Source organism: Salinivibrio sp. IB872 (assembly GCF_001995345.1).
Classification (GTDB): Bacteria; Pseudomonadota; Gammaproteobacteria; order Enterobacterales; family Vibrionaceae; genus Salinivibrio; species Salinivibrio proteolyticus.
Genome location: NZ_MUFO01000028.1, coordinates 1 through 42687 on the forward strand (window position 1 = coordinate 1; position 42687 = coordinate 42687).

Below are 42687 nucleotides of genomic sequence, written 5' to 3' on the forward strand. Positions count from 1 at the left end.
ATGTTATTGATAACCTGCTATTGACAATAAAATTAATCGAATAGCGATAAAAACAAACACAACAACGCAATTATTATAAAGGAAACAATCATGCAAACCGTCTCTCCTCATGAGGCCGGGTCGCGTTTATCTGTGATCCAACGTGTTCGCGCCTTGGGGCCGGGCATTATGATGGCCGCTGCCGCCGTGGGTGGCTCTCATCTGGTTGCCTCAACCAAAGCCGGTGCCATTTATGGTTGGCAATTGGCCGCATTGATCCTGCTGGTAAATCTCTTTAAATACCCTTTTTTCCGCGCAGGCGTGCAATACACGGCAGGAACCGGCGAAACCTTAGTAGAGGGCTATGCCCGCCTTGGCCGCGGGTATCTGTGGCTTTTTATCGTGCTCAGCGCAGTATCCGGCGTGATCAATACAGCCGCACTGACTTTATTTAGCGCCAGCCTGCTAAGCTATTTTGTGCCGTTTGATCTTTCCCTGACCGCCCTTTCCATCATTATTGTAATGACTTGTTTGGTCATTCTAATTGCTGGTCATTACAAGGCGTTGGATTGGCTATCTAAAGTGATCATGGCGACGCTCACCTGTGCCACCTTGGTCGCGGTGACTGTGGCAATCGGCAACCCTGTCGCGGTTGAACCTAATTTTCAGGCTCCGTCCATTTGGTCAATCACGGCGATTGGCTTTATCGTGGTCACCATGGGTTGGATGCCCGCCCCGATTGAAATTTCTAGCATCACCTCGGTGTGGCTAAAGCGTAAAGCGCAATCTGAGCCCATTAATGCTAAAGCGGCGCTGTTTGATTTTAACGTCGGCTATATCGGCACCGCTGCATTGGCGATTGTGTTTCTATCGCTCGGTGCCCTGCTGTTGCATGGCAGTGGGGTTGAATTAAAGCAATCTGGGATTGGCTTTTCGCATCAATTGGTTGGCCTGTATGCGGCCACGATTGGTGAATGGTCCCGCTATTTGATTGCGGTAGTCGCTTTTTTCTGTATCTTCGGCAGCACCATTACCGTGATCGACGGGTATGCGCGGGTCGTGTCTGAATCGCAGCGCTTATTGCGTCGCCAGCCACAAGCCTCGCCACTGGTGACTCAAGGCTGGATGTTAATCACGGCCGTGTTAGCGCTCGGTATTGTCGCGTTTTGGACCGGTGCATTGCTAACCATGCTCGATTTCGCCATGATTGCTGCATTCGTGACCACGCCGTTCTTTGCATTACTCAACTATATTTTGGTGACCAAACACCGCTTACCRCCTGAAGTGACCATGAGTAAGTCGATGCGCGCACTGGCGATCGTGGGCCTGATGTATTTATTCGGCTTTTTAGCAGTATTTATTTGGTGGAAGTGGTTGATGTAACAAAGTTTACCTTGTTCACGCTTGAAGGGCTGGGTTAACATCCTTTTACAACTTCACCATCGGCGTTGAGCACGGATAAGGTATTATTTGCTTTATAAAAGCCAGTCATGGTTTAGGTTAAGGACGTGGGTAGCTTGAAAAAGTGAACGACTGCCCACATAACTGTCGTATTAAGAAATGGATTGTTAACCCAACCGGGAGAACGTTATGAACGATCGTATCGTTTCGCACAGCCAGTCACAGCAGAGTGCGTTATCTACCAACAAAGTGCTACGTAACACGTATGCACTGCTATCGATGACACTGATCACCAGTGCTATCGCGGCCTTTATCGCTATCGCTGTCGGCATCGGCCCAATGATGTCGCTAGGTATGACCCTAGGTGCGTTGGCGATCGTGTTCTTTGTGCTACCTCGCACTATGAACTCCTCCGCGGGTATTGTGTGGACCTTCGTGTTCACCGGTCTTCTAGGCGCCTCGTTAGGCCCAACACTGACCTATTACCTGAGTCTGTCGAGTGGCCCAGGGATTGTGATGCAGGCGCTTGCTACCACAGGTATGGTATTCCTTGGCCTGTCGGCTTACGCCATTACATCGAAGAAAGACTTCTCTTTCATGGGTGGCTTCTTGGTTGCCGGTGTGATCGCGCTATTGGTGGCGATGGTCGCGAACATCTTCCTACAGATCCCAGCGCTGAGCTTGGCGATCAGCACCATTGCGGTACTGATTTTCTCAGCCTTTATTCTGTATGACACCAGCAACATCATTAACGGCGGCGAGACCAACTACATCCGCGCCACCGTGTCGCTGTATTTGAATATCTTCAACATCTTCGTTCACCTGCTGAGCATTCTTGGCATCATGAACGACGACTAAGTGCCACACAAAAATTGTGTATGCACCACCAAAGCCGGCTATTGCCGGCTTTTTTTATAGCAGCACGCACAAGCGTGATGAAGAAACCTGTCCGCAATAAACGTCAGTTGCACTCATTCCAGTCGCTCGCTATGCTTTGCAGCCTTATCAACGGCGAGAACATCCGCTGGGATGACGAACAAAGGCAAGACTATGTTGGTGTATGAAGGTGAAACCGTTGCAACGGATGCGCAAGGGTATTTAAAAAACGTAGACGATTGGCACGAAGCGCTGGTTCCCTTGTTGGCTGAGCAAGAAGGCATTGCACTGACCGAGGCCCACTGGGAAGTGATCCACTTTGTCCGCCATTTTTACCAAGAATACAACACCTCACCGGCGGTGCGTTTATTGGTAAAATCGATGGAAAAAGAATACGGCCCAGAGAAAGGTAACAGCAAATATCTGTTTAAGCTCTTTCCGAAAGGCCCGGCCAAACAAGCAACCAAATTGGCAGGCCTCCCCAAACCCGCCAAATGTTTGTAACTAGGCCCCATTAAAGACCTTCCCACGACCTACTGAATGGCAAACCCATCCACGGAACGCCATTCAGTATCTTCGTGTTTAACCTGATTCACGCTCGCGGTGGGCGGCCCTTGATCTAACCATGCAATAAGGGCATCAACCGACTCTTCGCGGCCACATGCCAACACCTCAACGCGTCCATCTGGCAAGTTCTTCGCGTACCCAGTCAAAGACAGTTTTAATGCCTCGTGCGCGGTGTGATAACGAAAGCCAACGCCCTGAACGTGACCTGTGACATAGGCCTTGACGCATTTTTGAGACATCGGTCACCTCCACTGTATTTCCATTGCATAATGACATCTGTATAACGCTACATGAGACAGTCGTTTGACAGGATTACGTCATGAAAGAAGTAGCGTTTCGATGGATTGATAAATACCTCATCCACCTTCGGCTCCAAGAAAAATTTTACCTTATCTTTTTCCTTCCCCTCCTCGCAATGATAGTGATAGCGCTGACACTCGATGCAGCGTCGGACACGCGAGTGGCAACCAACATGCAGGCGGAAGGCCAAGCCATTCAGGCCCTTGTGACGAAATACGATTTGCCAGCGCAAGAAGTACGCACGGTACTACAAAACCAGCAAAGCGGGTTTACGCTCACGCCGTCGGGACAGCTTGACTATCAACCAGATGGCACCTTGTTCACCTACCTTGGCACACTCGATTGGAGCTTGCTGCTTGGCATGGTAGTGGTGATTGCGCTGTTGACCTATTACATCATGACCTTTATCGGCGGCGCGATGTACACCATGAACCAAGCTCTCTTAAAGCTAGCAGATGGGGAACTCAGCTACCGAATGAACTTCTTCCCAGTACGGGATGAGTTCAGCCAGATCGCGATTACCATCGACAAAGTGCTTGAGCGTGAGCAAAACATGGTGAAAGCCATTCAGCAAAGCGCAGAGATGATGGATAGCTTGTCATCGAGCCTGCAGCAGCGCAGCGACGAAAGTGAATCACTGGGTGAAAGCCAACGTCAGTATCTTGATTCACTCGCCAGTGCCACCGAGGAAATGGCGGGATCGATTCGTGAAGTGGCGAGCCACGCCACCGATACGTCTACTCAGACCCAAGAGGCTACTGAGGCGGCTCAGCAAGGGCGTCAGCAAGTTCAGCAAACCATGACGGCGATTAACGCGCTGGCCAGTGAGATTGCTCAAGCCGCGGATAAGGTGACCGAACTGAATCAAAATGCTGAGCAAATTGGCAGCGTGGTGACCACCATCAACGCCATCAGCGAGCAGACCAACTTATTGGCCCTGAATGCGGCGATCGAGGCTGCCCGTGCGGGCGAGCAAGGGCGTGGCTTTGCGGTAGTCGCCGATGAGGTGCGCACCTTGGCAAGCCGCACTCAAGAGTCCACGGTCGATATTCAAACCATGATTGAGTCGCTGCAAACGCATACCACTGAGTTGCGTCGCGTTATGGAGGGCACCGTCGAAAATGCGTCTGCCAGCGAAGCTGCGGTGCAAGAGATTGATGCCGAGATCAGCCAAATCGCCGCTCGTAGCAGCACGATTTCTGATCGCAGTACCGAAATTGCAGCCGCCGCCGAGCAACAAGGCAACGTGGCGAGTACGATTTCACAAGATGTCGAACAGGTGCGCAGCCAGTCCACGCAAGTCGCACAAATGCTGCGAGATTCTGCGACCGAAGTCAGCGAGCTTGGCACGCAAGCCCAGCAATTGAAAACCTTGGTGGCAGGACTTCGTACCTAACTCCCTTGGTGTACCGTCCGTATGCTTCCTATCACGCGCCCACCTCTGGGCGCGTTTTTATTGCAATGACACCGGCCTTGCTCGACAATACCCGCCCTTTTTTGCTTTATCCGCAAGTCACGTCATGATGCAGGTGCCTTACTCAGCATTTTGACGTGTTTTGCACCACCAAATTGTTAGGAACGTCCATGACTGCCACTGTGTATCTCGCCAAAGGCCGCGATAAATCCATCAAACGCCGCCATCCTTGGATTTTCTCGCGCGGCATTGCCCGCATCGAAGGGAAACCTGCTTTGGGTGACACGGTCACTGTTTGTGATCATCAAGGTGAATTTTTAGGGCTAGGCGCCTATTCACCGCAATCGCAAATTCGAGTTCGCATGTGGTGCTTTGAAAAAACCCCCATCGACAGTGACTTTTTCCTTGCCCGTATTCGTGCGGCAAAGCCGCTGCGCACCATGCTCGCTCAGCGTGATGGGCTCACTGGTTATCGCCTATTAGCCGCTGAGTCTGACGGCGTCCCCGGTATCACCGTCGACAAGTACGATAACTATTTGGTGTGTCAATTGCTTAGCGCCGGCGCGGATGCTCAGCGTGATAACCTCGTCACTGCCCTGCGTACCGAGTTTCCAAAGTGCCATATCTACGAGCGTTCCGATGTGGCGATTCGCAAAAAAGAAGGCCTTAAACCGCGCACCGGCGTTTTACACGGTGAGGAACCGCCTGCGTCCGTCATCATCGAAGAAAACGGCGTGGCGATTGAAGTCGATATTGCCAATGGCCACAAAACCGGCTTTTATCTCGACCAACGGGATAGCCGCGAACAAGCGGTGAAATACATGGATGGCAAACGGGTCTTAAACTGCTTTTGCTACACTGGCGGTTTTGGCTTGTATGCGCAAAAAGGCAATGCTAAGCAGGTCACTAATGTGGATGTCTCACAGCCCGCGCTCGACAAAGCGAAAGCCAATGCGGCGCGAAACGGCTTTGATCTCACCCGTGCTGAGTTTGTGAATGCCGATGTGTTCAAGCTGCTGCGCACTTATCGCGAACAAGGCGAGCGCTTTGATGTGATTGTGATGGATCCGCCCAAATTTGCGGAGTCCAAATCCCAACTGACCGGCGCATGTCGCGGCTACAAAGATATTAATATGCTCGCTATGCAGCTTCTTAATCCGGGCGGTGTGCTGCTCAGCTATTCGTGCTCGGGCTTAATGGATGCGGGCCTGTTCCAAAAGATACTGGCAGACGCGGCATTAGATGCCGGTAAAAACGTGCAGTTTATTGAGCGCTTTGCACAAGCGGCGGACCATCCCACTCACAGTGCATATCCGGAAGGTTTTTACCTCAAAGGCTTTGCGTGTTTGGTGCAATAACACACGGTCTTTAACTGGTGTGCGGACGGGCGCAAAGCGCGTCCGCACTTCTGGACACAATTGTCTGATGAATCTACGTTTAAGTAAGTAGCGACCCGACAGGAGTGTTCAGATGCTAAGCCCCATTAAGCCCAACGACGAAGCTCAACGCCTCAAAAAATTACAAGACACTGGCGTGCTTGATACCGAAGACGAAGAGCGCTTTGATCGCATCACTCGCTTAGCTAAACGCCTTTTCGATGTCCCCATCGCCCTCGTCAGCCTCATTGACGATGATCGCCAGTGGTTTAAATCCTGCTTTGGCCTTAACGTGCGCCAAACGCCACGCGATATCTCTTTTTGTGGTCATGCTATTTTGGGCGATCAACCCTTTGTGGTGAAAGACGCCAGCCTCGATCCACGCTTCGCTGATAATCCCCTTGTTGCGGGCGAGCCACATATTCGCTTTTATGCCGGATACCCGCTCTCGCTCGGCGACGGGAGTAACATGGGCACCCTGTGTGTGATTGATGATAAGCCGCGCCGTTTTAGCGATGAAGATCTGCGCTTTTTGAAGGATTTGGCCCTACTCGCCGAGAGTGAGCTCTCCTCAGCGCAAACCGCATATACCGATGATCTCACGGGAATATCTAATCGACGCGGCTTTATGCAGCTAGCCAGTCGCGCCGTACAGCACTGTCAGCGCATGAATTCGCCGTATTCACTGGCATTCATCGATTTAAACGATTTTAAAATCATCAATGATACTTATGGTCATTCCGAAGGGGATATCGCCCTTCGTCATATGGCTAATCTGCTGCGCGCCAACATGCGCGAATCCGATGTGTTTGCACGGTTTGGTGGCGATGAGTTTGTGGTGTTTCTCTCCGGTGCTGGGCGTGAAGCCGCCGAGCAAGCACTCGACCGTTTTGCCGGTGTGGTGGAACGGTTTAATCAAATCAATCGCCACACCTACCCTATCTCATTCAGTTATGGCGTGGCGACCAGCTCCATGTCGACGCCACGCAGCTTGGATGATCTACTGGATGAAGCCGACACCAAGATGTACCAGCAAAAAAATGCCAAGGTGTAAGCCAAAAAGCGGGGTGTAACACCCCGCTTTGCGTTAATACCCGTGCGAATATCTGCCTATCCCTATTAGGAAGAAGACAGCGCCGCTGCAATGGTCTCCAAACTGCTCGGATCGTCGATCGTCGAGGGGACTTGGTAAGATTCGCCATCCGCCATCTGACGAATAATACGACGCAAGATTTTACCTGAGCGTGTTTTAGGCAACTTCTCCACGATAACCGCGTGTTTAAAGCAAGCGATCGCGCCAATTTGATCCCGCACGCGCTGAACCAACTCCCGTTCTATCTCGCCACTCACTGAGACAAAACCGTCTTTCAGTACCACCAAGCCGAGCGGCAATTGGCCTTTGAGCTCATCGTGCATGCCCACCACCGCACATTCGGCGACCGCTTCATGGCTGCCTAACACCTCTTCCATTTCGCCGGTCGATAAGCGGTGGCCCGCGACGTTAATCACATCATCAATCCGTCCCATCACAAACACATAGCCATCTTCGTCCATGTAGCCGCCATCACCCGAAACATAGTAGCCGGGGAATTGGCTAAGATAGCCAGATTCAAAGCGATCGTGGTTGCGCCACACAGTCGGCAGGCAGCTGGGCGGCAGAGGACGCTTCACGGCAATGTATCCTTGCTGGTTTGGTGCGGCAATCTCGCCCATTTCATCGAGAATACACACCTGATAGCCAGGACTTGGCATGGTTGCCGAACCGGGCTTGGTCGCAAAGCAGGTTAACCCCAATGGATTGCCCGCAATCGCCCAGCCAGTTTCGGTTTGCCACCAGTGATCAACCACGGGTCGCTGGGTCTTTTCTTCCACCCACTCCAATGTCGGTGGATCAAGCCGCTCGCCGGCCATAAACACCGTACGTAAAGATGTCATCGGATAGCGCGCAAGGTGCTCACCATTTGGGTCTTGCTTTTTAATCGCCCGAAAGGCGGTAGGCGCCGAGAATAAGATGCTGACGTTATACTCATCACATACACGCCAAAACGCTCCCGCATCCGGTGTACCGACTGGCTTGCCTTCAAACATCACCGTGGTGCAGCCGTGTAGCAAAGGGGCATACACAATATACGAGTGCCCCACTACCCAGCCGACATCCGAAGCGGCCCAAAACACTTCACCGGGTTTGACGTTGTAAATCGCGCTCATGCTGTACTTCATCGCCACCGCGTGGCCGCCATTGTCACGCACTACGCCTTTGGGTTTGCCCGTGGTACCGGAGGTATAGAGGATATATAAAGGATCGGTGGCATTGACAGGCACCGGCGCCGCAGGGGTGGCTTCAGCTAATAGCGACGCCCAATCAGCATCACGCGGATTGTCTAAATTGGCACGACACATCGCACGCTGATAGACCACTACATGGTCGGGTTTGTAGCGACTGTCCATGATGGCCTGATCAACCATCGGCTTATAGGCCAAGGTTTTCGCGCCCTCGATGCCGCATGAGGCGGTAAGCACTACTTTAGGCTCTGCATCTTCAATCCGTACGGCCAGCTCGTTCGGGGCAAAACCACCAAACACCACCGAATGGATCGCACCAAGCCGTGCACACGCGAGCATCGCCACGGTGGCTTCTGGGATCATGGGCATATAAATCACCACGCGATCCCCCTTTTCAACCCCTAAGCCTGCCAGCATGCCAGCAACTTTCGCCACGTAGTCACGCAACGCGGCATAGGTGTAAGTGGTTTTTTTGTCAGTAACCGGTGAGTCGTAAATAAGCGCGGTTTGTTCGCCCCGACCTTGTTCAACATGCGCATCGAGTGCCATATAGGCGGTATTCATGGTGCCATCGGCAAACCAGCGCTCAATGCCATTATCGTCTTTGCTAAGAATGGTTTGTGGAAAGGTAAACCAATCGAGCTGCTTGGTGGCCTGTGCCTGCCAAAATCCCTCGGGGTCACGACTGGCCCAATCCGCATGGTGTTGGTAACTTGCTTCTTGCATAAGCGGCTCCTTATCGCCCACCCTTGGCAGGCGATACGTTTGCAGGCAATGGATTCATTCCGCGTGCTTAGTTAACCACAAACAACGACATAAATTCGTGCACCGGGGTTTTCTCCAGCGCGGCCTGATCGCTACACAAGGCAACGATTTTTTCACTCTGTGCGCGCGGGAAACGGGTCGCCAAGTTGGTGCGGAATTTTTGCTCCAGCACAGGGATCCCTTCTTCGCGACGACGGCGATGACCAATCGGATATTCCACGGCGACTTGTTCAGTGCTGCTACCATCGGTAAAGAAGATTTGGATCGCATTGGCAATCGATCGCTTATCGGCTTCTAGATATTCCGCGCTATAGCGTGGGTCTTCTTTGATCACCATTTTTTGCCGTAGCGCGTCAATACGCGGGTCGGCGTGATGGAAAGCGTCTTCATAGTGCTCGGCCACTAGATTGCCGTATAGCAGCGGTACTGCCACCATATATTGCAGGCAGTGGTCACGGTCAGCCGGATTAGCCAACTCCCCTTCTTTAGAAATGATGCGAATGGCGGATTCATGGGTGGTGATTTCAATACGTTCAATCTCATCCATGCGGTCTTTCACCTGTGAATGCAGGGTCACCGCCGCTTCCACCGCGGTTTGAGCATGAAACTCAGCAGGGAAGGAAATCTTAAACAGTACGTTTTCCATCACGTAGCTGGCAAAGTCTTGCTTGATACTAAAGGCATTGCCATTAAACAGCACATCGTAATAGCCCCATTTAGGTGCGCTAAGTACCGACGGCAAGCCCATCTCGCCTTTCATGGTGATCATCGCCAGACGCACCGCACGAGAGGTAGCATCGCCCGCCGCCCACGATTTGCGTGAACCAGCGTTCGGCGCATGACGGTAGGTGCGCAGCGCACAGCCATCCACCCAAGCTTGTGAGACGGCATCAATTATCTGATCGCGATTACCGCCCAGCATTTTAGTGACCACGGCTGTTGATGCCACGCGCACCAATAAAACGTGATCGAGCCCAACACGGTTAAAGCTATTCTCAAGGGCGAGCACGCCTTGGATCTCATGCGCTTTGATCATCGCAGTCAATACATCGCGCATGGTGAGTGGTGGTTTGCCTTCGGCCACGGCCACGCGGCTTAAATAATCGGCGGTGGCCAAAATTCCGCCCAAGTTATCAGACGGATGGCCCCACTCGGCGGCGAGCCAAGTATCGTTAAAATCGAGCCAGCGAATAATACAGCCGATGTTAAACGCGGCAGTGACCGGATCAAGCTCGTGAGAGGTGCCCGGCACCCGCGCCCCGTGGCGTACTGTCGTGCCCGGCACCAGTGGCCCTAGGTGTTTGGTACATTCAGGGAAACGTAGCGCCAGCAAGCCACAGCCAAGGGTATCCATCAAACAGTTGCGTGCGGTGTTGTAGGCCTCTGCCGAGGCAATCGGCGTGCTGTCGACATAGTCAGCAATTTGCACCAATAAGGCATCAGGGTCAGGGCGCTGGTTCAGTTCTACGTTGTTGCTCATGGTCAATTCCTTCTGTAATTTCAATCGGGTGAATGCGTGCCGATTAGGGGCGCTGATCGATAGGTAGCCAATCTTGGTGTTCAGGGCCGTCGTAATCGGCACTTGGGCGAATAATGCGGTTATTAGCGCGCTGCTCAAACACATGCGCCGCCCAGCCCGTTACTCGGCTCATCACAAAAATCGGGGTAAACAACTTGGTCGGGATGCCCATAAAGTGATAGGCCGATGCGTGATAGAAATCGGCATTGGGGAACAAGCCTTTCTCGCGCTTCATCACTTGTTCAACCCGTTCAGACACGTCGTACAGCCAAGCGTCTGGCGCGTTTTGCGCCAGCTGTTTCGACCAATGTTTGATAAGCGCATTGCGGGGGTCGGACTCACGATAAATCGCATGCCCAAACCCCATCACCTTGTCTTTATTGGCGAGCATTTGCATTAACCCTGCTTCGGCTTCGTCAGGTGTGCGCCATTGTTCTAGCATCGCCATCGCCGCTTCATTGGCACCACCATGCAATGGGCCGCGCAAGCTGCCGATGGCCGCGGTAATGCAAGAGTGCAAATCGGACAAAGTGGACGCGCACACACGGGCGGTAAAGGTCGAAGCATTGAACTCATGCTCGGCATACAGCACCAGCGAGCAATGCATCACAGATTCATACAGTGGCGACGGCGTTTCATCAGTGAGCATTTTGAGGAAGTAACCGCCAATGCTTTTCACCTCAGGCTGGTAGGTATCGACTCGCACGCCATCATGCGAATAGCGGTACCAGTAACAGATAATAGCCGGCAACATCGCCAACAGCGTATCGGTTTTATCCGCTTGCTCATTAAAGTCGGTTTCTTGATCCAAGTTACCCAGCATCGAGCAGCCGGTACGCATCACATCCATGGGGTGCGCATTGGCAGGAATTCGCTCCAGCACGGCTTTTAAGGCGTCAGGTAACCCCCGCTTGCCGACCAAGGTTTCTATGTAGTCGCCCAGCGCTTGGCGATTGGGGAGTTGGCCTTTAAGTAGCAGGTAAGCGACTTCCTCAAATTGGGCGTGATTGGCTAAATCGGTAATGTCATAACCGCGATAGGTTAATCCAGTGCCGGTTTGCCCCACCGTACACAAGGCGGTGGTGCCGGCACTTTGGCCGCGAAGGCCCGCGCCGGAGAGTGATTTATCTTTGGGTGCGACGGCGACATTTGTCATGATTGGCTCCTTTCCTTTGATGCCATCAGATTCAACCGCTGCATGAATCCGTGAACGTGGCGATAATTCCAGTGGTGTAACCGACGTTTTCACACCGAGGGTGTGCGTCTGTGATCACTCTTTTCCAAATAGGCGATCCAATTGCTGTTCGTAGGTGTGATAGCCCAAGAAGTCATAGAGGGCATCACGGGTTTGCATGGTGTCGACCACGTTTTTCTGGTGGCCATCATCCAGCAGGTGTTGATACACATTGAGGGCCGCTTGGTTCATGGCACGAAACGCAGAGAGCGGATACAGCACCATGCTGACCCCGACGCCCGCCAGCTCTTGGCTGGTAAACAGTGGGGTTTGACCAAACTCGGTGATATTCGCCAGCACCGGCACCTTTACTTGCTCGACAAAGGCTTGGTACTGCTCGAGTGTTTGCATGGCTTCGGGGAAAATCATGTCCGCCCCTGCTTCTACGTACGCTCTGGCGCGGGCGACAGCACTGTCCATGCCTTCCACCGCCAAGGCATCAGTGCGCGCCATGATCACAAATTCAGGATCGGTGCGCGCGTCCACCGCGGCTTTAATGCGGTCGACCATTTCAGCTTGGCTGACAATTTCTTTGTTAGGGCGATGACCGCAGCGCTTTTGCGCCACTTGATCTTCCATATGCACCGCGCCCGCGCCGGCTCGTTCCATTTCACGAATAGTGCGAGCAATATTGAGCGCACCGCCAAAGCCGGTATCAATATCTACCAGCAAGGGCACATCGGTTGCTGCGGTGATCCGGCGGACATCTTCCAACACATCGTTAAGCGTGGTGATCCCCAAATCCGGTAAGCCATAAGAGGCATTAGCAATCCCGCCTCCTGACAGGTAAATGGCTTGATGCCCCACCCGCTCTGCCATCATGGCGCAATAGGGGTTAATGGTGCCGACGACTTGCAGCGGAATATTGCTGCGCACCGCTTGGCGAAAACGTGCACCTGCACTCATAGTATTCTCCTTATACATTCGTGGTTTAGCGGGGCTCACCACCGCACTATTTTTAATTCGTCAGTGACTATTCAATCTGCTATTTGCTATTCAATCTGCTATTTGCTGTTCAATCAGTTGGCGACTGCGCTGAATATGTCGACGCATCAGCATTTCCGCCAACTCGGCATCTCGCTCGCGAATTGCCGCTAAAATTTGCATGTGCTCTTGCAGCGCCTGCTTAGGGCGAGAATGGGCCCGCGGCGATTGAAACCGGTACATCCGCAGCAAGTGGTATAACTCACCACACAATAGGTTGATCAGTTTCTGGTTATGGCTGGCTTTGATGATGCAATAGTGAAAATCAAAATCGCCTTGTTGGTGAAAGTAGGCCGCCCCTTCCACCCGTTCGATATAGGCATGGTGGGTGTCGAGCACCGCACTGAGCTGCTCAATTTCCGCATCGGTGATGTGCGCGCAAGCCAGTCTTGCGGCCATGCCTTCTAACGCTTCTCGTACCGCGTAAATCTCAGCCAATTGCCGATGAGTGAGGGTTACTACCCTTGCCCCAACATGTGGCACACGCTCGACCAACCCTAAGGCTTCGACCCGCATCATGGCCTCGCGCAGTGGGCCTCGGCTGACGCCAAATGCGGTAGCTAACCCCGCTTCCGATACCTTAGTGCCCGCTGGATAGGTGCCGGTGACAATCGCCTCGATAAGCTGCTCGGTCAGGCTGGCTGACTTGGTGGGCTCACGTGACTCAGCTGGCAACGATTGCGCGTGCTGCGCGAGAAATTGGTCATTTGTCGACAATAAAGACATAAATACCGCCTAAGAACTTCAATAAAGCCAGAATAGAATAAGATTGTAGACAATGTAGATTAGACTTTGGTCTGTAGCGGCGCCTTTTTATCGTGATCAAAACCACAACGTAAATGATAATGTACGCATTGGATTGTTATTCACTTGTTATCAAACGGGCGTTTGACTCGACCCATTGCGAGAGCGGCGTATGGTAGTGCGGTCGTTTTAATAGGGATAGAACGCAAATATGGATAGAAATCATTCCAAGCGTGAAAACGCACTCGCGCTGCTTATCGGCAGTAGTTTGGTGTCACTCGGCATCTTCTTTTTCAACCAAGTAGGGTTATTGACCGGCGGCACCGCTGGATTAGCGCTGTTTTTACAGCGAGTCACTGACTTCAGTTTTGGTGAGCTTTTCTTCGTAATTAACCTGCCTTTTTATTGGCTCGCCTACACCCAAATGGGGAAACGCTTTACCTTAAGTACCTTGGTTGCGGTCAGTATCGTCTCATTCGGTGCGGATCATCTAAGCGCCGTATTAACCATTAATAGCATCCATCCTGTGTATGCCGCGCTATTTGGCGGCGGGCTAATCGGCATGGGCATGCTAGTGATGTTCCGCCATCAATGCAGTTTGGGCGGATTTAACACCTTAGCGCTGTTTTTGCAGCAACGGTTTGGCATCCGGGCGGGAAAAGTGCAAATGGCGCTGGATTGCTCGATTGTGATCTTATCGCTGCTGGTGGTCGAGCCTTGGCTAATTGGCTTATCGGTCGCTGCCGCAATCACCACCAACCTTGTCCTTGCCATGAACCATAAACCCGGACGCTACCAAGTTCAGCCACCCCAAGCCGCATAGCGGGCGTGAATGACACGGAAAACACAGATAAATATAGATAGAGGCGGCCTTCCGCCTCTTTTTTCAATCACTTCCTCTGCGACACCTTTTCCCCAATCGTTACGATAGCGCCTCGACATCTAAATACGAATCACTCTTACAATTGATTGCTGCACATGCTAAATTTCGCCTTTTAGGCGCCAATCATAAGGAGTGTTGATGAACGCGGCCGATCCTAGCTTTGACGCACCACAACTGCCTGCCGCGGTTGCACTGTCCCCTTTTCCCACTGCTTTAGGCTTGTCCGTGATCCCTGATGATGTGCAAGGCGTGTCGCTTCGGGAACAACTCACCACACCACAAGGTCTCGCACAATGTTTTGCCGCGGTAAACTCGACCTATGGCAATGCCGATAGCCGCGCTCAAGGCACGCTTTTTATCGGTGCCTATGCCTATGAGTTTTTGCTTCCGGTGCTGGCTAGCTGGCTTCAGGCTGGACAGCTCCCCTCGCTGGACTTAGATAACTGGCACGTTAAATACCAACCTACCCGCGTCACTAAACCGAATGGCAAGGAGCTGGTGTATCACAAGCCACATTTTTATCTCAATGCCTTGATTGGCTGGAAACAACCCGCGGCAGAAGAGTGGCTAACTATTTTGCACGGCGCGTTATTACGCCACTTTTCACCTATCGTCGATGCGGTCGCGGAACAAAGCGGTATGCGTGAGGGGCCACTTTGGAAAGTGGTTGCCGATTCAATCTGTATTGCCTTTTTGATGGTGGGTAAACATCGTGATTGCGAGCAGGCCGCACGTGACGCCGCGCTGTCGATCGTCCATCAACGCGGCACCCCGCTTTATAGCAAGCGCAGTGGTTTTCACGATGTAACCGTCTACGATCCGAACGACACGCAAACCGTATTACAAACCCACAGCTTCCGATTGCGCGGCGGCTGCTGCCGGATCTTTACCGTGGATGAACACAGTTATTGTTCAACCTGCTGTTTTTTAAAGCCTGACGAACAAGCTAAGCGCCTCGCAGAAGTTGCGTGTCAGCGTGAAGGCGTGGCGCTGGATACGCAGCCTCGCTAACTTAGCGCCACATCGACCCAAACAAGACGATGATCGGAGTGAGCACGCGCATGCTCTTGGCCGTTTTTATCACAAATCAGTGGGTAGTCGGCATCATCAGGGGCAGGCCAAAATACGCCGGAGGCCATCACCGCTAGCTCACGCGAAGGTAGGACATAATCGAGGCGCAACCCACCGTTATGGGTAGCAATTGCCCGTCCTTTCCCTTCGATAAAGCGAAACGCGTGAGACTGAGCCGCGTCACTTTTTGGCACCTGCGTGCCGATAGCAACCTCGGGATGCACACGAGGATGGTGAAGCAAGGCGTCAATGGCTTGCTTATCCCCATCACCGTAGCTCGGGTCTGCATTTAAATCGCCAATCACCACAAACGGTGCCTTGGGAGAAAGTCCGCCGTGAGTGCCCTTGTCGTCCACCAGCCAATCGGCGTTATCCAAAAGGCCAATCAGTTGGTGAATTTCATCACTATTGCGCCGCCAGTTACGCTTTTCTGGCCCATCAAACACCGGTGGCGTTGGGTGACACGCCACCACCTGTATTCGTTCATCACCAACCAAAATCGGCACTGAAACCAAGTTTTTCGAGGCGAGACGTAGCGCCTGTTGTGCTTGTTCAGTGTAATAATCCGCAGGGAGTTGATGGTGAGGTAATTGATGCCACGCAAAGTGTTGCCAAGTACGGATAGCGGCATCTTCGATGGGATAGCGAGAGATAATCACAAAGCCAAACTGGCCGTGATAATCACCAAATCCATGACACTGTTGGGCATCCGTTAAGCGTTGATGCTCACTGACCGGCACCGTGAGTTTTAATCCCGTGTTGGTGGCGGGCAAGTAGCGATACGGATAATCAATCGGCATGTCACCGTGTTGCGATTCTGCCAAATGCCGCTCACAAAATGCGGCGAGCGCACCATCGTCGCCACCGTTGCCCGGATGATCAAACTCGCAAAGTACCACCACATCGGGGCGCTCACGTTGTAAGGTCGCGGCGAGGTTTTTAATTTGCCGGCTGGGGGTGGGCGCTAACATCTTTGCTTTAATCTCGTCGGCCTGACGTCCCGCTAGAGACAGGTTGAATTGTGCCAACCTAAGGGTTGAAGGTGCTGTCATAACATCCCAACAATGCGCTACATGATGGGCTATTTTAACAAGCTATCGAGGGCACGACGAATTTGTCGCGCATCTTCTTCAGCACGATGCGGTGCTGGCCCCAACGCCTCCATTTCGCGGCTAAAGTCACGCCGATCGAGATCACTGTGCTTTTTTAGCCACTGATTCACCTCCATTAGGGTGAATGAAGGGCGCATGTAGCAGGCTTTGTAAAGCCGCCCCATCCAAAACAGATCCCATTGACTGTCGCACAAAACATGATCAAAAGGCGCGAGGGTCTGGTTGAGATGCTGGCATACATCGAGCACACTGATGCCTTCGCTAAAAAGGCGTTCACGCGAGATCCCATGTATTCGGGTTTCGGCTTCTTTGTCCCAGTGATTCCAGTGGCCACTGGCGGTGGAAGGGTCAATCAAAAAACTGTTGCTGTCGCCACTTGGCAACACGTATCCCACCTCGATGGGATAAGACGATAACGACAAACCGGATGCTTCAAAATCCAGTGTCACCCACATACGCGTACTCCTTGCTCATAAACTCTCCTGCATGACTAGGCACTTCCTTTGCCTTGTTAGTTAACTGTAGCCTTTTTATTGCCACTTCGATGGGTTGTCGCGCTACTTTTGCGTGCTTGGTTAACTTGTGACTGAAAATCCTGACGTTTTTCATTGGATGCGTCAGTTTTTTCTTATTATGTGACACTCTAAACAGTGCTATGCCAAGGTTTTGTCAGCGGTACGCTATATTTCACTACCGGATTGAATTAGGCTTCGATAACACCCTGCTAAACGCAGTTTGACGTTAAACCGCCATGTTTTAAATAGGAAGCAGCATGAAACAAACGTCTCGCACCATGTCCGCGCGTAAACACGTTGCATTAGTGGCGCACGATCACTACAAAGACGCCTTGAGTGAGTGGGTTAAAGAACACCAAGATGTGCTCAGTCAGCATGAGCTTTATGCGACCGGCACCACGGGGCATATTCTTGCGCGCGAAACTGGATTAACGATCACACCATTGATTAGTGGCCCTATGGGGGGTGATCAACAACTGGGCGCCATGATTTCTGAACAAAAAATCGATGCGATGATTTTCTTTTGGGATCCGCTCAATGCCGTCCCGCATGATCCAGATGTTAAAGCGCTACTGCGTGTCAGCACCGTATGGAATATTCCCGTTGCCACCAATCGCGCCACCGCACGGTTCTTGATTACCTCACCACTGTTTGGCCAAGAAGTGGATATTCAAATTCCTGATTATCAAGCTTATTTAGACGAGCGCTTATGAGTACAATTTATCACAGCAACTGATAGATCATTAGGAGCAAAGGTGTTTCTCCTTTGCTCCACTTTAAATGCGTTAGTTACTATTTAAACCAACTACTCGAGAGCCTAACTTTTCTTTGTATAGGTTTTCGTACGCTAATACATCTTCTTTATCAAGGTTTGCAGGTAGTGTTTGTAGTAACGTAAATGTTAGCCCCTTGTGATAATCAGAGTTTTTTTCGCAACGCTCTTTGAGTTGTTTATTGTTGCCATGTCTCGTTTTCACATAGCTTTTCCAGCGCTGCCAGACCCCTTCTGCTCCATAGGCCGCACCGACATAATGCTGAGCTTCAGCATCAGGGTTTGAATCTAAGATCAAATAAATACCATTTACCGCAGACAAACGTGAATACCAGTCTTGGTTAGCATCCTGGTTATTAATGAGCACGCTTAACTCATCGAACGTCAGAACAAAGTTAAGTAGCCCCGGGAAAGTGCCTAAATATCCTTTTGGTAGCACTTCCAGAACTTCCTTATCGTTATTTGCTACCCATTGGTGCCACGATATAGTAGCTCCTCCCCAATCGATTACAACCCTATCCTTGTAATCTTTGAAGCTATCTACTTCTTGTAGATCGTAGTAATATTTCTCGTTGTCGTAGCGAGAGCCACCTACCTTAAAAGCACCAATAAATAGTGACTTACTACCATCCAAACCAATAAAGGAAAAGATGTATTCACACTCTTTAAATACATCTTTTGATTGTTCAGCCTGATACGCTAAAAGACTATCTCTATCCTTTATTATATCCCGATATTGTGCACGACTATCTTTATGTCTTACAAACTTCACTTTATTGATATCAATGTTACTTAATGACTTATTAACAAGCTCTTTAAACGTAATCATAGGATCCTTCCTACCAGAAAACCTGTCTCATATACTAAATGGATAGAATAATATAAACCGAGATATAAGTATGGTTATTCGTAATGAGTAGTAATTAGAAACACCCTTTCAGTTCCTCCACAAACGGTGAGGCATGGCCTTTTTGGTGTACTAGCCACACTTGTTTTTGGGCCCGCGTCAGGGCGACATAAAACAATCGCCGCTCTTCCGCGTGCTCAATTGGCTCTTCATTTTTCCCTAACAATGCCTCACCGAGTGAAAGCGAACGCGGCTTGGCCGGGAAGACCCCATCATCCATGCCGAGGATGAACACATAGTGGGCTTCTTGCCCCTTGCTGGCGTGTACGGTGGTATAGCGAAGCGTCAATGATGGATAAGCTTTTTGCCAACTTTCTAGCGCGTCAGGACAAACGGCATGCGTGCGGCCTAGCAGCATCACACTCACTGCATGCTCTGCGTTAGCATACTTTTTGGCAAGGCTTGCCAAGGTTTTATCTAACTTGTCGTCCGTGATCACCTTGATCGCTTTAGGCGCTTTCGCCGATGTCTTGTCTCGCGCATAATCTAGTTGTTTGCTCAGCTGCTTGGGGTTTTGTTCGATGAACTGCTGTGCCACCTTCCCCAAGGTAGACGGATAGCGATAACAGGTGGTCAGCCAGCAAATTTCGCTGTCACCGAAACGCTGCGCAAACTCTGTGGTTAAGCTGACATCGGCACCAGCAAAGCGATAAATAGCTTGCCAATCATCTCCCACCGCATATAACGAGGCGCGTGGTGATTGGGTTTCACTGTCCGCTTTACCGTGACACAGAGCCTCTAACATTGCCAATCGTGCAGGCGAAATGTCTTGGTATTCATCAACCATGACAAACTGGATCGGCGTGGTAAATTTTCGCTGCTGAAACAGCTTAGTGGCTTGAGTAATCAATCCGTCAAAGTCTACCGCGTTCTCCGCTTTTAGCGCCTGTTTGTAGGCTTGGTACAATGGCCAAATCACGGCCAGTTCATTTTTTAAGGCGGCCTGCTCCTCAAAGCTTGCCAGCTTATCGTTCAGCGCACGCTTGGTGGTATTGGCTTGGATCACTCGTGAAAGGCGCGACCAAACCCAAGTGTGTAACCGGCTGTCATGGGCACACGCAGTCAGTTCAGCGTTATCATCAAGCGGCAGTGTTTGTTGGTGATGTAATTTATCCCAGCGTTTGCGGGTAGTGGGCTGTTGCCACTGTTCAGCAAGAGTTTGAGTCAGCCAGGCCACTTTGGCCGTCTCATCACTGGCGAGTGGAGAAATCATCGGCGCCTGCCCTTGGTGCTCGGCAAGTTGCTGGCGGGCAAAGCCATGAAAGGTAGTCACATTCACTTCATGGCCAGTTTTAGTCTTTATCCGCGTTTTCAGTTCTTCAGCAGCATCACGACCAAAGGCCAGCAGCAATAGCTGCTCTGGTTTAGCTTGACCACTTTCAATTAAGTAGGCGGCGCGTGCCACCAATACGCTGGTTTTTCCACTACCGGGCCCCGCCACCACCAAGGTATGAGATTCATCGGTGAGCACGGCGGCGCGCTGCCCGTCATTCAATGGCGATGATTCGATGCGATCAAACCAAGCTTGCCACTGATCGAGCATCATCGCTTGCCATTGCTGATTGCGCGTCTTGAGCCACTGTTTATCCCCCCGCAAAACGGGTGCCAGTGTTGTCGCCATCACTTCATCTAAGCTAGCCAAGAATGAGGCTGGGATCCCCTCGCCTTCTAGCTTATCGACTAGGATTTGTTGCGCCGCGCGCAATTGCGATAAGCGAACATAAGCGGGTGCATTCACCAGTGCATCATACTCTGCCAATAAACTAGGACGGATCAGCGCCAGCCGTTTTTGATAACGGGCAATATAGGCTTGATAACTGCGATAAATGGTTTGCCCTGCCTGCTGGGCGCGGTGCCAAGGCAAGCCAAAGACCTCAAAAGGCAGCGGATCGCCCTCGTCAGTATAACCGGTGAGCGAAATTGTTCCCCACAGCAACCCGCGCGACACCGTGAGCTGCCCATCCCATGCCGAAAAAGGAATGTATTGACGATGGTGGCGAGATTCGAGCAGTAAGCCGTCATCTTCGAGCTGCAAGCTGTAATGGTCGCCATAAACAAGCCATTGTGCCCAGCGGTTTGCGGAGAGTTTCATACTCATGAGTCAGTGCGTAAAAACGCGCTTTCCAGCCTTGATAAGATGACAGGCATGCTACTGCGCAACTCTCGATAAATCAATTCACTAGCAATATGGCTTCCCGCCGCATCACCTATAGCACGCTATGGATTTGACTTGTCGCAAGCTATTTCTAAAAAGCGCACGAAAACGCGCGGATGACGCTTAGTTTTTCAGTATCTTTCTGCTATCTTGCCCTCATTGTTGGCTTAATCCGTGTTTTTATGTCCTTTTCGTTGCCACGCTTTCCTTCGATGCCACTGACGCTACGCGAATACTGGGCGAACCACCGCATCAATGACAGTATCCGCGTCCTAATCGCTTTAATGGGGGTTGCCCTTTACGCGGGATACGCTGGTCGCACCGATATTGTCACGCCACTGGTGCTCGGGGTCATCGCTTCAGCATTAGCGGAAGTGGATGATCACCTATGGGGGCGGATAAAAGCCTTGGGCGTGACGCTCACCTGCTTCGCGGTCGCCTCTTTCTCGGTTGAATTGCTTTACGATTGGCCTTGGCTGTTTGCATTAGGGCTAACCGTTTCCAGTTTTGGCTTTATCATGCTGGGGGCTATTGGGGAGCGTTATGGCACCATCGCCTTTGCCTCATTGCTACTGGCGGTATACACCATGTTGGGGATGGAGCAAGGCAGTGATCTGTGGCTTCAACCCATGATGCTGCTCTCAGGCGCATTTTGGTACGGGTTACTATCACTGGCTTGGATTGTGATTTGGCCGCACCGTCCCGTGCAGCATCGGCTCGCAGCGGTCTTTCGTCAAACCGCCACTTACATGGAAACCAAGTCTAGTTTGTTCCATCCGGTTGCCGAATTGGTTCCGCAACCTACCCGCATCGCCGCCGCCAACCAAAATGCCCAAGTAGTGGCTGCGCTCAACCAAGCCAAAGCATCATTACTGGCGCGAGCACGACGCGGCCGTCTGACCCAGCGGCATCAAACCTTGCTGCAAACGTATTTTATTGCCCAAGATATTCACGAGCGGGTTAGCTCATCCCATTATCGTTACCAAGATCTTGCCGCCCACTTTTTCCACTCAGACATTTTGTTTCGCTTCGAAGCATTGCTCAATGTGCAAGCGCACGCGTGCCGTGAGGTAGCGCAAGCGCTCTCGTTGGGCATCAGCTATCAGCATCATCATGCAGGGCAGCAAGCGTTAACGGCTATCCAGCAATCGATGGCATATTTGGCTAAACACCAAGACAGCCATACTCGCACTGCCTTGCTAAATCAGTTGCAGTTTTTATACAAAAACCTGGAGACGGTTGAGCAGCAGTTGGCGAGTTTGAGTAACCTCGCAGTTGATAGCCGCGCCCAAGAAAACGAATTGGCTGATCCCGATGCGCGCTCGCTTGGTGAGATGGCCTTTCGCATTCGCCAACAACTGACGTTTCGATCGTTGCGTTTTCGCCATGCGGTGCGCTTGTCGTTATCGCTCCTCGCGGGGTATGGCGTGATTCAAGGCCTCTCTCTTGAACATGGCTTTTGGATCTTGATGACCATTCAGTTCGTTTGCCAAACCAATTACTCAGCCACACGCAGTAAGCTTAAAGAGCGGATTGTCGGCACTGTGGCTGGCTTGCTACTCGGCGTGCCGGCCTTATACCTGTTTCCCGATCCCAGCAGTCAATTGGCCTTGATGGTCGTCACTGGGGTGCTATTTTTCGCGTTCCGCACCGTTCAGTACACCCTAGCCACCTTGTTTATCACCTTATTGGTATTAATGTGCTTTAGCCAGTTCGGGGAAGGTTTCGCAGTGATCTTACCGCGTTTGGGCGATACCGTTATTGGCTGTTTGATTGCCGTTGCGGCGGTCCGTTATGTGTTGCCCGACTGGCAAGCGCACCGTCTCCGCGGGATCATGACAGAAGCCTTGCAAGCCAATCGGGACTATTTAGCCCACGTGATTGCTCAGTACCGAGTAGGTAAACGCGACACCCTTGCCTATCGAATTGCGCGGCGCCAAGCGCACAATGCAGATGCGGAGCTGACTACCGCGATCAGTAATATGTTGGCGGAGCCCGGCCGCTATCGCACCAATATCGAAGAAACTTTCCGTTTCTTATGTTTAAACAACGCGATGCTGAGCTATATCTCTGCCCTTGGCGCGCATCGAAGCCGGATGGATGATGAGGTCAACCATCAAAAAGTGGCCCAGCTTCACCGTGATATCCACCAAGGATTAACCCAATTAACCGAGCTACTGGCCCAGCCTACCAACCATGATGCACTGCTGGCGTTGCAAACTACTGATGACATGCATCAGACTCACGGCGGCTACGGAGAGACTGTCGATAACACACCGCTGACGATGGTATTGCAGCAATTACAACTGATTCAGCGCATGCTGCCGGAGCTTAACCAGTTGACACTCACGCTGCGCCAACAGGCCTTGAAACAAAGTCGCGCATAATTAACGGCGGGGCCAAGGTCCCGCCTTCGGTGACTCACCCTGTTTACCAATACTCGCGTTGCGTGCGGATACTCGGCTGGCACGCCAACGCTAAGTCAGCGGGATGTCAATTTACAACAATTTACGTTGTTGACGGTTGAAAGCCCTAGTCGTAGACCGGATATTATTAACAAAGCCACCTAAGTGACTTAACGCTATACCCAAATGACTCGTTTGGAAGCTAGGGTATACACTAATATTTTTAGCGGCTCGTTTAGCCGCATCGCCCGCCTGGAGCAATTATGGCTATTCATGTAGGAATCATCGACTCGGATCCCGTCCGATTGGTCACCCCCGTGTTACACCAGCAACTGCCGGTGAGCAAGTTGGTGTTAATAGGCACCCTTGAGCAAGACCTAGAATTTGAACGCCTCACTCGCGTACTTGCGCCAAAAGGCATCGAAACCGAGTTTTTCGAAATTTCCGATGATATCAATATCCGTGAATTAAAAAGCCAAGTGAAACAACTGGCCGAACAGCTTAGCACCACCTCTGAAGATATCCTTTTTAACGCGAGCTGTGGTCTGCGTCATCAACTGCTGTCTGCTTACGAAGTGTTTCGCACCTATCAATGGCCTAGCTATGTCATTGAGCCTTATAGCGATGAATTATGCTGGTTGTATCCAGATGGGTTGCCACAACAACAAGTCGAAGACCATATTAGCTTGACCGAATACCTCACGATTTTTGGCGCCCGTTGTGAGCGTCATGATGACGATGTGATCGGTTGTTTAACCGATGATATTTATCGTTTGGGCGAAAAATGGGCCAGCAATGCTTATGAATTAGGACCCGGCTTGGCGACACTGAACTATTTAGCCACCACGTGTCGCAAGGAACAGTGCCTTGATGTGACGTTAAGCGAGAAACAGCAAGGCTACCGTGAACTCGGTATGCTGCTTGACGATCTGACTGAAGCTGGGCTCGCAACATACCAAAATGGGGTGCTAACCTTTAGTTGTGAGGAAGCACGTCGCTTTGCCAATGGTGAATGGTTAGAAAGCTACGTGCATTACACCGTCACGTCTATTCAAAAAGAAATGCCAACCATTCAAGATAATTCACTTTCCGTGCAAGTGTATCGCCAGATTGGCGAGCGCGAAGTGCGTAACGAGCTTGATGTGGCGACTGTGGTCAATAACAWACTGCATATTATTGAGTGTAAAACCAAAGGCATGTCGAGCGATGGCGATGATACCTTGTACAAGTTAGAGTCACTGCGCGATCTACTTGGAGGGTTACAAGCGCGAGCGATGTTGGTGAGCTTCCGTCCGTTGCGCCATCACGATATTACTCGAGCTACCGATCTGGGCTTAGCACTGATTGGCCCTGACCAACTCGGTAACTTGCGTACCCACCTTTATGATTGGTTTGTCGCCGCCGGTGGCACCGTCGCGATTCGCACCAGCTAAATGGCGCACTCAAAACACCATAAAAAACGCGGCGCTCATGATGAGCACCGCGTTTTTTTGATACCGCAATGTCTGAATTACAGCAGTTTACGAGCGGCTTCAACCACAATCTTGATCGAGCGTGTTTCGGTTTCTTTAAGCGTTGCGTGGTCAGGGATCTCTTTTTGGGTACGGTTAATAATCACACCCGCAACACAGCCAGCACGCAGACCTGAGCTAGCACACATGGTAAGTAACGTGGCGGACTCCATTTCAAAGTTCAGTACGCCCATGTCTTGCCACTCTTGCATCGAGCCTTGGAAACGACGCACGACACGACCACTGAAGGTATCGTAGCGCTCTTGACCCGGATAGAAGGTATCGCTTGATGCAGTCACACCGGTGTGAACCGTTGCGCCATCTTCATCAACCGCCGCTTTCATGGCCGTTGCCACATCAAAGTTAGCCACGGCTGGGAATTCCATCGGTGCAAAATGGGTACTCGCGCCATCAAGGCGAACAGACCCTGTGGTGACGATCATATCGCCAACATTAATGTTAGGTTGAATAGCGCCGGTAGTGCCGACACGCAAGAAGGTGCGCACACCCAATTGCGCCAGTTCTTCAACCGCAATCGAGGTTGATGGGCCACCGATACCGGTTGAGCAAACCACCACAGGCTTACCGTCTAACCAGCCTAGATACAAGGTATACTCGCGCTGAGAGGCAAGAAAGGTTGGGTTGTCCATCAGGTTCGCGATTTTTTCTACTCGCGCAGGATCGCCGGGAATAATCGCAGTGGTAGCGCCTTGTAGGTCGGCATGGTTAACGCCAAGGTGGAATACAGGGGTATCAGACATAATCAGTCTCCTCGCTGGATGCTGTCAGCAGCATCTTCAAATGATTAAAGGCCTGCCAAAGCAGGCCTGAACTCGAAGTTGTTATGCGTCTAGGATACCCAATTCTTCGGGTATTTATGTGACTTTTATCGACCTATTACACTGTCAATTCTTACAGATTTCAGAATTTAGAGATCGCTATCACTTTATGACGGCGTATGCAGACAAGTGCTGTCAGCTTTATTGGCGCTTGTCTCGCAACAGCCGTAATGCATTCAACGTGACCAGTGCCGTCGCGCCACTGTCCGCTAACACCGCCACCCAAAGCCCGGTGATCCCCAAGACACTCGTGACCAGAAAGACACCTTTTAGCCCTAACGCAATGGTAATATTTTGACGGACGTTCGCTTGCGTTGCGCGCGCCAGCTGTAAAATTCCGGGCAATTCAGTCAAACGGTTATGACTTAACGCCGCGTCGGCCGTTTCAAGCGCAACATCCGTACCACTGCCCATCGCTACGCCTAATTGCGCCGCTTTCATCGCCGGTGCGTCATTAATACCATCTCCCACCATAGCAACACGATAGTGTTTCGCTAAGGCTTCAACAGCATGAACTTTATCTTCCGGCAATAAGCCTGCGCGAAAGTCGATACCCAACTCTCCTGCAATCTCTGCTGCTGCAGCCGGATTATCACCGGTTAGCATCACCGGATGAATGCCCAAATCACGTAATTGGTTAACGGCTTGCTTGGCATCGCCCCGCAAGGTATCACGCCAGCCAATTAGTCCGTACGGCGCGCCCTCAACCATGACGACCGCCACCGTGACACCTCGCTGTGCAATCTCTCCGGCTTGGTGTCGCTGATTCGGTGTCAACATATCATCCGTCAGTCGATCGAGTGCAATTAAGCGAATCCGGCACCCATCGACATCCCCTTTCACACCCTGTCCCGCCTGCGCTTGAATATTACGTGCCTCTGGCACTTCAATGCCTCGCTCGGCGGTATAAAGCACCAAGGATTTGGCCAGTGGGTGATGACTGCCTCGCTCGATTGCCGTGGCATATTTAAGTAAATCCTTCTCGTCACCTTGCCATGTCAGCACATCAGTCACAGTCGGTTTACCCTCAGTGAGCGTGCCCGTTTTATCAAAAGTCACCGCATTGACACTGGCGAGCATTTCTAACGCCGCACCGCCTTTAATCAGCGCGCCTCGACGCGCTGCCGTCGCCAGACCTGATGTGATCGCTGCTGGCGTTGAAATCACCAATGCACACGGACAGGCAATCAATAGCAAAGCAAGGCCTCGATACAACCACTCTTGCCAACTGGCGGCAAAAAACAACGGCGGGACCACAACGACTAATGCGGCAAGCRCAATCATGGTCGGCGTATACCAACGGCTAAATTTATCGATAAACCGCTCAATCGGTGCTTTTTTCGACTCAGCCTGTTCGATTAAACGTAAAATTCGGTCAATCGCATTTTCGCCTTGTGCAGATGTCACGGTAAGCTGGACCGTTTTATCGGTCGCAAGGCTGCCTGCCATCACAGCATCACCGACCTCAATATCAACCGGGATGGGCTCTCCCGTCAGGGCGCTTTGATCAAAGCTTGCCATTGCCCCCATCAACTGGCCATCTGCAGGCAAACGCTCGCCAGCGCTAATTTCAATCACATCCCCTGGTTGCAGTGCGCTCGCCGCCACGGTTTCACGCTCACCAGATGCATGAACGCGAGTCACTGTCTCAGGAACCAAGGCCATCAGTGACTGAATACCATCTCGTGCCCGTGAGGCAGCATAACCTTCCAGTCTTTCACCAATCAGGAACAGTACCAGCACCATCGCGGCCTCGGTGGTCTCACCCAAGTACAAGGCCCCGAGTGCGGCGATGCTCATCAGTGTTTCAATAGAAAAAGGTGATCCGCTTTTGACCAGTCGGATCGCTTTGCCCACGATTGGCGCCAGTCCCACTAAGGTCGCCAAAGTAAACAGCGCCCCCGATAAAGTCTCAGACCAATAGTGGAGTCCCCACGCCACCATCATGACCGCAATTAGCCCGAATAACAGCGCATCTTGCCGCCACTTTTTCCATCCGGTTACCTCAGGTTGTGTTTGGTTGAGAGCGACGAGAGGAAAGCCCGCTTTTTGGGCGGCTTGTTCAACAGCACGTTCGGTAGAAGCCTGTGCATCGGCCGTATAAGTAACACGCAGTTTCTCCGTTGCAAACATCACCTGTGCTTGCGCTACGCCTGACGTTGCCAGAATGGCTTTTTCGAGTTTCGCGGCACAGCTCGGACAATCCATACCGGTCACGCCCCACTCGTGCGCATTCACTGAATCGATTGATGCGCGCTCAGAAGAGGTGTCTGCACGTTGTCGCTGAGCATGCGCGTGGCAATGCCCATCCGGGTCGTCATCGCCGGCGTTACCCTCGCCCTCCGCATGACTGCTACAGCAGCCGCTGTCTTGCGCACATTGTGTGGTTTCAAGCGCAGAGGTAGTCGGGTTTTGATGATGGGGTTGATGACAATGGTGCGATCCACAGTGTTTACACATAGTCGGCTCCTTATGGGCGGTATATCGAACGTTTATACCTACTATAAGGGTTGGAGCCCACTCCAGAGTCAAGCGATGATCGAAACTCATCGTATTTGTCTTACGTTGTGGGTCGGGGAAAGTGCTTGGATAAAGGGAAAGCGCTGTGATGCGGGGAAAGAAAGCGAAAAGTGCGCTCAGTGATTAGCACTGAGCGCGTTCGCTTACTGAATAATAAAAATGTAGCCCTGCAGAATGATAAGATTCACAATATCGATGAAGAAAGCACCGACAATGGGCACCACCATAAAGGCTTGAGGTGCCGGGCCAAAACGATTAACAATCGATCCCATATTCATCACGGCTGTCGGCGTGGCACCTAGTCCAAAGCCACAATGGCCACCGGCAATAACTGCCCCTGTGTAGTTACTTCCCATCAACTTAAATGTCACGTAATAGCTAAAGACACCGATTACGATCGACTGAATGGTCAGAATAATCAAGAAAGGGACTGCCAGATCGAGAATATTCCAAAGCTTCAATGTCATCAGCGCCATGGCAAGGAATAGTGACAATGACACTGTCCCAACCATATCAACCGTTTCTGATTCCAGCTTTCTAAATTTAAAGATCTCAAGGATATTGGTAACAATCACACCCAAAAACAAGGCATATACAAAGTCTGGGATCATTAACCACTGAATATTAAAGCTATTAACCCATTCCGATAAGTAACGCGCGCCCGTAATACAAAGCAATAAGATGAATAAGACTTCGATCACTTTCTTCGCGGTTACTTTGTCTTCTTCATTTTCGTTATAGGTCACCAACTCAGGATATTTCTGATGTGTCGTCGTGCCACGACCATATTCTGATTCTAATTGGTGCTTATTAATCAAGCGTTGAGCAACCGGGCTACCGATAATGCCTCCGATCACCAAACCGAGTGTGGCGGAGGCCATTGCAATCTCGAGCGTGCTCTGGATACCGTATTCATCGGTCAATATCTGTGCCCATGCCGCGCCTGTGCCATGCCCACCAGACAAGGTAATGGAGCCAGCCACAAGGCCCATCAGTGGATCCAAGCCAAGCATCGATGCAAAGCTCACCCCAATCGCATTCTGAATAATAATGTAGAAAGAAGCGATAGCGAGGAACCAAAATACTTTTAACCCACCTTTCACCAATTGTTTATAATTAGCCGCTAAACCCACAGTGGCAAAAAACATTAGCATAAAGGTGCTTTTTAACGGCAAGTCAAATTTAAAATCTATACCGTTTGAATGCAGCACTGAAATAACACAGGCAATAATTAATCCGCCGACAATAGGTTCGGGGATATTAAATTTACGTAATGCAGGAATTTTTGAATTAACAAAATGGCCTAGAAAAAGCACACCAATGGCGATCAAAAATGACTCTAGTGCACCAATAGAATTGAGTTGATACATATAACCTCTTTGTTTCTCTCATCACATCCTCCCTGATAATCCAATTTGACCTTTGTCTTTTACCTCATGTTATTCACGTTGAAGTCAATGCTGGCTTCCACATCCCAACGACATCTCAGCATCCTGCTTATCGTTTTTAGTTGTTTGACACTGCGAGTATCGCCAACAGTTGCTTGACGCCTCGGTATGTCTGATTCGCGGCACAATAGCAGAAATCTGTGATTTTGGCACCAAGTATCGAACTTTATGCGTCAATATCGCTGCTAATCATTGAATTAGAGAGGTTATTTACCTCAAAGCCAGTGAGTAATGTTGTCGACATTTTCAGCAAAAATCGCCTACATTCGCATCTGTTGGCGACAAATGACGGAGGCGGCGTCGCAGATCGATCGCTAACCATGCTACCACAGGTATTGCCAATGCCAAATTAGAGGCCGGATAGGCCAGCCAAACCCCATCCAATTGCCAATATGACGCAAAGAGAAACAAAAACGGGAGTTGCAGTACGATATTACCGATACTGATCATTAGCGCGGTTCGCCCGTGATGAATGGCTTGAAAGTACGCGGCGGCAACGACAATAAAGCCATCGAGAAACAGAAGGATCAGGTGCAACCGTAGCCCATTGACTGTGCTATCCAGTAAGGCCGGATTGCCGCTGCCAACAAATACGCGTGCCAAGGTGTTGGGTAAGCCATTGATCACTGCCACAAAGGCAACGCCCGTCACTAAGACACAAGACAACGCCATCAATAAGCACCGCTTTATCCAGTGTGGCTGACTGGCACCCGCATAAAAGCTCACTAAAGGTTGCATCCCATTGGCTACCCCTTCGGCTAGCAAATAGTACACAATCACCACATAGCCGATCACGGCATACGCCCCTACCGCCAGTTTTCCGCCGTGCAGCATTAAAAGGTGATTGTGCACCGCCACCATCACAGCGCTATAACCGTACATAATCCAACTCGCCGCACCGATTGCACAGATATGCCGTGTGATTGACCAAGCCTGTGACCATGACGGCCAAATAACTTGCAACCGACTGCGCCGAGAAAAAAAGTAGCTGACGCCTACCAGCGTTACCGCCGCTTGCGCTAACGCTGTGGCAATGGCAGCGCCGGTTAATGCCCACTCAAGCCAGACGATAAACACCAGATCAAAACCAATATTGAGCAGCGCGCCTAACATCATCAATCGCGTCGCCAAGCCGGGTTGATCGTCGTTACGCAGTAAAATAGGCACCGCCATCGAACCGAGGGTAAACATATTGGCCCAAACCAGTACATCTAAGTATTGCACCGCAAAAGCCAGCGGCACCTGCTCTGCGCCTTGAAGTGCTAGTAGATATTGGCCCCATGCGACCAGTGCGAGGCTTAAAAAAACACTGAGAAGTAGCACTAATCCGATCGCGACCGCGAGCGTGTGATGCCCTGAGGGATCATGCCCTTTTCCGCGCGCAGCACTTATTTTCGCCCCAGCGCCAACACCAATCATCAGACCAATCCCTAACATGCCTGCGATCAATGGCCAAATCAGGTTAATGCCTGCCAAGCCATCAGCCCCCATGACATGACCGATAAAGATGCCATCAATGACTTGATAAAGACCATTAACCAACATAGCGGCCACGGTAGGTAACGTATAGCGCCAGAACTGGCGTGACAGTGAATGAAGTTGTGCAGGCATTAATGGGCAGTGTGTCAGGGTATGATGATGAGTATCATACCCAATCGACGCCATAGTGCTGGTTTGGGATCAGCACAGTTTGGGATAGCGCACGTGTGAGTGATATTGATAAGTTACATCGTTTCCTCGTACGCGAAAGCACGCAAAGATAAACGCCTTAGCCGCTTCTCCCCTCAAAGAAGCGGCATAAGACGCTTGAGTCTTTCATTTAGACGGGATGCGTGAGGCACTCTCCCATTTGAGTGCTGATCGCACGGAGCACGTCTCGCCGAGTAATAATCCCCACCAATTTACCGTCATCAACCACTGGATACAGCTTAGGCTTGGTGGGCATCATCATTTCGGCCAGCTTAATGATACTGTCTTCTGATTGCACCGCGAGTGCATTCGGCGTCATACAATCAGACACAGAGTGGGAGTCTTGACAGTGATAGCTGTCTCTTAGCAATTGCTGCAGCATATCTTGCTCGGAAATAAATCCCACTAGACGCTTGTTGGCATCAATCACGGGTCCACCAGTTTGTTGGCTCCGCAGTAATTTTTCCAGCGCACTGGATAGCGGCATATCTGGCGAGAATGTCACCGGCCGCTTGTTCATATAATCTTTGACTTTGATCGACTCCATGTCGCCCCCTCTTCAATGCTTAACTCACGCCATATGCCTGCTAACCACGTCATATCAAAATGTGTATGCCGCGTAGCGTGGCTATGGTTGTCCCGTCCTTTAAGTGTTGTCTAAGTTGGCGAAATGTCTAAATCACTTTGAACAATTTGTGTGATTGGACAAAGCAATGATGTGGCGTGATTGCTTTATACCGGCTTCACACGCCTCTCAGCCTCACTTGCAACAAGATAAGCTCGCACGCCCTTCTCTTTTTGTTTTGTCACAAATTGTTAAATAAAACAGCTAAAGAGGTAGATAGGGTTTCATCGATTTCATACCGTATCAAAACAAATGGATGATATTAAAAACGATGGCGACTCACGCATGGGGATGGGAAGAAAACGATGAAAATTATTGCGGTTTACAGTAACAAAGGTGGTGTGGGAAAAACGGCGACGTCGGTGAATATGGCGCATTTGATGGCAGAAAGCGGCTATCGCGTCTTGCTTTGCGATCTCGACCAGCAAGGCGCGTCATCGTTTTACTTTAAGCTCAAACCATCCAAGCATTTAGGACAAGACAGCTTCTTTACCCGAGATAAAAAGTTTAAAAAGTCCATTCAACCCAGTCACTACCCCAACCTTGATGTGGTGCCAGCGCACCATGACTTTAAAGACTTCGATATTTTTCTAGCTTCACAGAAAGGCGGGTCAAAAAGTCTCTTCAAACGTCGATTTAAAGCCGTCAAGGATGACTACGATATCGTGATACTCGATTGCCCACCCACTCTATCCGCGCTGTCTGATTCCGTTTTCCGCCATTGTGATGAACTGCTGACCCCCGTGATCCCGACGACGCTTTCTGAACGCACGCTTGAGCAGCTTTATCAATATTTTATCGCCCATGATTTTGATGTAGCACGTATTCACCCCTTTTTCTCGATGGTGCAGAAAACAAAGCGCTTACACGTCGACACCATGCATCGGATGCAGAAACAATACCCTGCTATGTTAGATGCCCATGTGCCCTTTAGTAGCGATGTGGAAAAAATGGGCGTGACCTGCGCACCTGTCACCGATATCGGCAAAGGAACCGCTGCGGCCATGTATTATCGTCGATTATGGCGGGAGTTCGCAGCGCGGGTGCTTTCCGATCAACACGCTGCATAGGCGGCGCGCCTAAGCGCGTAACCATTCGCGCATTACCAACCCAACAAGCGGTACAACTCGCCCGTTCTTACCGCGCGATGAGCCTGCGCAATGGTGCCGTCGCGCGCCCACGACTCAATCACCGGCGCAATGATTGGCTCCACCTGATGCCAATTTTGCCCGGCTTGTATGTCTGGCAAGTATAAAAGTCGCAGTAATAAGCCGTCTAACCCCGTTAATAGTTGTTCCGGAGTGCGATCATTAAAAATGGAAGGAAACACGTTATCGTCGTCATTGGGCAGTCCCATGATCTGGGTTAGCTCTTCAACCACACAGGCGACTAACTTACCTTTTGATCTTGCCAAATCAACTGGGATCACGACCGCGGCACGCCTTATCCAGCCGTTTTTATCAACGGCAAAATTAGCCGCACAGACCGCTTTGCGTAATGGGGTGACATCGTTGGTTTTAAAGTATTGCCGCGCATCGTCTAAAAAGCGTTGGTGGTTGGTAAAGACAATGGTCAGATTAGCGGCTTTGGGGTGTGAAGCCGGTATAAAGTTTATCCCCGTCAAGCTTTGCAAATGGTCAAGGTGGTAGCGGACGAGTTTATCGTGAAGCTCGCTGTCGCTGACGACATGCGACACGGTATAGCGCACGGATTCTCTCCACTTACGAACACCATGCTCGCCTTCTACATATTCACTTTTCAACGCAATGCGATAAAACGCATCTTGAATATAACTCGGTTGCTGCCAAGGTTGCCCAACAGCAAGCGTACTGAACGAGACCAGCCACACCACGATAAGCCCGATACTAACTCGACCCTTAAACAACAACGCTCACTACCTCAACCCCGCGCTTTCGATGCCTGTTTAGCGTAGCACACCAGTTGATAAACAACTGGTTGAATCGCGTGCTGTCTGTTTTTTCTTACCATATCTGTTGAACATGGAATAGGGATACCACTTTTCTGAACGCTTTTTGAACAAAGTCCGCATTATCACCGCTCAAAAACCCGCTTGAGACGCACACGATGGATAGTAACCAAGGATTTTTAACTCGTTGTAGTATGAAGAGGACACTATGCGTAAAACACTACTCGCTTTAACCCTTCCATTAGCGATACCTGCTCAGGCTGCTAATGTGGTCGACGCCTCCAGTTTAGATTTGAGCGCGGCATTAAACAATGATCAACCACGCGCGATGGTGGCCTCATCGCCAGCATTAAGCTTTCGTGAAAAGTCACGCCTACAAGTGGGTGACAAAACCTTAGTACGCAAGCAGCAGCTACATCATGGTGTGCCTGTTTACGGTTATTCGGTGGTTGAAAATACCGCCGCACGCGGCTTTTCGTCAAGCGTTAAAGGTGACGTTGTCACTGATATCGAACAAGATATCGGTGGCACACTCCCCATGATTAACCAACAGCAGGCCATTGCGATTGCTCAAGGTCAAACGAGCCAAGGTAATCGTCATTTTCATCAAGCGGATGCAAACACAGAGCTTTTGGTTTGGCTGGATAAACAACAAACAGCGCGCCTGGTCTACAAAGTCGACTACCTCGCCAGCGACAATGGTCACCCGTCGCGTCCGATCAAAATTATTGATGCGAAGTCTGGCGATATTCTCGACAGCTGGGACGGCATCGCGCACCTAGAGGCGGATGTGGCGGGTGGCCCAGGAGGGAACAAAAAAAGTGGTCGGTTTCACTTTGCCCCGAACACGCAATTCGGTGGATTCCCGGTAACGGTGGGCAGTCGCTGCAAAATGGACAGCCCCGATGTGCAAACCATTAATATGAATAACCGCGACTGGGGCGGACACGTTCATCAATTTAATTGCCCTCAAAATATTTATCACGCAGTCAACGGCGCCTATGCCCCGATGAATGATGCGCAGTACTTTGGTCAGCAAGTTTTCAACATGTATCGAGATTGGTTAGGTGTTCGCCCTATTCACCAAAAGCTTATCATGCGTGTTCATTATGGTGAGAACCTGGGCAATGCATTCTGGGACGGACAACAAACGATCTTTGGTGACGGTAATGACAGCATGTATCCGCTTGCTACTTGGGATGTTATTGCCCATGAGGTCAGCCACGGTTTTACTGAACAAAATTCAGGGCTCGAATATCGCGACATGTCTGGTGGCATAAATGAAGCCTTTTCAGATATGGCTGCCGCGGCACTCGGCCAGTATGTATTCGGCGACTATAACTGGAAATTTGGTGAAGACGTGATGAAGCATAGCGAAGCCATTCGTTATTTCATTAACCCCGGTAAAGACGGTTACTCTATTGGTCACATTGCCAATTACTATCAGGGCATGGATGTCCACAATAGCTCGGGGATTTTCAACAAAGCCTTTTATCATTTGGCCACCAGCGAGCAGTGGAATATCAAAAAGGCCTTCCGCGCATTTGCCACCGCTAACCAACTTTACTGGCAACCTAACTCGAGCTTCAAACAAGGTGCCGATGGGGTTTGCGAAGCCGCTAAAGCGCTAAACTATTCAGCCGGCGCTGTCAGCCTAGCCTTTGCTCAAGTTGGCATCCAAACCCAAAGCTGCCAAGGTTAATATCGCTGTCTTGTGATTTGCGGCTAGCCACGGCTGGCCGCTTTTTTATGAGAGTTTCGCACACCATTTCCTCACGACTGTGATCACACCACGATTCTGCCCTCTCCCTAAAAGTGACATTCGCATTACTGCTTCTTTACATCTATGTTAATGATTATTGGTGATAATCAGATAATTGGGCAGATTGAATGCATCTGACGATTTTTTCTAACATATTTCGCGTCAAGCTTGTGGCGCTGCTGTTCTTATTCTGTTCCCCACTCGTTTGGGCCGCGCAAGGCAATGCTGAGAACATTCAGTATCCTAGCATGATCATGGGACTACTCGGTGGGCTGGCGCTGTTTCTCTATGGTATGGACAAGATGTCTAATGCCCTCAAAAGCGCCGCCGGTAGCCGCTTAAAAACCTTGCTCGCCAAACTGACCACCAACCGCGTGGCTGGGGTGCTCACGGGCGCCGGCATTACTGCCACCATTCAATCGTCTTCCGTCACCACCGTATTATTGATAGGTTTTATCTCAGCAGGCCTGATGTCACTTGCCCAAGCGACCGGAGTCATTATGGGTGCCAATATTGGTACCACGGTGACCGCGCAAATTGTTGCCTTTAAGATCACCAAAGCAGCATACGTAATGGTCGCTGCGGGCTTTCTCACCCAATTTATCGCCAAAGCCGACCAAACCAAACACTACGGCAATATGCTGTTCGGCTTAGGTCTGATTTTTCTGGGTATGAACGTGATGAGCGATGCCATGTCACCGCTGCGCGATTATCAGCCCTTTATCGACGCGATGGCGACCATGGATAACCCTCTGCTCGCGATCTTACTCGCAGCGCTGTTCACCGCATTAGTTCAGTCGTCTTCAGCAACAACCGGGATCGTGATTGTCCTTGCCGGACAAGGTTTTATTTCACTGGAAAGTGGTATCGCCCTTGCGATGGGCGCCAATATTGGTACCTGTGTGACAGCACTTCTCGCCGCTATCGGAAAATCCCGAGAAGCCAAACAAACCGCCAGTGTTCATATTCTCTTTAACATTATTGGCGTATTCATTTGGTTGCCAATGATCAGCACGCTCAGTGATTGGAGTGTCGCGCTTTCGCCGATTCACCCTGATTTAACCGACGTTGAACGATTAGGAGCTGAGCTCCCGCGCCAAATCGCGAATGCGAATACGTTATTTAACGTCGTGAATACGCTTATTATGCTGCCATTCGTGGGAGGATTTGTTTGGCTCGCGAAAAAAATCATACCAAAAACGCCTAAACCAACGATCAGCGAACGGCCGATTGTCGCACCGAAATACTTATCTAAAGAACTATTGATGACGCCAGACATTGCCATGGACCAGGCACAGCTTGAGATAGGTCGCGTTGGGCGTAGAGTTTGTAACATGATGAATGCCCTACCGCCTCTAACATCAAAACTGGCCACGCAGCAAGAACAAAGCGCTGCCGTGGAGGCGCTGGGGAAAATAGAGACTCTAGAACAACAAGTAGATATTCTACATGGGCATATTTTGTTTTACTTAGGGCGACTGCGTAAAGAGCCACTTTCACAGGTACAAAGTGATCGTCAAATCATGCTGATCAGTGTGACCGACCAACTCGAAAGCATTGCTGATCTGATTGAAGACACCTTAGTTCCCATCATGGATAAATCACTTCATGCGGAGATTAGCATCAGCCCTGAAATGCAATCAACGCTTGATGAAATCCAAGATAAGGTGACGCATGCGTTACTTGATAGCGTGAATGCGATTCGACGTGGAGATACGCAACGAGCTAAACGGGTACTAAACACCAAACGTAACCTTAACGCGCTATTGGATAAAGTACTGGCTCACCAAGCCGAGCGTTTGGTCGAGCATAACCCCAATCGCCTTCAACTGTTTAGTATTGAAATGGAGTGGACCGAATCGCTGAAACGCGTCTATACCGTGACCAAACGTATTGCCAAGTTGCACCTGCGTGAAAAAAAAACATAATGATGAATAAGTAGCTGATAAAAAGAACAAAATGGAACCAAGCCCTAATTTTTGGAGTTAACTACCAAAAAAAATCTAGAAAATCGTTATAACGGCTCCGTCTAAAAACATCTAGGAGCTTGAAATGTATACACTATTCCCTTCCCGACCTAAACCTTTATCGGCACTGATTGCCCTCGCTGCATTGAGCAGCACCAGTGCATGGGCTGATGCTCACTGTGAGATTGCCGATTTGGCAGCCAGTAACGCGCCTATCGAAGCGATTATGAGTGCTGAACGCAGTTGTTTTACCAGCTGGTATGACACCACGTCTATTCGATATAGCAACGTCTACCAAGAAGCGTTTGTAAGTAAAGTGGCACAGCGACTAGAGCAAACCGTCACGCAATATCAAGGTCAAGCAACGCAAGCACGCCAAATCGCCAACCTCACTGAATATATTCGCGCAGCTTATTACGTCCGCTTTTATGGTGACACAGACCAAGCTGATTATTCTGATAAGCTTGATAAAGCATTGGCGCATACCATCGTCCAGTTTCTACAATCCCCTTTTGCAACCGAAGATGGCCGTGCGCAAACCGATGCATTACATGGCCTGACGTTGATGGCCGATAGCATTAAGCAATTACCACAAACCTTTAACCTACAACTGCGACTGCTGGAAAACCTGAATCAAGCGCGCTTACAAGAGCGTGGCTATGTCAACGCGCTGAACAATCTATTTGTCGCCATGGCAGGTCATCAATCGCGTCAAGCCTTCTACGATGTGCTTGCAGCTGACTTGTCTTTGATCGATCGTCTCTACCAGTTTGTCATTGATAATCCTCAGTTATCACAAACTGAAAACGGTGCTTTATTGGTGTCGAATACGGTCCGCGAGATGGGCCGATTACTCATGGCACCTCAGCCAAGTATCCGTGCACGGGTTCTGACCCACTACCGTGATCTTCTGCCTCGTTTTCCTCTGGGTGGCGCCAACGATGCCGTTTGGGTTGGACTGGTTCAAATGGTCGACGCGTTTGCCCCCGATAAAATGAAGGAGTTAGGCCTCATCGATGCCAAATCGACGTTAGCCACCAAAATCGTTCCCTATCGTTATCAATGTGATGGTCCTGCCGTGATCCGCTCACAAAGCATGACACGAGCGCAGTCTAAACAAGCCTGTGAAAGCCTGCATCAAAAAGAAAACGCGTTTCATCAAAGCGTGAACTCAGGTTATCAAGCGGTCGCCGACGATCTAAACGACAGTGTTGAAGTGGTGGTATTTGATAACCCGTCGGACTACAAGACCTATTCATCGTTCTTGTTTGGAAACTCGACCGATAACGGCGGCCAGTACTTAGAGGGCGACCCAGCAAGTCCTGACAACCAAGCCCGTTTTATCGCTTACCGTAATGATAATGGCCAATCGCTTTCGATTTGGAACCTTGAACACGAGTACGTTCATTATCTTGATGGCCGCTTTAACATGTACGGCGACTTCAACGACGTGCTTCGCCACGGTCATACCGTGTGGTGGTTAGAAGGTTTTGCTGAATACATGGCCCATGGCGATGACTATGCCGACGCCATACGTTTGGGCAAAGAAGGCGGCTATTCACTCAGTGACGTATTTGCCACCACCTATCAGCACGATGTGAACCGCGTGTATCGCTGGGGATATTTGGCGGTACGCTTCTTGTTTGAAAAACACCCAGAAGCTGTTAATGCGTTGCTCGCAGCCGGACGAACTGGACAATTTGAACAATGGGCAAGCTTAGCCAAAGAGTATGGTGAACAATATGGCCCCGCATTTTCGCAATGGCTGACGACGCTGGATAGTTCAGATAGCGGCGAGCCTCCTCGTCCAGATCCTGAACCACAACCAGAGCCTGAGCCTGAGCCTGAGCACCCAGACGTTACAACCCTGTCCCTGGGACAAACCGTCACCATTAGCGGGCAGGCATACAGTGAACACCTCTATCAGATCGACCTGAGCCGTGCCGCCACTGCGCTTACCTTTAGCATCGCGGGCCAAGGCAATGCTGATCTCTACGTGGCGAAAGATCGCCAAGCGCACTATTACGATTTTGATGCCACCGAGTGGAACCAGACGAGTAATGAAACCGTGACCCTTAACGATGTAGAGCCAGGCCGCTATACCTTAAGTGTCACCGGGCGCGGTGACTTTAACGATGTCACTGTCAAAGTGAATGCTGAGGGGCAAGTAGAGCCAGAGCCCACCCCGGAGCCGCAGCCTGAAATACCGACTGGCACCGATGACTTGCGCCCGATGCAACTTAACGTCGCCAGCCCCAACAGTATTAGCGTTTATCAACGTCGTTATCTGTATGCCGATGTGCCTGAAGGCGCAACCAAAGCCCAAGTATGGGTCATGGCGGATGGTGACACCGGAAATTTGAGCGTATTCGCCGCCGAGGATTACTGGCCAACGCAAGCGCAAAATCAAGCCGTTTCAGACGTGCCGGGCAGCAACCAGTATATCGAGGTCGATTTAAATGACCAACAGCGCCTGCATTTGCTACTCGCCGGTGATGGAAGCCGAAGCCAAACCGATGTGCGTGTTTATTTTCGTTAGCGTTAAGCGTTAAGCGTTAAGCGCCACCACCGAGTGGCGCTTTTTCTTTGCTAGCCCTAGAAAGGGAAAAGAAAGAGGAAAAACGCTTAAGGAATGATTTCTGTTTTCACGCTCCCACAAACTGAGATAATGCCGTGATGACTGGCCTTGTATCACTGTTCACAAATAATAAGGAGAAACCATGACCGAATGGGAAAAGATGTGCCAAGGACTTGTGTTTGATGACAGCGATGGCTCCATTGATATCCGGCGGGACCACGCCACACGAACCTTGCAAGCATTCAACCAAAGCGTAGAGACGGCAACAAGAAAGCAACTGCTCAACACGTTATTACACACTATCGGCGAGGGTTCGGTGATCCAACCGCCGTTTTATTGTGAGTTTGGCGAAACCATCCAGGTTGGTAGTAACACCTTTATCAATATGAATGCCACTATGCTGGATGGGGCCCCGATCACGATTGGCAACCATGTGCTGATTGGCCCCAATACCCAGTTTTACACCGCAACCCACTCTCTTGATTATCGAAGCCGGCGCGCTTGGGAGACCTGGTGTAAACCGATTGTGGTCGAAGACGATGTATGGATTGGCGGTAATGTGGTGATCTGTCAAGGCGTCACCATCGGCGCACGCAGCGTCATTGCCGCCAACGCCGTGGTGAAACACGACGTGCCACCTGACAGCCTGTACGGTGGAACGCCTGCACGCTTGATAAAGATACTTAATGACAGTGGACAGACAAATTCATCAAGATAATGAAAAAGGCCGCACCTTTGATAGCGACCTGTTTACTTCAAGATGACTCTTCCCGCCTAATTCATAGGTTTGATGGTTAATTCGGCATTGTCGAAACCGAGGCTCGCAAGCCTATCGGGGTCAAAGTTAGAAAACAATTCCACCCCATTCGCTTCGCCAATCTTGGTCATTGGCGAAATAGCGCGCTTAACGCGAGAGGAAGCCGCTGTGCCAATCGGCCTCTCTTTGCCAAGATCAATGCCCCCTGCATACTGGGACTCCGCATAAAAATCACCCGATACATAGGAATAGAACGGGCGCAAGCTTTCTGCAGTTACGTTCTGCATGCTTTGTAGGCCATATTTTTCAATCGCCCAGTTCCAGTCCCACCATTTCGCTTCGCCAGGAATGTAACGGTGATGCCATTGATATGCGATATCCGCAGACGGCTCACTACCGCGTCCCATCGTAAAGGTATGGGATAAAGTAGGACGATTTTCAGGGTGCGAATGCCATGCGTTGCCGCTCCAGCGCAAGAAGCCGTCAAAAGTCACGTCATAACTAATATCGGCACCAAAGCGATACGGATAAGAAATGCTCGACCGATAAAGCTCAACGCGAATCGGAACCTCTGAATTCGCCGGAACCATTGGACGCGCTTGTAGCGTCATCGACTTACTGCTCGAGCCACCATTGCTATTGGCAAAGCTTTGATTTGCCTCAAATGCGAGAGTGAGCTTGGTGCTGCCTACCAATGGCCACTGAAATCCGTTTTCTGTTTGTACTTTTTCCGAAAACCCATAGGTGTTGGTTTTCGACCAATTGGTAGACTCAGTGACTTGTAAGTCAACGACCACTTGTTGCGGCGTATCGAGGTGGTTTCGAGCGACAGCATAAATCGTATCGACTAGCTCTTTGTCGGACTCAACCACCTCACCATGCCAGAAGTCGCTGTCATTTAGGTTGTAAGCAAAGTTATCCACTTTGATGGTGGTCTTATCACCACAGCGGTAGCCATCACACCCACCATCATTGTTGCCGCGGATCAGCCATTGATCGCCGGAACGCCAAACGTTCATGTCTTCACCGACGTAATCACCGTGGTTGCCCCCCACCCATGCGTAACCCAGATAATGCGCGAGATAACTCAGCGGTTTAACAAATTCACTGCGATTATTGACCAGCGAATATTGGATATCGAGCTCTGTGCCTGCTGGCACGCTTCGGGCGGGGTAATCAGGAATCTCGCCCTCACCTTTTATGGAATCAATGGGATAACACCATGTATATTGTGGGGTTGGAATGTCGTGTTTAATTTCACCGTGATAGCCAGGGCCCATGATCACCCAATCGCCTTCGAGTCCAGTGATTTGCCATTTCCCCATGCGTGCCATCAAAAAGTGGCGGTGGATACCCGCCTCCTCTGCCGTTAATGGCCGATAGTTATATCGGCATTGGCCATCGCCTAAGGTATCGAGCACAATTTGATCAGGATAGATTCTCGTCTGTGCCTGGGCGGCTCCCGCACTGACGAGCACTGCGATGGTGGAGAGTGTCAAGGTTGTTGTACGTGAGATTGTCGCCATTTGACGTCTTCCTTTTGTTAGGTGTTATTAGAGTCTGCCGGCCATTCGAAAGCTGACCTTGTTGACCTTTTCATAGCCAATAACGAAAACAAAATGAAAAACGATGATTTAAATTCCCTTTATATTTCATTTCTTTTGGTTGAATTCATATTTATTCTCACAAAGTAAAATGTGATATTTATTCAGGAATAAAATTCACGCAAAACACAGCAAAAAATAAATTAGAATTAAAGCTCTATTATTTGAGTAAGGATATCTATGAGAGGGAGCCTAAAT

32 protein-coding genes and 1 pseudogene are annotated in these 42687 nt (G+C 50.5%); 16 read left to right on the forward strand and 17 right to left on the reverse strand.

Annotated elements, in window-relative coordinates:
• Window positions 1–90: 90 nt before the first annotated feature.
• From BZJ18_RS11780 to BZJ18_RS11790, 3 genes are all read left to right on the forward strand, one after another.
• The gene (locus BZJ18_RS11780; protein WP_077456955.1) at window positions 91–1362 is read left to right on the forward strand and encodes an NRAMP family divalent metal transporter; all 1272 of its coding nucleotides are present in this window, start codon (window positions 91–93) and stop codon (window positions 1360–1362) included.
• A 207-nt stretch (window positions 1363–1569) separates the two neighbouring features.
• Window positions 1570–2238: a Bax inhibitor-1/YccA family protein gene (locus BZJ18_RS11785; protein ID WP_069588355.1), complete on the forward strand. Its 669-nt coding sequence runs from the start codon at window positions 1570–1572 to the stop codon at window positions 2236–2238.
• A 192-nt stretch (window positions 2239–2430) separates the two neighbouring features.
• Entirely contained in the window at window positions 2431–2760 is a 330-nt protein-coding gene (locus tag BZJ18_RS11790) for a TusE/DsrC/DsvC family sulfur relay protein (protein ID WP_069588353.1), read from the forward strand.
• Between the two features lie 29 nt (window positions 2761–2789).
• On the opposite strand, the gene yccX is transcribed toward BZJ18_RS11790, so the two are convergent.
• A complete protein-coding gene (gene yccX / locus BZJ18_RS11795) occupies window positions 2790–3062 on the reverse strand; it encodes an acylphosphatase (RefSeq protein WP_069588352.1) in 273 nt (90 codons plus the stop codon).
• Between the two features lie 80 nt (window positions 3063–3142).
• On the opposite strand from yccX, the gene BZJ18_RS11800 reads away from it, so the two are divergent.
• The 3 genes from BZJ18_RS11800 (at window position 3143) to BZJ18_RS11810 (ending at window position 6967) form a co-directional block, all read left to right on the forward strand.
• Window positions 3143–4519: a methyl-accepting chemotaxis protein gene (locus BZJ18_RS11800; protein WP_077456957.1), complete on the forward strand. Its 1377-nt coding sequence runs from the start codon at window positions 3143–3145 to the stop codon at window positions 4517–4519.
• 188 nt (window positions 4520–4707) lie between these two features.
• The gene (locus BZJ18_RS11805; RefSeq protein WP_077456959.1) at window positions 4708–5895 is read left to right on the forward strand and encodes a class I SAM-dependent methyltransferase; all 1188 of its coding nucleotides are present in this window, start codon (window positions 4708–4710) and stop codon (window positions 5893–5895) included.
• A 112-nt stretch (window positions 5896–6007) separates the two neighbouring features.
• Window positions 6008–6967 (forward strand): sensor domain-containing diguanylate cyclase, encoded by a 960-nt coding sequence (locus tag BZJ18_RS11810; protein ID WP_077456961.1) that lies wholly within the window; start codon window positions 6008–6010, stop codon window positions 6965–6967.
• 65 nt (window positions 6968–7032) lie between these two features.
• On the opposite strand, the gene BZJ18_RS11815 is transcribed toward BZJ18_RS11810, so the two are convergent.
• From BZJ18_RS11815 to BZJ18_RS11835, 5 genes are all read right to left on the reverse strand, one after another.
• Window positions 7033–8943 carry a propionyl-CoA synthetase gene (locus BZJ18_RS11815; protein ID WP_274532563.1) on the reverse strand — a complete coding sequence of 637 codons (1911 nt, stop codon included), beginning with the start codon at window positions 8941–8943 and terminating at the stop codon, window positions 7033–7035.
• Window positions 8944–8989: 46 nt separating this feature from the next.
• Complete coding sequence (locus BZJ18_RS11820; RefSeq protein ID WP_077456965.1) at window positions 8990–10441, reverse strand: bifunctional 2-methylcitrate dehydratase/aconitate hydratase; 1452 nt, start codon at window positions 10439–10441, stop codon at window positions 8990–8992.
• 43 nt (window positions 10442–10484) lie between these two features.
• Window positions 10485–11636 (reverse strand): bifunctional 2-methylcitrate synthase/citrate synthase, encoded by a 1152-nt coding sequence (gene prpC, locus BZJ18_RS11825; protein ID WP_077456967.1) that lies wholly within the window; start codon window positions 11634–11636, stop codon window positions 10485–10487.
• A 114-nt stretch (window positions 11637–11750) separates the two neighbouring features.
• Window positions 11751–12620, reverse strand: coding sequence for a methylisocitrate lyase (gene prpB / locus BZJ18_RS11830; RefSeq protein WP_077456969.1), 870 nt, complete (start codon window positions 12618–12620; stop codon window positions 11751–11753).
• 90 nt (window positions 12621–12710) lie between these two features.
• Window positions 12711–13424, reverse strand: a complete 714-nt coding sequence (locus BZJ18_RS11835; RefSeq protein WP_077456971.1) for a GntR family transcriptional regulator — start codon at window positions 13422–13424, stop codon at window positions 12711–12713.
• Window positions 13425–13653: 229 nt separating this feature from the next.
• On the opposite strand from BZJ18_RS11835, the gene BZJ18_RS11840 reads away from it, so the two are divergent.
• Window positions 13654–14265, forward strand: coding sequence for a YitT family protein (locus BZJ18_RS11840; RefSeq protein ID WP_077456973.1), 612 nt, complete (start codon window positions 13654–13656; stop codon window positions 14263–14265).
• Window positions 14266–14463: 198 nt separating this feature from the next.
• Window positions 14464–15336 (forward strand): ferric iron reductase, encoded by an 873-nt coding sequence (locus BZJ18_RS11845; protein ID WP_077456975.1) that lies wholly within the window; start codon window positions 14464–14466, stop codon window positions 15334–15336.
• On the opposite strand, the gene BZJ18_RS11850 is transcribed toward BZJ18_RS11845, so the two are convergent.
• Window positions 15333–16448, reverse strand: a complete 1116-nt coding sequence (locus tag BZJ18_RS11850) for an endonuclease/exonuclease/phosphatase family protein (protein ID WP_077456977.1) — start codon at window positions 16446–16448, stop codon at window positions 15333–15335. The two genes, BZJ18_RS11845 and BZJ18_RS11850, sit on opposite strands and share 4 nt — an antisense overlap.
• A gap of 29 nt (window positions 16449–16477) precedes the next feature.
• Window positions 16478–16963: a hypothetical protein gene (locus BZJ18_RS11855; RefSeq protein ID WP_069588330.1), complete on the reverse strand. Its 486-nt coding sequence runs from the start codon at window positions 16961–16963 to the stop codon at window positions 16478–16480.
• A 317-nt stretch (window positions 16964–17280) separates the two neighbouring features.
• Here BZJ18_RS11855 and BZJ18_RS11860 point away from each other — a divergent pair, with 317 nt between their 5' ends.
• A complete protein-coding gene (locus tag BZJ18_RS11860) occupies window positions 17281–17736 on the forward strand; it encodes a methylglyoxal synthase (protein WP_077456979.1) in 456 nt (151 codons plus the stop codon).
• A 72-nt stretch (window positions 17737–17808) separates the two neighbouring features.
• Here the strand turns inward: BZJ18_RS11860 and BZJ18_RS11865 are convergent, their stop codons facing one another.
• Together BZJ18_RS11865 and helD are read right to left on the reverse strand one after the other, a co-directional pair.
• A complete protein-coding gene (locus BZJ18_RS11865) occupies window positions 17809–18624 on the reverse strand; it encodes a GIY-YIG nuclease family protein (protein WP_077456981.1) in 816 nt (271 codons plus the stop codon).
• 94 nt (window positions 18625–18718) lie between these two features.
• Complete coding sequence (gene helD / locus BZJ18_RS11870) at window positions 18719–20794, reverse strand: DNA helicase IV (RefSeq protein ID WP_206744399.1); 2076 nt, start codon at window positions 20792–20794, stop codon at window positions 18719–18721.
• A gap of 245 nt (window positions 20795–21039) precedes the next feature.
• Between helD and yccS the strand changes: the two genes are divergently transcribed.
• Both yccS and BZJ18_RS11880 read left to right on the forward strand, forming a co-directional pair.
• Window positions 21040–23244 (forward strand): YccS family putative transporter, encoded by a 2205-nt coding sequence (gene yccS / locus BZJ18_RS11875; RefSeq protein WP_241824956.1) that lies wholly within the window; start codon window positions 21040–21042, stop codon window positions 23242–23244.
• A 281-nt stretch (window positions 23245–23525) separates the two neighbouring features.
• A complete protein-coding gene (locus BZJ18_RS11880; RefSeq protein ID WP_077456985.1) occupies window positions 23526–24695 on the forward strand; it encodes a Card1-like endonuclease domain-containing protein in 1170 nt (389 codons plus the stop codon).
• A gap of 77 nt (window positions 24696–24772) precedes the next feature.
• Here BZJ18_RS11880 and udp read toward each other — a convergent pair whose 3' ends face one another.
• The 5 genes from udp to BZJ18_RS11905 form a co-directional block, all read right to left on the reverse strand.
• Window positions 24773–25534 carry a uridine phosphorylase gene (gene udp, locus BZJ18_RS11885; RefSeq protein ID WP_077456987.1) on the reverse strand — a complete coding sequence of 254 codons (762 nt, stop codon included), beginning with the start codon at window positions 25532–25534 and terminating at the stop codon, window positions 24773–24775.
• A 219-nt stretch (window positions 25535–25753) separates the two neighbouring features.
• Window positions 25754–28072, reverse strand: coding sequence for a zinc/cadmium/mercury/lead-transporting ATPase (locus tag BZJ18_RS11890; protein ID WP_077456989.1), 2319 nt, complete (start codon window positions 28070–28072; stop codon window positions 25754–25756).
• A gap of 203 nt (window positions 28073–28275) precedes the next feature.
• On the reverse strand, window positions 28276–29502 hold the full coding sequence (gene gltS, locus BZJ18_RS11895) for a sodium/glutamate symporter (RefSeq protein WP_077456991.1): 1227 nt from the start codon (window positions 29500–29502) through the stop codon (window positions 28276–28278).
• 324 nt (window positions 29503–29826) lie between these two features.
• Window positions 29827–31245 carry an MATE family efflux transporter gene (locus BZJ18_RS11900; RefSeq protein WP_241824957.1) on the reverse strand — a complete coding sequence of 473 codons (1419 nt, stop codon included), beginning with the start codon at window positions 31243–31245 and terminating at the stop codon, window positions 29827–29829.
• A gap of 154 nt (window positions 31246–31399) precedes the next feature.
• Entirely contained in the window at window positions 31400–31816 is a 417-nt protein-coding gene (locus BZJ18_RS11905; RefSeq protein WP_069588315.1) for a CBS domain-containing protein, read from the reverse strand.
• A 383-nt stretch (window positions 31817–32199) separates the two neighbouring features.
• Here BZJ18_RS11905 and BZJ18_RS11910 point away from each other — a divergent pair, with 383 nt between their 5' ends.
• The gene (locus tag BZJ18_RS11910) at window positions 32200–32964 is read left to right on the forward strand and encodes a ParA family protein (RefSeq protein ID WP_077456995.1); all 765 of its coding nucleotides are present in this window, start codon (window positions 32200–32202) and stop codon (window positions 32962–32964) included.
• Between the two features lie 32 nt (window positions 32965–32996).
• Here BZJ18_RS11910 and BZJ18_RS11915 read toward each other — a convergent pair whose 3' ends face one another.
• Window positions 32997–33779 carry a DUF2927 domain-containing protein gene (locus tag BZJ18_RS11915; RefSeq protein ID WP_158011283.1) on the reverse strand — a complete coding sequence of 261 codons (783 nt, stop codon included), beginning with the start codon at window positions 33777–33779 and terminating at the stop codon, window positions 32997–32999.
• Window positions 33780–34029: 250 nt separating this feature from the next.
• Between BZJ18_RS11915 and BZJ18_RS11920 the strand changes: the two are divergent.
• From BZJ18_RS11920 to BZJ18_RS11935, 4 genes and pseudogenes are all read left to right on the forward strand, one after another.
• A pseudogene (locus BZJ18_RS11920) lies at window positions 34030–35514 on the forward strand (M4 family metallopeptidase); the annotation flags it as partial.
• Window positions 35515–35711: 197 nt separating this feature from the next.
• Window positions 35712–37511 carry a Na/Pi cotransporter family protein gene (locus BZJ18_RS11925; protein WP_241824958.1) on the forward strand — a complete coding sequence of 600 codons (1800 nt, stop codon included), beginning with the start codon at window positions 35712–35714 and terminating at the stop codon, window positions 37509–37511.
• A gap of 124 nt (window positions 37512–37635) precedes the next feature.
• Complete coding sequence (locus tag BZJ18_RS11930; RefSeq protein WP_077457001.1) at window positions 37636–40089, forward strand: M9 family metallopeptidase; 2454 nt, start codon at window positions 37636–37638, stop codon at window positions 40087–40089.
• A gap of 181 nt (window positions 40090–40270) precedes the next feature.
• Window positions 40271–40846: a sugar O-acetyltransferase gene (locus BZJ18_RS11935; protein WP_077457003.1), complete on the forward strand. Its 576-nt coding sequence runs from the start codon at window positions 40271–40273 to the stop codon at window positions 40844–40846.
• A 56-nt stretch (window positions 40847–40902) separates the two neighbouring features.
• Here BZJ18_RS11935 and BZJ18_RS11940 read toward each other — a convergent pair whose 3' ends face one another.
• Window positions 40903–42411 (reverse strand): aerolysin family beta-barrel pore-forming toxin, encoded by a 1509-nt coding sequence (locus BZJ18_RS11940; protein ID WP_077457005.1) that lies wholly within the window; start codon window positions 42409–42411, stop codon window positions 40903–40905.
• Window positions 42412–42687: the final 276 nt, after the last annotated feature.

Bases quoted from the DNA above. Each gene is read 5' to 3' on its own strand.
- BZJ18_RS11785 (WP_069588355.1), top strand. From the start codon at position 1,570: ATGAACGATCGTATCGTTTCGCACAGCCAGTCACAGCAGAGTGCGTTA.
- BZJ18_RS11790 (WP_069588353.1), top strand. From the start codon at position 2,431: ATGTTGGTGTATGAAGGTGAAACCGTTGCAACGGATGCGCAAGGGTAT.
- yccX (WP_069588352.1), bottom strand. From the start codon at position 3,062: ATGTCTCAAAAATGCGTCAAGGCCTATGTCACAGGTCACGTTCAGGGC.
- BZJ18_RS11800 (WP_077456957.1), top strand. From the start codon at position 3,143: ATGAAAGAAGTAGCGTTTCGATGGATTGATAAATACCTCATCCACCTT.
- BZJ18_RS11805 (WP_077456959.1), top strand. From the start codon at position 4,708: ATGACTGCCACTGTGTATCTCGCCAAAGGCCGCGATAAATCCATCAAA.
- BZJ18_RS11810 (WP_077456961.1), top strand. From the start codon at position 6,008: ATGCTAAGCCCCATTAAGCCCAACGACGAAGCTCAACGCCTCAAAAAA.
- BZJ18_RS11820 (WP_077456965.1), bottom strand. From the start codon at position 10,441: ATGAGCAACAACGTAGAACTGAACCAGCGCCCTGACCCTGATGCCTTA.
- prpC (WP_077456967.1), bottom strand. From the start codon at position 11,636: ATGACAAATGTCGCCGTCGCACCCAAAGATAAATCACTCTCCGGCGCG.
- prpB (WP_077456969.1), bottom strand. From the start codon at position 12,620: ATGAGTGCAGGTGCACGTTTTCGCCAAGCGGTGCGCAGCAATATTCCG.
- BZJ18_RS11835 (WP_077456971.1), bottom strand. From the start codon at position 13,424: ATGTCTTTATTGTCGACAAATGACCAATTTCTCGCGCAGCACGCGCAA.
- BZJ18_RS11840 (WP_077456973.1), top strand. From the start codon at position 13,654: ATGGATAGAAATCATTCCAAGCGTGAAAACGCACTCGCGCTGCTTATC.
- BZJ18_RS11845 (WP_077456975.1), top strand. From the start codon at position 14,464: ATGAACGCGGCCGATCCTAGCTTTGACGCACCACAACTGCCTGCCGCG.
- BZJ18_RS11850 (WP_077456977.1), bottom strand. From the start codon at position 16,448: ATGACAGCACCTTCAACCCTTAGGTTGGCACAATTCAACCTGTCTCTA.
- BZJ18_RS11855 (WP_069588330.1), bottom strand. From the start codon at position 16,963: ATGTGGGTGACACTGGATTTTGAAGCATCCGGTTTGTCGTTATCGTCT.
- BZJ18_RS11860 (WP_077456979.1), top strand. From the start codon at position 17,281: ATGAAACAAACGTCTCGCACCATGTCCGCGCGTAAACACGTTGCATTA.
- BZJ18_RS11865 (WP_077456981.1), bottom strand. From the start codon at position 18,624: ATGATTACGTTTAAAGAGCTTGTTAATAAGTCATTAAGTAACATTGAT.
- helD (WP_206744399.1), bottom strand. From the start codon at position 20,794: ATGAAACTCTCCGCAAACCGCTGGGCACAATGGCTTGTTTATGGCGAC.
- yccS (WP_241824956.1), top strand. From the start codon at position 21,040: ATGTCCTTTTCGTTGCCACGCTTTCCTTCGATGCCACTGACGCTACGC.
- udp (WP_077456987.1), bottom strand. From the start codon at position 25,534: ATGTCTGATACCCCTGTATTCCACCTTGGCGTTAACCATGCCGACCTA.
- gltS (WP_077456991.1), bottom strand. From the start codon at position 29,502: ATGTATCAACTCAATTCTATTGGTGCACTAGAGTCATTTTTGATCGCC.
- BZJ18_RS11900 (WP_241824957.1), bottom strand. From the start codon at position 31,245: ATGGCGTCGATTGGGTATGATACTCATCATCATACCCTGACACACTGC.
- BZJ18_RS11905 (WP_069588315.1), bottom strand. From the start codon at position 31,816: ATGGAGTCGATCAAAGTCAAAGATTATATGAACAAGCGGCCGGTGACA.
- BZJ18_RS11910 (WP_077456995.1), top strand. From the start codon at position 32,200: ATGAAAATTATTGCGGTTTACAGTAACAAAGGTGGTGTGGGAAAAACG.
- BZJ18_RS11925 (WP_241824958.1), top strand. From the start codon at position 35,712: ATGCATCTGACGATTTTTTCTAACATATTTCGCGTCAAGCTTGTGGCG.
- BZJ18_RS11930 (WP_077457001.1), top strand. From the start codon at position 37,636: ATGTATACACTATTCCCTTCCCGACCTAAACCTTTATCGGCACTGATT.
- BZJ18_RS11935 (WP_077457003.1), top strand. From the start codon at position 40,271: ATGACCGAATGGGAAAAGATGTGCCAAGGACTTGTGTTTGATGACAGC.
- BZJ18_RS11940 (WP_077457005.1), bottom strand. From the start codon at position 42,411: ATGGCGACAATCTCACGTACAACAACCTTGACACTCTCCACCATCGCA.